Raw genomic sequence first — 54,536 nt, 5'->3', positions numbered from 1 at the left:
GCGCCGCCCATGCCGGCCAGGACGATCGGATACTTGATGCCGAAGACTTCGCAGATGCGGCTGTGCAACGCCATGTTTTGGGGGTCCTTTTGCGAACGGGCGATGGCCGGGGTGGAGGATCAACGGCCGTTGAAGACAGGTCTACGCTTCTGCATGAAGGCGAGCGGACCCTCCCGCGCATCCTCGGTGCGAAAGACTGGCGCCGCCATTTCGGACTCGATCTGCATGGCGTCGGCTTCTGGGCGCCCCAGACAGGCTCGGGCGGACCGGCGGATCGCCTGCACAGCGATCGGGCCGTTCGCCGCGATGCGCTCGGCCAGTTCGAGCGCGGCGGGCAGGACTTCGCCCTGCGGCACAACCCGGTTAAGGAAGCCCCACTCAAGCGCCTCCGCGGCGGTGATCAGGTCGCCGGTCAGCAACAACTCCATGGCGCGCGCATATGGAACCTGGCGTGGTAACCGCACGGTCGAGCCGCCCCCGGGAAAAATGGCCCATTTGACCTCCTGCACGCCGAGTTTGGCCGTGTCGGACGCGACACGAAGGTCCGTGCCTTGGGCGAGTTCCATGCCGCCCGCGATCGCATGGCCGTTGATCGCCGCGATCACCGGCTTGACCACATCGAAGGTCCGCAGAAGCCCTGTGCCGAGCATGTCCCGGTCCGCCAGGACACGTCGGTCCCACTCGTCTTCGGGCGGGCGAGCGCGGCTCATCAGGGGGATGAACCTTCCCAGGTCGGCCCCTGAACAGAACGCCCTGTCGCCGGCGCCGGTCACGACGGCGACGCGGATCTCCTGGTCGTCTCGCACCCGGGTCCAGGCCTCGGCCAGGCGAACGAGCATCTCGGGTGAGATGGCGTTGAGCGCCTCGGGGCGATTGAGCGTGACGATCGCCACGTGTCTGCGCCGCTCGAAATTGACGACCTCGCCCATGCATGCTCCGACACATATGTGTTTTCTGATGGCACGTTCATGCTACGCTAGCTAGCTGCAGGACGCAAAGCGGGATATGGCGCTCTTGTTGGCTAGGGGCTGCTCGCGCACCTTGTCGACCCGCGAAGCTGTCGGGGCATGCGCAAACGTGAGAACCACCTATGAATGAACCGAGCCCAGCTGTCTTCAGAAGCAGCGACGGTCTGGACCTCGCCGCAGACCGGTATGGTCAGCCGAGGCGCGGCTCCGTCCTCATGGCGCACGGCGGCGGCCAGACTCGGCATGCCTGGGCGAAGACCGCGGCGGCGCTTGCGGATCGGGGCTGGGAAGTGGTCACCCTCGACCTCCGCGGCCATGGCGACAGCGGCTGGTCACCGACGGGCGACTATGGGATTGAGCGGTTCGCGGGAGATCTCGCGGAGGTCGCGCGCGCGATGGGTGGCCGTCCGGCGCTGATCGGCGCGTCGCTCGGCGGGCTCGCTGGACTGTACGCGGAGGCCGAGATCGCGCCCGGCGGCTTCAGCTCGATCACCCTGGTCGACATCGTTCCGAGCATGGACCCGAACGGGGCCGCCAAGGTCATGGAGTTCATGAGCGCCCATGTCGCCCAAGGATTTGGCAGCCTCGAAGAGGCCGCTGAGGTCATTGCGGCCTATCTGCCTCACCGTCCGCGGCCAGCGGATCTCTCTGGACTGGCCAAGAACCTGCGGCAGGGGGACGACGGTCGGCTCCGCTGGCATTGGGACCCCGGCTTTGTCTCCGGCGTCCATCGCGGCCGATCCTTGCGGGATGCCGACGCGTTCCAAGCCCGATTGCCCGCGTTGACGCTTCCGGTGCATCTCATCCGGGGCCGGCTGAGCGAACTGGTTTCTCGGGAAGCGGCGGAGACCTTCGTCGCGCAGCTTCCCAACGCAAGGTTCACCGATGTCGCGGGCGCGTCGCACATGGTGGCGGGCGATCGCAACGACGCCTTTCTCACCGCTGCGGTCGGATTTCTTGAGGAGCTGGACCGGCAGACGCAAGTCAACGACGGCTGAGGCGTTGCCGAGCATCTTCGCCCAGACGCCTCTCCGTCCGAGGTTCAGAACCGATCGTTACGAGGTGCTCGACGACCTGCGGACACATTGCCCCGGGGTCGCGAAGGGGCGGCGCGCGCTTTCATCCTGACCCGCAACTCTGATGTTCGCGCGACGGTCTCCGACCTGGCAGCGCCCGTCCGGACGCCGCCGACCCCACGCCGATGTCGCCGCAAGCCTCTTGCCCGGCCTTAGGGTCAACTCACTATTGCGGCCTTGAGCTTTCTGGACGCGACGAAAGGCAGCCAGCTCGCCAAGAGACCCACGCCCGGCACGGTGACGAGAGCCCAGCGCACACCCTCTGCGGGACCCAAGCCCACGGGTCGGGGAAAGGTGCGGCATTGTTGTTCGAAACTGATCATGCTCCGACTCGAACAGAATCCGCATCATAATGTAACATACAATTATGACTTGGTTGGAGTTGCTGGTTGCCTACCCTTCTTAATATCGACACTCCCTGCAGCACTGGGCCGCGTACAAGATTATCACTCTTCGGAAAAAGCCATGCGGAAGGGGGGCACGCGTGGCGGTGGAAGCAAAAAGCATATTGAGCATCACCACGGGCTTCCTGCTGGATCAGGTTCAGACCGGTCGTCAGCCGATGGACCTGACCGACGCCTTGATCGTGACCACCGTCACCCAGGCGAACGTCGAGGCGCTGATGCGAAACTCCGCTTTGCAGGCCGCCTATGCGACCTACCGTGCCGTGCCGCCAGATGAGCTCCGCCGGCCAATCCGCATCAACGCGCTTGCGCAGTCTCTCAGGCTCCCGTTCGAGACGGTGCGCCGGCGGGTGAATCGACTGGCGCTGCTTGGCGTGTGCCGCAATTCTCCGGACGGTCTCGTGGTGCCCGCACGACGCCTCGCGCTGCCGGGACATCGCGAGACGCTGGAGGCGGCGTATCGAAAGCTCTCGGAGCTTCATACGATCCTCGCAGAGTGGGGCGTCCTGCCTGAATTGACGGCGCCCCCGCTGGCTGAGCCCCTCCCGTTGCGCGCCGCCGCCCGCCTCTCGTCCGAATACCTCCTGCGCATCGTGGCGCTGGCGACTGAGGCGGTCGGAGACGCGGTGGACGCGGCGATCTGGCTTGAGGTTTTTCGGTCGAACACAGAGCACGATCACCGCGCGGCATGCTCCGGTGCAGAGGCCGATCGGAAACCCGTGACTGCGGCCTTGGTAGCCCGGCGGCTGGGAATTTCCGCAGAGACGGTGCGGCGCCGCCTCCACGGCCTTATTGCGAGAGGCTCCTGTGCCTGGGCCTGCGGCGGGGCCGTTGTTCCGGACGCGGCGCTTGAGAGACCCGCTGTCGTCCACCTGGCTGACCGAAACCTGGATAATCTCAAGCGCCTGTATACTCGGCTCGCAGCGCTCACCGTCCCGGTCGCTTGCGCCGATGTATCGCCCCTTGGCAGAGCAACACCGCCGATACGCGGGACGCTCTGAGGGCGGGGCTACAATTCCGGGGCGCCGCGCAACTCGCGGAACATGAACAGATTCCCGCAGCGAGTTCGGCGCATCTGGTTCACCCGTCTCGCGGCGGCGAAGGCTGAAGAACCGAGGTGACATTGACGTGCCGCCGTCCTGATTCCCCGGTTTGAGCGAGAGTCCGTCACCTTTGCGCGGATGGCCGTGAAGAGGAGCAAGTTCAACGAGGCGCAGATCATGTTTGCGTCCTGGCAGCATAGGGCGGGCCTCGCCTGGGCCCCGTCCGGTGGGCTGAATTGTGGGTATGAGGCTCGTCTCGCGACGAACGCCAGGCGTCGGCGCCTGATTGCGGTCGCAGGGGCAACTGCGGCCAAAGGGTCAGCGGGGGCGTCGGGTCCAGGCATGATCCTTCACCGCAGCGCGGCGTCGGAACCGGGGAGCCGCGGGCCGCTTCAGATGCCGGCTGGCGGACGCCTCACCCGACGGGTGTCACCGGCCGGGCTGAGCTGGGGCCGTCTCTCCGCGGCAATTTGGCCGTCACCCCGGGAATGTCCGTGGTTGGCCGGCCGAACTTGCCCTTGAGGCTGTCGACACCCTCCTGCGGTTTGGCGAGCGACACCATGTCCTGGCGGGATTGCCGCACATCGGCGGTGATGATGCCGAGCGTCTTGTCGCGCTTCGCTACGAGGCCCGGCTCCCCCTCGCCGTCGCGGTTGAAGGACCAGGCCAGCATCGGCGTTCCCATCGGGACCTTCTCGCCCTTGGCGGCGGCCCAAGTGTGCCAAGTCTTATCGTAGCTGTTCATCTTGCCCTTCATCAGCTCCTTCTCCGCCACGCCGGGAAGACCGGGCGCGACGAGCTGGCCGCTGAGGATCTCGCCGTTGTGGGGGTGCCAGTACTGCCGCTCGCCAGTCGGCAGGGTCTCGAAGACTTCTCGGAAATGATGTACTCGACGCCGGTCATGTTGGCGGCCGAGGTGTTGCCGTCGAACAGGACGCACTGGGCGAAGTCCTCGTTCACCTGCTTGCAGAAGTGATGCGCCTCCATCTGGTGCGCCGGTTCCTGCTTCATCGGGTGGAAGCTGTCCCGCGCCGTCATGCGCAACATCCGCCAGAACCTGTTCTTCGCCTTCGTCTCCAACGCCGCCGGCGTGCCCGTGGCCGCGGGCGTGCTCTATCCGATGTTCGGGTGGCTGCTCTCGCCCGCCATCGCGGCGGCGGCCATGGCGCTCTCCAGCGTCAGCGTGGTCAGCAACGCCCTTGCGCCTGAAGGGCGTGAAACTCTAGCGGGGTTCGGCCGGGGCGGCCTCTGGCTGCGGATGCATGTCCGGTTCGTCCGGCGACATGAGATGGGTCTCCGTCGGGTCCTTCGCGAAGGCGGACTGGTCGTGGGGTTCGCCCATCTCGTCGGAGGCGCCGGCGGCGGCGGCCGTGTCGGACGGCGCGCGCGCCGGCGCCCGCGAGCAACCGGCCAGTCCCAGCCAGAGCGCCGCGCAGAGCACCGTCCTTCGCCGCAAAGGCCGCCGTGTCGCTGGCCGTCCCATCCCCGGCGTCCCTCCGTTCATGCCGCCCGCGCGCCCGCAGACCTGAAGTGCCGGACGGCGTCGGACACCATCCTGTTCACGCACCAGCGCGCGTAGAGGCCGGCGAGCGCGGGCGCGCGCCGGGCCCACCCGCGGTCCGGGAGGGCGTAGTCGATCCAGACGCGCAGGCGCGAGCCCGCGCCCTCCTCGGCGATCTCGAACCCCATCTCGTAGGCGCCGATGATGATGAGCCTGGGCTCCCCGGTCGTACGCCAGACCTTGCGGCGCGGCGGATCGCGGACGGTGACGACTTCATCCACGAAGAGACGGAGGCCGAACGCCTCCCCGCCCATCCGGATATGGGATCCCACCGCCTGGCCGCGCTGGGCGTCGAAGGCATAGGTCATCCGACCGCCGCCCATCATCGCCGAGGGACCCCCCATGTGCTCGGCCAAGCGGTGCTGATCACCCGCGCGTCCTCGCTATGAAGGCGCATGGCGACGACCCCGGCCATGGCGCCGACGGTGGCGATCAGGGCGAAGGTGCGGGCCCCGACGAACCGGATCCGCCGCGACCGCTCGAGCCCGATCAGGAACCCGACCGCAGCGGCGGCCAGAATGCGGAACACCACCTCCAAGTCAGACATCGCCGGCCTCCGCCTTCAGGGCGGCCGCGACGAGGGGGGCCAGGAAGATCAGGTTCGTCTCGTGCGGCACGGCGTCCGTCGAGACGACGCGCGCCGTCACGTGGGCGACCTCCGCGAAGGCGTCGCCGCCGAACACCGGGTGGACCACGACGCAGAGGGGGGCCGCAAAGCCGCGCGCCAGGAGTTCCCGGGCCGCCGCCGCGAGGGTTCGCCCCGAAGAGGCGATGTCGTCGATCAGCACCGGCTGGCGCCCGGCGAACGCCGACAGGTCCGGGAAGGTGATCCGCACCTTCCGGTCGCCCAGGCGCTGCTTCTGCAGGACCACCACGGGCGCGTCCGCGACCGTGGCAACCTCCGCGGCCCATTGCGCACTCTCGCTATCCGGCCCGATCACCAGGGCGTTGGGCGCCTCGGCGCGGATCCACGCGCCCAGCAGTCCGGCCGCATGGAGCGTCACGCAGGGGATGTCGTAGATCTCGTCCAGCGCCTTGTGCCGGTGGAGGTGGGGATCCACCGTGACCAGCCGGTCGAACGCGCCGGAGACCAGACGCGCGAAGGTGGCCGAGGTCACCGCCTCGCCCGCCTTGAACTGTGTGTCCTGGCGCATGTAGCCGAGGTAGGGCGCGACGAGCGTCACCTTCGCCGCCCCCTGCGCCCGCGCCGCCGCGGCGGCGAACAGCAGCGTCAGGATCACGCTGTCGGCGCGCACAAGGCTGCACACCATGTCGACCTGGCGACCGGCCGGATCGGTGCGCAGGCGGACATAGTGCTCCCCGTCGGGGAACTGGCGGGTCTCAAGCTCGCCCAGCTCCGCGCCAGCCTCCTGGGCGAGCCTGGCGGCGAAGGCCTCGTTGCCGGGCAGGGCGAAGACCAGGCGCATGGTTCAGGCCTCCAGAAGGACGATGTCGGGATTGGCCCCGGCGAACTCGAGGGCGTAGGCGAGCTCCCCCGGCGCCTCCGCATGCACCGTCATGAGCGGTTGCCCCTGCCCCACCTCGTCTCCCAGGCGCACGTGCAGGGTGAGGCCCGCCGCCTTGGCGTCCGGCGCCCCCGCCAGCTTCGCCAGTCGCGCCAGCGTCCGGTTGTTGATGCCGACGACCCGGCCCGCGCGAGGGGCCAGGATCGGTCGCGTCAGGGGGGCGACGGGCGGTTTCCGCAGGCCCCCCTGGGCCTCGCAGATCCGCTGGAACTTCGTCCAGGCCCGGCCGTCGGCCAGCGTGGCCTCGGCGAGCGCGAGGCCTTCGCCGGGCGCGGCCCGGCCCGCGAGCTCGAGCGCGGCGCCCGCAAGCCCGCAGGCGCGCCGCCGCAGGTCCTCCGGGGCGGCGGGATCGTTCCTCAGCACCGCCAGCACATCGTGGGCCTCCAGGGCCGGGCCGATGCCCCGTCCGACCGGCTGATCGCCGTCGGTCATGACGCAGCGCACGGTGACTCCGAGGGCGCGCGCCACATGGGCCAGGCGCTCGGCCAGGTCGGCGGCCGCGTCGTCGGAGCGCACCTTGGCCGTGGCGCCCACCGGTATGTCGATCACGATGTGGGTCGATCCCGCCGCGATCTTCTTGGACAGGACGGAGGCGATGAGCTGGCCCTCCGTGTCGATGTCCAGGACCCGCTCCACCCGGATCAGGATGTCGTCGGCGGGACTGAGGCGGACCGACCCGCCCCAGACCACGCAGGCGCCTTCGCGCTCGACCACGCGGCGCATGGCGGGCACGTCCAGATCGACCGGCGCCAGGGTCTCCATGGTGTCCGCGGTGCCGGCCGGGCTGGTGATCGCCCGGGACGAGGTCTTCGGCATGACCAGGCCGTGCGAGGCCACGATCGCCACCACGATTGGCGTGGTGCGATTGCCCGGCAGCCCGCCCACCGAGTGTTTGTCGACGACGATCGGGGCGTCCCAGGCCAGCCGCTCGCCGGCCTCGATCATCGCCTGGGTCAGGCTGACCGTCTCGCCCAGGTCGAGCGGGAGGGCCGAGCAAGCGGTCAGGAAGGCGGAGAGATGGACGTCGGTGTAGCGGGCCAGCGCGATGTCCTGGACGATGGACCGCAGGTCGGCCGGGTCCAGCCGCTGTCCGTGGATGCGGCGGCGGATCGCCGACAGGGAGCCCAGCGGGGGCGGATGGCGCACCGTCAGCGCCGCTCCGTCGGCGACGCCCAGCCGCTCCCACGCCGCTTCGGAGAGGCCCGCCTCGCCCGGCTTGAGCAGCCCGTCCGCCACTTGATAGAGGGTCGCAAGCACCTCGCGGCCCTGCGCGGCCAACAGCACCTGGGAGCGGGGCCCGAGGCCTTCTGAGCGGCAGACGTGGCAGTCCGCGCGCATCAGGACGATGGCGTCATGCTGGGTGAAGAACCCCAGCCGCCGCGCCTTCAGCGTGGGCGCCGAGACCGTCTGGGCGTCGGCGATCACGACAGCACGTACGCTTCGCCCTGGGCCGAGATCGTGCAGGGCCACCCGAGGTCCTCCTCGATCCGCGCCTTCAGGCCGATCGGTCCGCCACCTTCCCCATGGACGATGAAGGTGCGGCGCGGCGGGCGTTGGAACCCGGACAGCCAGCGCATGATCTCGTCAACGTCGGCGTGGGCGGACAGCATCGGCAGGTTCGCCACCTCGGCCCGGATGGGAATCCACTGGCCGTGGATCTTGACCTCCCGGGCCCCGCCAAGCAGCGCCTGACCACGGGTGCCGGCGGCCTGGTAGCCGGAGAACAGGACGGTGTTCCGGGGATCCGGCCCATAGGCCTTCAGATGGTGCAGGACGCGCCCGCCCGTCGCCATGCCGCTGGCCGAGATGATCACCTTGGGCATGCTGTTGTGGCTGAGGGCCTTGGACTCCTCGACGTCGCGCGTGTAGGTCGCGACGGCGCACGCGGCGCGGCAAACCTCCTCCGGCAGCTTGTGGTCGGCGCCGTGGCGACAGAGCAGCTCCGAGGCGTCGGTGGCCATGGGGCTGTCGAGGTAGACCAGCGTCAACGGCAGTGCGCCGTCCCCTTTGAGCTTCGACAGCAGGTAGAGCAGTTCCTGGGCGCGGCCGACCGCGAAGGCCGGGATGATCACGGTCCCGCCGCGCGCCGTCGTGCGCTCGATCACGCTCCGCAGGGCTTCGGCGGGCGCGACGGGGTCGTGGTGACGGTCGCCGTAGGTCGACTCCAGGAGCAGGTAGTCGGCGTTCGCGATGGGCTCCGGATCCGGCGTGATGGGATCGTCATAGCGTCCCAGATCGCCGGAGAAGACGACGGTCTTGCCGCCCCAGCGCACTTCCACGGTGGCCGCGCCCAGGATGTGGCCGGCATAGCGGAACGTGGCGGCCGCGCCGTGCCCGAGATCCACCGGCTTGCCGAACCCGACGGGCCGCAGCTGTCCGATGGCGCGCTCGGCGTCATGCCTGCCGTAGAGCGGGAGCGCGGGCGTGTGTTTCGAGAACCCGTGCCGGTTCGCGAACTCCGCGTCGTTCTCCTGGATCTTCGCGCTGTCCATCATGATGATCTCGGCGAGGTCCGCCGTGGCCGCCGAGCAGAAGATGTCACCGCGGAAACCCTCGCGCACCAGCTTGGGCAGGTACCCGCAGTGGTCAAGATGGGCGTGGGTGAGGATCACGGCGTCAATGGACGCCGGATCCACCGGAAGCGGGCCCCAGTTCTGCTCGCGAAGCGCCTTGGCCCCTGGAAGAGGCCGCAGTCCACCAGGATACGCCGTCCCCCGAGCTCCAGCAGATGCTTCGAGCCGGTCACCGTCCCCGCGCCGCCCAGTGATCTCAACGTCAGCTTCGTCATCTTCGCTCCACCAGTCGGCCCAGCCTAGCTGGGTCCGGGTCAAAGGAATTTGTGCCAGATCAATAGTTTGCTCGCCGCGCCGCCACCCGCAGGCGGCCAGGTGGCCGTCCTTCGCGTGATGCGACCTGCGGCGGACGACGGCGGGCGCGGGTGGTACGCAGCGGCAGCCTCCGGACGCGGACCCACTGTCGCGTTGCGCGATGAGGGTATCTTCCCCTTTTCCCGTCCAATGCAAGTCCGCGAGCCGCACCGCCACGGAACGGTTTGATCTCGCTCAAGGCGCCGGTCGTCCCCGCCCGGCGAGCCTGGCCCGCAAGCCTTGTCACGGGCAACCGGCCCAACGCGGCCGATCTAGAACAGAATTCACTTGAGGGCCGCTCGTGCCGGCTCCGTCGGCCGGCGTCTCCAAGACGTCCCGGCGCAGGGCTCCAGGAGGTACGCATGCGCAGACGGGATCTGTTTCTGCTCGGCGTGACCGCGGGGCTCGCGCCCGCGCTGCGCCCCGCGCAAGCCCAGGGGCTCTGGCACAAGTATGTCATGCGTGGCCAGGTCGTGGACCGAGCGGGGGCCACGGTGACGATCTGCGTCGGACGCGCCGATGGAGCCGAGGCCGGGCAGACGCTGACCGTGGTCAGGTTCAAGACGCGTCCGGGAGCCATGAAAGGCGCCCCGCCCATCATTGAGCGTCGGGATGTGGGCGAAGTGCGGATCGAGACGGTGATGGACGACCACTTCGCCAGCGGTGTCGTCGTGAGCGGGCGCGTGGCCAAGCTCGACATGGTGGAACTGCGCGCCCGCTGACGGGGCGGTCGCGGGGCTGGGGGGTCGTCACGCTGGCCTCGGCTTGCGTTGGGGTGGCGCTCGCGTCCACGACCACCGGTCCAGCTGCATCTGTGCGTCGGGCGAGGCCCGGCGGCCCGGCGCGCTGCCTGGCGTGTGGGCCGGCGCGCGGTAATTGGCGCGACCGCCGCCGCACCCGCTGGGACGACCACGCGCGGCGCCGGCTCGGGCGCAGGCTCGGGTGGCGCAGGCCGATGCGCCGGCGCAACGCAGGCCCCCGCCCGATGGCCGCGCGAGGTGCCCAGGCGTCCGCCTCCGCCTCGAGGTATCAGGACTTCGAGAACGGCCGCACGGGTCTGCGGCTCGCCCGTGGTCGCCTGTTCGCGGAAATCCTGAGGGTGAACCACTTCGCGATCCTGGCGGCCTTTCATCTCCGCAAGCCTCGGTTGGCCCACGTCTTCGCACACCACAAGTTCATGCTGATCCAGGCCAGCGCCGCCGATGAGCTCGACGAGGCGACGCAGGACGCCGTTGCGGCCGTCGACTTCCTGACGGTCCTGGACGCGCACATGCAGTTCTACGAGCAACTCGCCGAAGCGGGCCGCGCGCAGCTTGGGGCGGCTGAGGAGAAACGTTCGAAGGACTGAAGAGCGCCTCGGCCTGCCGACAAAGACGGCGTAGAAGTGGGGCTCCGAGCGCCTTCCGGCGGCCGATCCGGGACCGCACGATTACGTTCGCATAGCGGTGACGAGAGGAGTTCGATTGAGCAACGACGATGGGTTTCGCCGCATGGTCAAGGACTTCGCGGACGGTCGGGTCGATGTGGTCATCATGCACATCGACACGACCAAGCTCCTTGATCCCGAGGAGTGGGAGCTGCTCAAGGCGGCGGGTGCGAACGCCGTGGTCGTCCACAAAGCTCTCCCCGACGAGGCGGGCTGACCCGCGGAGCGGCGCCAAGGTCTCACCGAGCGAGGCAAGGCCATATCCACGTCCACCCGCCTCGCGACCCCGTCGCCGTCTGGGATCGTCGTCGCCGGTAGGATGCTGGCGACGGGGCGAAGCGGACAGTCCGGCGGCTTGCAGGAGCGCCGTCGCCGACGACCTGGGTGGACGGCCGGCTCTCAGAGCGGCCCTTCGCCCCTGTCGTTCCTCAACCGCTCGTAGGCGGGGCGAAGCCTGTGCTCGTCAGCCACCGGCGCCACCGCCGCAACAGGCGGTCGGTTCGCCGGCGGCGCTCGCCTCCTGGATCGGCGGACAAGGGGTATCGGCATAGGAGCAGAAGACGCAGCAGTCGCCCGGCTTCGGGCTGAGGACCGAACCACACGCCGGGCAGTCGTAGAAATATTGGCAGGCGTCGGTGGGCATGGTCTCGGTCGTGCGGGCGCCGCAGTCCGGGCAGGTCAAGGTGGATCGCAGCTCGATGGCGGTCCCGATCATCCCCGAAGGCTCCTCAGCAGCATCAAGGCCCGGGGCTCGATCCAGGGCTGCCAGGCCAGCGCCAGGCCGATCAGGCCGGTCGCGGCGGCCAGCAGCCCGATCGTCAATCGCGATGGCGGTGCACAGCTTCCGTCACGCGCGCAGGCGCGACGCCTTCGCCAGACCGTCCACCATCCCGCCGCCAGCACGGCGGTCGCGCCCCAGGTCAGCAAGCCGCGCTGCTCGGCGAAGAAGAGCGTCCCCGCCAGACTGAGGCCCGCCACCGAGAGCGCCATCGGCAGGACGCAGCAGGCGGCCCAGGCGAAGACCGCCAGTGCAGAGCCGCCCAAGGCGGTCCAGCCGACGATCCTGTCACGCGCCTCCGTGCGGGTCGGGGAAGTCATACCCATCGCCTCTCACAGCCAATGACGCTAGCCTGCAACCCGTAGTCACTACGGGATCAAGAGGTTTTCCATGCCTGGGCGCACGGGGTTGACGATCGGCAAGCTCGCCGGGTTGAGCGGCGTGAACCTCGAGACCATCCGGTACTACGAGCGGATCGGCCTGATGCCGGAACCGGGACGCACGGAAGGCGGGCACCGGCTCTACGAGCCCGCGCACCGGCAGCGCCTCGCCTTCATCCGGCGCGCCCGCGAGCTGGGGTTCGGCATCGATGGCATCCGCGCGCTCCTGGGCCTCGCCGAACCTCATCGTCGATCCTGCGAGGAGGTGCGGGTGATCGCGTCTGACCATCTCCAGGATGTGCGCACCAAGATCGCCGACCTCGTGCGGCTGGAGGCCATCCTCGCGGGCACGGTCGAGCGCTGCCGCGACACGGCCGCGGCGCCATCCTGCTCGGTGCTCGATCTGCTCGAGGCGGCTGCCTGAAGGCCGTCGCCGCACCGGCGCGCTAAAGGACGAGACCGGCGCGAAGCCGCCACCCGGCGTGCGGACATTCGTCGTCTGGCCCTGGTAGATGCGCGCCACAGCGAGCAGCGGCGCGCCTTCGTACGTGTACCGCCGGACGTCCATCTTGGGAGGGCTGATCTCGCCTGGCGGGGCTGGCGCGGAGCGATGGCTTTGTTGCGCAGCGTCGCCACAAGAAGCGCCAGCGCGCCGGACTTCAGGCGCGGAACCCCGGATAGACGTAAGCCCGGCGGATGGCCTCGCAGTCGGCCTCGCTGACTCCGCAGTTGCGGGCAACGCCGTACCACTGCTGTTGAACGGCGGCCTCCAGCTGGTCGACGAGCGCCGCAGCCGCGTCCGGGTCGAGAAGGAACCGGCGGCACTCGCTGAGGAGGTTGCCGGCGTTGGCGAAGCGCCCCTGGGCGCCGCAGGTCATGGCGAGGTCGCGCCGCTCCTCCGCGAAGGCCGGCGTCGGCGTGAGGTCGTAGGCCGGCGACAGCCGCCAGCCGGGGCCCGGCGCGAGCGCCGCGTGGTTGCGCGGATGGTCGTCGGTGTTGGAGATCAGCGCGTTGAACGCCATGCGCCCGAACAGCTCGCGGGCGTCTTCCGCTGGGCGTTCGCTGATCCGCCGCAGGGTCTCGGCCAGCAGAATGTACGACCAGCGAGCCCGTCCATCCGGGGTTTCGTCGGTTTCGAGAAGCGTCAAGGCGCTCACCATGCGGGCGCGGGCGTAGCCGTCCTGCACGCGCGTCCGGTCGAAGCGCTTCACCATCAGGACGTCGCGGCCACCCACGGTGACGACCTGTGAGTCGGCCACCTGCAGGCCGCAGCGGCGCGCGAGCTCTAGCGTCGCATGCTCCACGCGGGCCATGTTCCAGCGGTCGTCGTGGCGGTTGAACTTGGCGAGCCACAATGCGTCCTGGCTCTCCACCACCACCTTCGGCCGCGCCCCGCCCATGGAGGTGCCAAGCAGCAGCAGCTCTTCCACCTGGGCGGCGTCCTTGGGCGGCTCATCGGCGAGCAACGCCTCGGCAAGGGTCTGCAGTTTCTCGAGGTCCCAGGTCTTGTTGAACTGGCGCGCCGGCGCGGGCGGCTCCACGCCGAGACCGAAACCCAGCGCGCCCGCCCGGTCGTCGGGGGAGTGCAGCAGATAGTCGAGCTCGCCGAGCTGGCCGAGGCCGGCGTGCTTTTCGATGACGCGCCGGCCCCAGTAGTCCGGGCCGGAGTCGCGGAGAGCTCCGAAGACGCCGCCCAGCCGCACCGTCTCGAAGCCGGCGCGGCCCAGGCGGAGCTCGACCGGGTCGATCTCGACGGCGTCCGGCCGCTCGCGGTAGCGGCGGCCGTAGACGAACCGGCCGACGGCCACGCCGTTGCGCTCGACGGTGTGCTCGAAACGCCCGGCGGTGACCGCCTCCGTTGCGCCGGGCAGGGTGATGTAGACATAGGCCGCAGGCATCGGCGCGCTCAGAAGTCATCGTCGAGCGGCTGGGGCGCGCGGGCGTGTCGCCGCTCCCGCAGCGCGGCAAGGCGCAGCCCCTCGTCATCCGACGTCGGATCGGCCAGTCCCCCCAGTCGCTCCGACATCCCGTAGGACCACAGAAGGGCCGCATAGACCGCCACGCTCGTGGACGGCTTGCCGTGCTCAGCGTCGCCCACCACCTCCCGGCTGGCGCCGATGCGCTCGGCCACTTCGGCCAGGGTGATGTTGCGGCGCAGGCGCGCCGTGCGCAGATCCGCGCCGAGGCGCTTCAGGGCGCTTTCGACCTCGTAGGGCGGGGTGGTCAGCAGGTGGCCGCGACGCATGGAAATCCTCCCAAGGCGTCAGTTTGTCGGTTTAAGCCGACAAATTCAACCATTATGTCGGCTTAATCCGACGCAATCCCGGAGTGTGCGCAAGCCAGCGGAAGCCGCGCTGGCCCGGTTCTGGTGCCCGTCCTCGCGGGCCCGGCCGAGCGCTGCCGCGACACGACCACGGCGCCATGCTGCCGGGGCCGCATACGGACGACCATGGCGGATGCGGTGCGGTTGCTGATGCCCACGGGCGGCCGGAAGAGCGAGATCCTCACCTTGGAACGGTCGAACGCCAGCTACGGCGTCCCGAGGTGGCCTCATGGTGCGGGGGTCAAGCGGCTCCTGGCCCTTGGCGCGCGTCAGTCCAAGTCCGGGAGATCCAGGTCGGGCGCGAAGGCGGCCACGATGTCGGCATGTTCGGCCTCTCGCGTGGCGCGCGCGATGTTGAGGCGGATGAAGACCTGCCCGCTGCGGGCGGCGGCCAGCGCGTCGCGCGCCGCCGGCGCAGCTTTCTGCAGGGTGTGGGCGGAGGCGCAGAGCCGCACGTCCAGGCGCGGCGGCGCGCCCGTCGCCACGATGAGGTTTCCGGCGGTGACCGGAAGCTGCTCCAGCGTGGCCGCTCGAAAACGGTAGGCCGCGCCGGAGGCGCCGATGACGTCGACAAAGTCCATGAGATGCCTCTATCCGGCGTGGCCCCGCTTGGCACGTCAAGTTTCACGCCCGTGAGTCAGGCCTCGGGGGTCGCTTAGAAGTCGAACGTGATCTGGCGACTGTCCCCGCGCTTGCGGCTCGCCTGCGCGAGGGGCGCAGCGCGTTCGGTTGCGATCTGCGACGCCGTCGCCGCGGACGCGGGGGTTGGGGACTTGCCCGCGTCCAGAACGCAGGGCGACTCGGCCGGGCCCGATGCTTTAGGCCGGGAGGACGCCCGCGCGTCGACCGGAGACCTCTCGGCCAGGCGTTCGTCACGGTGGCCGCGCGACGCCTTCCAGGCTTCGACTTCGCTTTCCTTGTAGGCGACCCGGCCGGGTGACACGACGTAGGGCTTCGGGAAATCGCCCGATCGTTGCAGGCGCCACGCCGTGGTGCGGCTGATGCCGACCCGCGGTTCAACCCGCTTCCAGGGCAGATAGGCCCCATCCGGTCCTTCCGGATCGAGGAAGTCGGTCCACTGGGTCATGCTGCCTCTGCCCTTCCCACGACGCCCATCATCACCGCGTCTCCCTTCGCGACCGCCGAAGCCGGGTCTGCTGCGACAGCGCCCAGGCCCGCAGCTCCCCCCGCGGGTACCAGGGCTTGCCTCTTATGTGTCGGCAGGGCGGGCCGTCGCCGCCGACCGACCAGAGTCGGGCCAGCGTGGGGACCTTCATCTGGATATGGAAACGGCGCAGGTACTCCGAGGCCTGGGCCCGCGTCAGCAGGTCGGCGTCGTCCTCGTGCGCCGGTGCGACGGTCAGCTCGGGCCCCGCGATCATGGCGACACCGCCGCACGGCATTCGCTGGCGCGCCGGACGCCGCGCCCGGCGCTGAGCGCGAGGTAGCACTCGACCACCGCCTGGACGTAGGCCCGCGTCTCGGGGATCGACGGCACGCGGCCGAGCGCGGCGACCCGCGCCGGCCCGGCGTTGTAGATTGCCGAGGCGCCGTCCAGGAGCACTTCCACGCGGGCCACGGCGGCGGACGGGATCGTCGAGATGTCGACGAAGTCGCCGAACGCACCCGAGCCCGAAACCCGCTTGCCGTTGATCAGCACCAGTGTGGCGTTGTTGCCAAGGCCGCGCAGGTTCAGAGCGGTGCCGTAGGTGCCGTTGCGCGCCAGCCGATCGGAGCCGGAGGTGTTGGCGCCCTCGGACGCCCCGCCGCCGAAGTTCTCCGGGAGCCAGCGCAGCGCATCTGTGAGCGTTGTTTGGCCGGTCCGCTCCAGTGCCTGCTGGTCGAGGATCCGCACCGCCGCCGCCGGAGACACCCCCCGAAGGTTCGAGCCGGTGACCCGAACCTCGTCGACCAGCACGGCTTCCGCTGCCGAGTTGGCTAGGGCCACGGAAGGCGCCGCTGTCGCAAAAGGCGCTTCAGTGTCGTTTGAGGCCCCGGCGATTTGGAAAGGGCGGCTCGCCGCCGATCCGGCGATGGGCCGGCCGCTGGCGGCGGCGCTTTGCAGCACAAGCACATTGGGGCCCGTCCGCCGGGCGACGATCCCACTGCCGGCGAGCAGGCGGCTGAGCGCCTCGTCGGGCGTATACGATCCCTTGAGGGCGAGCGCCTTGCGGTTGGCGACGAGATCCGCCGTGTACAGGACCTGCTGGCGAGTCTGCGTTGCGAGAGACGTGAGCGCCGAATCCAGGGCGCCGGCCGCCACATCTACCGGAACTGCGTCTGGCGCCGCTGCGGCGGGCAGTGCGGCTATGGTGACAAGAACCCAAACGGAGCTGGCCAGGAGACGGCGTCTCAGACTGGCGCGGGCGGCTCGATACATTCTACTCCCCCGACGCCGCCTTTCGGCCTGCCGGGGTGGCGGGCGCTTCATTGTCGACCAGCGTCACAAGGGTGACGCGTCAGTCGGCGGATTTGCGAACCGGGGAGATGCAAAAAGTTCAGTCCGCGGATGCAGGGACGCGGCTTCGCAACACGTAGCCGTCCGATGTCGTCACCGCCTCGAGTCCGAACAACTCGGTGACAGCAGACAGAAAGGCCTGGGTGTTGCCCGTCTCGAACATCCCGTTGACGCGGATGTCGACCAAGTGGTCTGCGTCCAGCACGATCTTGGTCCGGCTGTAGCGGTTCACCTCAGCGACCGCAGCAGCGAGGGGCGTCTCATGGAAACGGATATGTCCCGTGGTCCAACTGCTGGCTGCGGTCGCGTCCATTACCCGTGGCGGGGCCACCGTCCCATTGACCGTGATCTGCTGGTTGGGCTTGAGCGTCCAGGTGTCGTGGCGGCTCGAGCGCGTCACCTGAACGCGACCTTCCAGCAGGGTCACCTGCGTCCCGGCGTGGAGCCGACGAACGTCGAACTTCGTGCCCAGCGCTCGCACGCGCGTCGCGCCAGCCTCGACGACGAACGGTCGCCCCGGATCGTGGGCCACCTCGAAGAACCCTTCGCCGCGCAGAAGCCGCACAGTGCGTTGCGTCCGGCCGAAATGGATCGCGACCTTGCTGTCGGTGTTCAGTCGCAAGACGGAGCCGTCGTCGAGGCGGACGATCTGTTGGGCGCCGACGTCGGTTTCATAGGTCTGAGGGCGGAACTGGGCGACGAGGAGGACGAGCAATCCACCCAGGGCGAGGGTTGCGAGGCTCAGGGGCAGAAGCGGACGGCGAAGAAGCCGGCGCAATTTCGTCGGAAGGGTCTCCCTGCGTAACGCCGCTTCGGTCAGGGCGACCAACTCGGGGTCGTTGCGCACGCGATCCGCTTGGCGCCATCGCGCCACAACTTCGGCATAAGCCTCCGCGTTCACAGGCATTTCGCGCCACGCAAAGAATTCCTCGATCGTCGCCTCGCTGACGCTCGACCGCTTAAGTCGGGTGAACCAGGCGGCGGCCTCTTCGAGGACGCGACGGTCTTCTCCCTGCTGGGTGCCCATCGTCCGAAGCCTAATCCCGAAGTTGAGCCACGAAGAGCGTAATGGCCTTCTGCAACCTTTTGTCGATAGTACGCACCGACAAACCGCAGCGTTGCGCGATCTCGCGGTTCGTCAAGCCCCCGATCTTGCTCAGGAGGAAGGTGTCGCGTAGCGCCGGAGGCAAGGCCAAGACCGCTTGCCGGACCAGAAGATCGTCTTCCGCGGTATGTCGGCACGCATCCTCCGGGAAAGGCGGTCCGATCGCCGCCGCGTGGTCCACGCGCACTCGCCGCCGCCGGAATGTGTCGCGCGCGAGGTTGGCGGCCACCGTCATCAGCAGACCACGGATGTTCTCGACGGGCTCCGTCGCGGGCCGCTCCACGACGCGCAAGTAGGTCTCCTGCGTGATGTCGTCGGCGAGATCCGATCCAAAGCGGCGTCCGATGGTGGCGCGGAGCCATACGAGGTGGGCGCGCCATGACGGGTCGCACACGCTGATCTTGGTCGAAACGCCAGCCGGCAGGCGATCATAGGCCGCTCGGACGCGAGCCGAGCCGCTCGATTGGGGGCGGGACATGAAGTCCCCTCACACAAGCACCGCGCGTCGTGGCGACCGGGCGTCTTAAACGCGAAGGATCAGTGTCCCCGCGCCCCGCGCTTTCCTGCGTCTAGGACGCAGTCTTCTATGGCGCGGGCGCCCAGCGGCGGTGAATCGGCCGTCGCGGTGGCGCGGACGGTCCACCGCCCGCACCGGCCACAAGACTGTCACAGGCCGATGCGGCCGCCTAGAGTCCCTTTGCCCCGTCGCCCCGCGGCGGTTCATCCCGATTGCAGCCGCTGCAGGAACGTCTTGATCTGTACGCCGCTGTGGCGTACAAACTTAAATAAGTTTGAGGAGGCTGCCATGCTCACTTTCCGCGACCAGGTGAGCGAAGTGGACGAACGAAGCACGGAGCGGATGAACTTCCGCACCAAGCCTCGGATCAAGGAGGCGATCCAGCGCGCCGCCGCGCTGTCGGGCGTCGACGACTCCGTCTTCACGATGAACGCGGCCTACAACTCCGCCATCGAGACGATCGCCGCGCATGAGCGCACCGTGCTCCAGCCGGTCGATCACGCGGCCTTCTTCGCTGCGCTGGACAATCCCGCCCCGCCCACGGACAAGCTGCGGGCAGCCTTCGGTCGTCACAAGGCGACGATCGCCAGCCGGTGACGGCATCCGGCGCTGACCACCCCATCATCGAGCCGCTCGATCCTGCCAAACACGATCGGGCGGCTTTTTCCTGCGGCGTGGGGCAGGTCGATAACTTCTTCCGAAAGACCGCCAACAAACTCGCGATGGCCGACAACCTCCGGGTCTTCGTGATAGTCGCACCGGCCGGTGAGCTGGTCGGCTTCTACGCCCTCAACGCTCACGCGCTCGAGTACACCGACCTCCCGGCCCGGTTCGCGCGCACCCGGCCCCGTCACGGCCAGATCCCTGCCGCCTACATTTCCATGATCGGTGTCGACACACGCTTCGCCGGCCAGGGTTATGGCGGCGATCTGCTGGTGGACGCCCTGACCCGGATCGCGCGGGCGGCTGACGACGTCGGCATCGCCGTCGTCATGCTCGATGTTCTCGACTGCGGCGACGCCACCCTCGTGCAACGAAGGCTCAGGCTCTACACCGGCTATGGGTTTGCGCCCCTGCCCTCTCAGCCCCTGCGCCTGTTCCTGCCTCTCGCCACCGTCCGAGACCTCCTGCACTGACCTAGGCCGGGCCGTTCGGCGGCTCACCTTGCGACAGGTCGATGGAACTCGAGCCGCCCCGGTAACCTCCGCCGCGGACATACGAGGAGACGGCTACACCCCCGACGTTAGGGCGGTCCTCAGCAACCGAGCGAGGCACACAAAGACGCCTAGATCGAAGCCTCCGCGATTTCCATGGTCATCGCCCGATCTCAGGTCTTAGGCGCGATCGTGGTCAGGTAGGTGCGACAGCTCGCCTCGACCCGCTGCTGCAGATCGGTCACCCGTTCCACCAGCCACGCCAGTTGTTCGGTCGTGATTTCGTATTGGTCTGAGAAACGCGCCTCGACATAGGCGCGCCGCAGGAGCTCCCAGCATCGCTTCTCGAACCGATTGGCCCGCGGCCAGGTCGGGATCAGTTCGGGCGCGACACGCTCGGCCTGGCCACGCAGGAAGTTCAGATTGTGCGACTTGGTGGAATGGAGCGTCTCGGTCAGCAGGACGCAGTGGTAAAACCGCTCAGTGGCTTGATGGAGCTGAAACGCGGCCTCGTTCGCTCGCCCCTGCGCGATCACGTACTGCGCCGTGTCAAAGAAGCCCCCGGCGCTAGGAAACCACTTGTCGAAGTTGGCCTTCGCTTCGCGATGGGCCTCGTCAGGTGACAGCTTGGCTGGCCGGGCGAACGGATGATCGGGCGTCTCGAACAGGATGATGCCGACGTCCGTGATGTGCGTGAAGAACGGACGACCACGGGAGAGCTGGCGGTTCATGTCTGCGAGCGAGTGAACGACGAACTGCGCCGGCGCCGACAGGATGTGCGCGATGTCGAAGGCCTGCTCCAGATGGGCCTCGGCGTCCATCCAGTACTCGGTCATGTCGGCGAAATCGTCGTGGTTCACGACGACCAGGAGGTCATAGTCGGACTTGTAGCCGCCGACCGGGTCATCGACCCAGTTGCCACGGGCGTAGCTGCCGAACAGGATCACTTTCAGGATCCGGCCCTGTCCACGCCGCGACGCCTTGCGCTTCGTGGCTTCCTCGAATTCGCGGAACAGCACCTCGAGCACCCACTGGAGCTCACGGCGCTTACCTTCGGGAAGATGATCGAGCGTGGTCTTCATGCCTGGAGCGAGGTGGCGCAAATTGATTCGCTAAGTCTAGCCGAACTCAACCCACGCGGGCCCCTCTTACGGCGCCAAGCCGCGAATGGTGGCGGCACGCCTCTATCATGTCACCGGAAGCGACGCCGCTTGGCTCAGTGATGGGCGGCGTAGTTCAGATTCGGCAGGCCCAGTTCCTGGCGCCAACCATCCACGGCCTCTTCGAGGACCCACATGGCGCTGCGCCACCGCAGGGGCTCGTCCTGCCAACGCCGCACGCAAAGTGTGATCATCGGGACCTGGCTGCCCAGTTCGTCCCAGTCGATCGTGTCGATATCGTCCTCGGGACTGAGGCCTTCCACATGCAGGTCCGGATGGCTGCGTGCGTTCAGCACGAGGTGTTTGGCGCCGTTGGCGACTTCGCGGACGGCCTCGCCATAAGGAATTCTCGGCCAATAGGTCCTCAGGCCGCGTTCCGTCTTCACCCAGTCCCGGACGCTGTTCAGCAGGACGAAGGTGGACAACACCGTGAAGCGGTCGTCTGGCGTGAGGCGGACACGCGCCAGACCTTCCTCGGCCAGGCCGAGCAGGACGGTGGCCTGCCCGACCAGCAGGCGGATGCGTTCGCGGGCGTCGACCGACTCCATCAGCGTAGGCTACCCGATGGCGTCGCCGACGCCAGCGTCGGCCGTCCGCGAGACGCCTAGATGCGCTGATAGACCAGGAAGGCCGCGTGCGGCGCCAGCTGCTGCAGCCGATCCATGTCGGCGATGTTGCGCGTCAACAGCACGCAGCCGGACTCCGCCGCATGGAGCAGGAGCAAGGCGTCATTCAGCAGTCCCACGCCATGGGCAAGGCCGGCCGCCCGCGCCGCCAGGCCGGCCAGCATGCCGGCCTCGCCGAAGGCGCGCACGCTCGGCGCGCTCAGGCGGTGCGCCGGGACGTCGTCGATGACGCCAGCCAGCTCCCGCAGGGTCGCCCGCGTCGCCGGATGCGCCGGGTCCAGCCGGCCGAACAGGTGGGTGAGTTCGGCCAGCGCCACGGTGGAATGATTGAGGATCCGCTGGGTGAGGAGCTCGTCGACCGCGGACGGCGTGCGTCCCTGCAGGACATCGATATAGACACACGTATCGAGCAGGAGCTCGGGGCCGGGTCCGACGGGCGTCGTCACCACGGGCAGCGCGCTGTCGGCCCGCCGCACCAGCGCCGTTGTGGGGCGTTGCGGCTTCAGGCGCCGCAGCGACCCCGCCAGATCAAAGCTCAAGATCCAGGTCGCGTGGCGCGCGGCCCTTGCGCGCCACCAGCGCAGCGCCGAAGTCGTCCTCCAGCGCCACCTTGGCGAGGGCGTACTCTAGGATTTCGGTGGTCGAGGTCAGCCCTGTCCGGGCCTTCGCCGCATCGATCAGGTGCCGGGGCACGCGCGCGCCGATGGCGCTGCGTCCGCCTGCCAGGAAGCCCGCCTCGCTCGCCGCGGCCACCACGCGGGCCTGGCGGGTCTGGAACAGGAATTGACCGGTCGACGCCGATCTCGCAGAGGATTTTGCCATCCTTCGACTGTTCAACAAAATGGTGAAAATGTCAAACGCACGCGATCCGCCCCGGACGGCCGGGCGGGCGCACTCGCGGCCTGGGAGAGCCTCGGCCAACGCCGGGCCTTTTCGTGGATTGCAGATCCCGTCGCCCACGCCGCCTTCGGCGCCGCGCTAATGCGCCTTCGCACGACCGAGGATTTCGAGCGTGCCGCTGGCGCCGCTCAGGGTGTCGATCACGTCGATCCCGGCCGCGGCCAGCAGTTCCCGCCAGATCGCCTCGACGTCGTCATAGGCCTGGAGGACGAACTCGGCCGTCACTTCCTGGTCCCAGGCGACGGCGAGATCCCGGGCCATGGCTTCGAGCTGCGCGTCTGTCCCCTCCACCTCCGTCCGCTTCACCGAGACCTGGGGCTTGCCGTGGGCGAGCCGGTTGCGGGCCCCGATGATCTGACGGGCGGTGGCGTAGGGGGGCTTGTTGTAGTCGGTCTGAACGCCCAGGGCCTTGCGTAGGGTCTTCAGTTTGGTCTCGACATCATCGCGCTCGGCCCAGTCGGGGTTCACCTGCGCCCCGACGAAGTTGAGGTAGGCCTCCAGGGTGAAGGCCGTCATGGTCAGGGCGGCGATGACCTCATGGAAGAGGCCGTCCCGGTCGTCCTTGGCAAGGCGTTCCTTGATCCGCGAGGTGAAGAAGAAGGCGGCAGCGGCCAGATCGTTGTGGATCAGGTCCACGCTCCGCGCGTCCAGCATCGCCCGCATGCGGGGCTGTGGGGTCTCGGTCATGAGGTTTTCGCCAGGGCGGCCAGCAAGGCGCGGAGTTGCGGCTCCAGGGCGGTCACCGACGGGCCGCCGCGAAGCCACGCGTCAGCCGCCTCAATCTGCCGGCACCCCGCGGCGCTCCAGTCGTCGGCTTGGCGCAGGGCGGACAGCACCGCCTGCGCGCGCCGCCGGGCGTCGGGCGCGGCGGCGAACCCCCGCAGGAGCTTGCGGGCGTCGGCGAGGGCCTGGTCTCGGCTGCCGGTCATCGGAGACTCACGGATCGGGGTTCGGGGGCTGGCCATGACGCCCCGGATGCGGTCTGGCCGTTCGGGCGCGCAGACACAAGCGTTGCCGACCCGCACGCCGCCTGCAAGATGGCCCGTTCGCCATTCGAGGAATCCATGGGGAAATACGACCCGCTGGAGCACCATCTGCGGCGCCAGAGCACGGCGACCTATGAGATGAGCTTCCGCGACATCGAACGCGTGCTCGGCGCCCTGCTGCCCAAGAGCTGTCGCCGCTCCGAATGGTGGGCCAACGAACAGGCCGCCGAGACCCGGCACGTGCAGTGCAAGGCCTGGCTGCGCGCCGGCTATCGGGCGGTGGCCACGCCCGCCACCGAGCGCGTCCGGTTCGAGCGGCGGCGGTAAATCCGCCGGCCCGCGTCGCGCGCTATTCCTGCGGAGGGGTCGCCGCCGACGGGTTCGACCCATCCTCGGCGAGCCAGATGATGGTCTGCGACGCGTACGGCGGGTTGTTCGGCAGCAGCGACATGATCGTCCCGTCCGGCTGCAGGAATTCGTGGGTGGCCCCGACCAGAAGTTCGGGATCCAGCGGGCGGACGGCGTTGGGATTGTGAAGCACCACCGCCCCCTCGACCCAGGTTTCCGCATAGCCCGGCGCGTGAACGTCATCCCTGAACGGGCGCGGCCGGGGGTCGGCGACATTGTCGTCGTAGCGGCGGAGGCCCGTCCGGGGCATGCGGGCCCGGCGGTCGCCGACCCCTGCGATGAACCCATACGAGCACAGCCTGCTGACGATGATCTTTGGCGAGATCCAGCGGGACGGACGTGTCGATCGACAGGTGAAGCGCCCCCTCGCGGCTCATGGATGGGTTGGCACGAGGCGGAGACTACCCCACCCTCGGGCCGTTCCCGCGTTTGGGAGACTGGCGGCTTCCCCGTCGCGCCAGGTGGGGACATTGGAGTCACGCCAAAAAGCCGACCTTCAGCGACACCCCAGCCGAAGACCGCTCGCGATCGCTGTCTGAACACGCCGAGGCCCGCAGGTAACTTGAGCGACCGCCGGCCAAGTAGTCGGCTGGGTTCCACGCGAGCGATGGCGCAACCCCCGACGCAGGCGAGAGGCAGGCTCAATGGCTCTGCGATAACATGAGCTTAAGGAGCCGCTGGATACTCTGCTATTTGGAGGGTCCATGCGACACGAGGATTGGGCGGAAATCGCGCGTCTGCGAGTTCGTGATTTTCCGCTGCGTGCGTTCTTCAGCGTCGGTATTGCGGCCGCCATCTATTTCGACGCCGAGAGCATCTGGCCAATTCTTTGGTTGATCGCGACGCTGCTGGCGCAGCTCGGGTCATCTTGGATCTCCTCGCCGATGCGCGCCGCTGGGTCGGCCCCCAGTCCACGACGCAGGCGGCTCTTCATCTTATCCATCGTCGTCAGCACCACGATCTTTGCGAGCGTAGCGCCGCTCGCCTGGTTCATTGAGGGATGGCAGGGACGGGTCCTCGCCGTGACGGTCCTCGCCGGGGGCGTCATGAACGTTCGTCTGCATGCGAACACGTCGGCGATCATGCTGTGGAGCGCCACGGCCCCCTTCATGCTCATGCTTATGGGGCTGCCGCTAGCGTCGCTAATTCTGGAACCCGGGAAGCGGGCCGCAGCCTTCGTTTGCCTCGCCAGCCTGATGTACGTGGCGCACCTGGTGGCCGCGACGCGCCGAAGCCTGGCTGACGCGCGGTCAGTCGCGGACTCGCTCGAACTCGCCAGGCTGACGGCCGAGGCGCTCGAGCGGACGGCTGAGGAGGCGTCTGCGGCGAGCCGGTCCAAGTCCGAGTTCCTCGCCAATATGAGCCATGAGATCCGCACGCCGCTCAATGGGGTAATGGGCGTCTCCGGTGCGCTGGGCCGCACGCCCCTGAGCGAGAGTCAGCGCGAGATGGTCCATCTCATCGAAGCCTCGGCCAAGACCCTCGAGACTCTACTGAGTGACATCCTCGACTTGGCCCGGATCGAGTCGGGCAAAATGGAACTTTGCGAGGAGCCGTTGGACCTTGCAGCGTCGGTCAAGGCCAGCGTCGCCCTGTTCGACGCAGCCGCGCAGGCGAAGGGGTTGGACCTGCAGGTCGAGATTCGGCCCGAAGCGCTCGGCACCTACGTGGGCGATGCCGTCAGGCTCCGGCAGATCCTGGCGAACCTTCTCAGCAATGCGGTCAAGTTTACGCAGGCGGGGGAAGTTCGGTTGATCGTCGAGGCATCCCCGGGCGAGACCGGCGTCGAGCTGCGCTTTGCAGTGCGTGATACCGGCATCGGCTTCGACGAGGAAACAAAGGCCAGGCTCTTCTGCAGGTTCGAGCAAGCGGACGGTTCGATCACCCGCCGCTTCGGCGGGTCGGGTCTGGGGCTGTCCATTTCGCGCTCCCTGGCCGAGGCCATGGGGGGACGTCTGGAAGCCAATGCTGCGCCCGGTCAGGGCGCGGTCTTCACGCTTTGCCTGGAACTACCCCGTGCGCGGAGCGCCCTTGAAGACTATGAGGCCGAGTCCGCCGTTTCGGTGGAAACATTGGCGGGCCGCCGTGTATTGCTAGCCGAAGATCATCCGACCAATCGCCGCGTCGTCGAGCTGATCCTGGGCGCCGTCGGAGTCGAGATCCTCTGCGTCGAGAACGGCGAGGAAGCGGTCGCCGCGTTCAAGCCCGGCGCCTTCGACCTCGTCTTGATGGACATGCAGATGCCGGTCATGGACGGGCTGTCAGCCATCAAAGAAATTCGCAAGCTTGAGATCGCCGCAGGCGGCGTCCCGACGCCCATTCTCGTCCTCACAGCCAATGCGATGCCGGAGCACGTCCAAGCTTCGATCGGCGCTGGCGCGGATGGGCACTTCGCCAAGCCGGTCGTTGCAGATCAGCTCCTCAAACGGGTCGCCGAGGCGATCCTAACGAGTGGCGTATCAGACCACGAAGCCCAAGCGGCCGCATAGCATCTTCCTGGCGGCAGGGCACTGAAACTTGACGCCAACGTGGGCGCGATGCTGCCTCAACGTCATGGTACGAGAGACCGCCGGCGGCGGGACCGAGGTCTCCGCGATCAATCCCCTCGATTCGAGCTCAAGGGGAAAGCCCGCTGGGTCGCGGATACACTGCGATCCGCCATCGAACGGATCTAACGCAAGGCCGGCGCTGACCTTGCCGCCCCATAGGCTGAGGGCCTTCCACCCCGGCGCAGGCGAGCCTTCTGGGTCTCAGATGCGCTATTTCCTGACATTGGCTTCCGTCCGGAAACTGGACGTTCATGGCACGAGCAGGAACGCCTCCTTGTCAGCCAGATGGCCGTCGGCGCGAGAGAGCTCGAGCCGGGCGAGCGTCAGACGGGCAAGAGGGCTCAGTGTCTTTGGCCGTCGCGGATGAGCGCCAGACTGTCGAGGTTCGGCGCGTCTGGACGCCACAACCGCGCGTCGTTGACCTGAACAAGCGCAACTGTATCGTCCCAGCTATGAAGCTCGACGGGACGACTATCAGGCTTAGCGCCACCGACTTGGTCGGGCACCTCAACTGCCGCCACCTAACCGAGCTTGAGCACCGCGTGACGAAAGGCGCTTTGACCGCTCCGAAGATCTGGGATCCCGCCCTTGCCGCGCTCTGGGAGCGCGGCAAGCAGCATGAGGCCAGCTACATCGATCACCTGGCGGCTCAGAGTCTCGAGATCGCCACCATCGACGGCGTCGACATCACCCCGGGCGTCGTCGCCGAAACCCTTGCGGCCATGAAGGCAGGCAAGCCGGTGATCGTCCAAGGCGCCTTGCAGTCCGATCCCTGGGTTGGGCGGATCGATGTACTCTTGCGCGTGCCTACGCCGAGCGCGCTCGGCGATTGGTCCTACGAAGTGGTCGACACCAAACTCGCCCGCGAGACCAAGGGCGGCACGGTGCTGCAGATCAGTCTCTATTCGGACCTCCTGGAACACGCGCAGGGCGCCGCACCGGACCTTATGCATGTGGTCCCGCCGTACGCTGGCTTCGTCCCCGAGAGCTACCGCGTGGCCGACTTCGCCGCCTACTACCGGCTTGTCCAGGCCAGCCTCGAAGCCGCCATCGCCACCACGGGCGAGGATCCGACCTACCCGGATCCCAATCCTCATTGCGAGATCTGCCGGTGGCGCGATGCCTGCGAACAGCGTCGGCGAGCCGACGACCATCTCAGCCTGGTGGCGGGGATCTCGAAGACCCAGATGGTCGAGCTGGGAAGCCACGGCGTGGCTACCACCGCCAATCTGGCGGTAATGCCGATCCCTCTGGCCTGGAAGCCCGAGCGCGGCGCGGCGGACGCCTATGTTCGCGTGCGTGAACAGGCCCGCGTCCAAGTTGAGGCCCGCGTCTCCGGCGCCCAGGTGTTCGAGGTCCTGCCACATCAACCCGGGTTCGGTTTGTCTCGGCTGCCGGCGCCATCGCTCGGCGACGTCTTTCTCGATTTCGAATCTGACCCCTATGTGGGCGAATATGGGCTCGAGTACCTACTCGGCTACGAATATCGCGACGCGGCGGGAGAGTGGGTCTACACGCCGCTCTGGGCGCTGACCCGCGCCGACGAGAAGGCCGCCTTCGAAGCCTTCATCGACATCATCATGGCCAGGTGGGTGAGCTTCCCCGACCTGCACATCTACCACTTCGGCGCCTACGAAACCGGCGCCCTGAAACGGCTCATGGGCCGCTACGCCACCCGCGAGGATGACCTCGACCGCATCCTGCGCGCCTTGCTGCCGGTCGACCTGCTCAGCGTCGCCCGACAGAGCATCCGCGCTGGCGTCGAGAGCTACTCGCTGAAGAAGCTGGAGCCGCTGTTCGGGTTCGTACGCGACACCAGCCTGCCCGACGCGCGCCTTGCCCTGACCCGACTGCAGACCAGCCTCGAGCTCAACGAGCCGGCCGAGATAGACGCCGCCGACTGCGCCACGGTCCAGGCCTACAACCGCGAGGACTGCGTGGCGACGCGACATCTGCGGGACTGGCTCGAGGGCCTCCGGGCCCAAGAGATCGCGCAGGGCGTCGATATCCGGCGTCCCGAACCCAGCGAAGACACGCCCTCGGACAACGTAGCGCAGTGGCTGGCGACCATTGCTCCCCTCGTCGAGGCCCTGACCACCGACGTGCCGGACGATCCCTTAGAGAGGACGCACGAGCAGCATGGGCGCTGGCTGCTGGCCCACATGCTGGAATGGCACCGCCGCGAGGATAAGGCGGTCTGGTGGGAGTACTTCCGCCTGCGGGACTTGAGCGCCGCCGAATTGCTCGACGAGAAGTCTGCGCTCTCGGGGCTGGTCTTCCAGGAGACGGTGGGCGGCACGGCGGCCGTTCCCATCCACCGCTACAGCTTCCCGCCACAGGACACCGACGTACGGCCCGGCAAGAGCCTCCAATATGTCGGCGGGCGCCCTATGGGCGCGGTCGAGGACATCTCGCCGGAGGCCGGCACGGTCGACATCAAGACGCGTAAAGACACCGCCGCCCTGCACCCCGAAGCGGTCTTCGTGCACGAGTACGTCTCGCCCGAGCCGATGAAGCAATCCTTGCTTCGCCTGGCGACCCACGTCGCCGCAGAGGGTCTAACAGGCGCCGGTCCCTATGCGGCGGCTGAAGCCCTGCTCCTGCGCCGGCGCCCGAACCTGGGCGACGGCGTCGCGATCCAGGCGGACGGGGAGACGACGCTCGACGCGGCGCAACGCATCGCGCCCCTCCTGACCGACGGCGTCCTGCCCATCCAGGGCCCGCCAGGCACCGGCAAGACCTTCACCGCCGCCCGGATGATTTGCGCGCTGGTGCAGCAGGGCAAGAAGGTCGGCGTCGTCGCCAACAGCCACGCGGTCGTCCGCAACCTCTTGGACAAGGTCATCGAGGCCGCCGACAAGACCGGGGTCGATGTGCAGTGCGTCCAGCGCCCGAAGGACAAGGAGGACGACAGCCATCGCCTGAGGATCGCCGCCAAGCCGGCCGATCTGTTCGCAGCCCTTCAGGACGGATGTCATGCCGCTGGCGGCACCGCCTGGCTCTGGTCGTCCCCGGACGCCTTCGGCGCCGTCGATGTTCTATTCGTCGACGAGGCGGCGCAGATGTCTCTGGCCAACGTCCTGGCCGTCTCCCAGGCCGCGCCCGCCCTCATCTTGGTCGGCGACCCCCAGCAGCTTGATCAGCCCACCCAGGGGAGCCATCCCGAGGGAACGGAGTGCTCGGCGCTGCACCATCTGCTGAACGGCCAGGCGACAATCGCCCCGGACGAGGGGCTGTTCTTGGCGGAGACCTGGCGGCTGGCCCCGGCGATCTGCGATTACACCTCCGAGCTCTTCTATGAAGGCAAGCTGCGACCCCGCCCCGGGTCCGAAGGCCAGGCCATCGTCGGTGGCCCGCTCAGTGGTGCTGGCCTGCGATATGTCGCCGTTCCCCACACCGGAAACCAAAGCGCCTCGATCGAGGAAGCCCAAGCCATTGCAACGCTCGTGCAGGACCTGCTGCAGGCCAACGCCTCCTGGTCGGATCGCGACGGCGAGCATACCCTCACGCTTGAGGACATCCTGATCATCGCCCCCTACAACGCCCAGGTTTTCGAGATCCAGCGACGCATCCCGGGCGCCCGGGTCGGGACGGTCGACAAATTCCAGGGTCAGGAGGCCGCGGTCGCCATCTACTCCATGGCCACCTCGAGCCCAGCAGACGCCCCTCGGGGGATGGAGTTCCTGTACAGCCCCAACCGCCTCAACGTCGCCACCTCCCGCGCCAAGTGCCTCTCGGTCCTGGTCGGGTCGCGCAGCGTGTTCGAGGCCGATTGCCGGACACCGCGCCAGATGCAGCTCGCGAACGCCTTCTGCCGGTACTTGGAGGTCGCAACCTAGCCTCACCTCCAGCCTCCACGTCACCGGCCAGCGGCCTATGCCGAGGACGCGCGGATGAAGGTGTGCGCTAAGGGCAACGCCGAGGGGCTCGAGCAGCTCGACCACCCAGATTCGCGCCAGCCCCATGGCCGATGTGATCTCTCAGACCCTCACTCCGCCCGGCCACTTGCCCAGCGTGTGCTCGAAATGAGTGCAGCCGGAACTAGATTCGCGTCCCCTGCCCCGATAGCGTGATCGCGCTCGACCGGGGGGTTGGGCCCAATGGGGCGTCGCGCGTGGAACTTCTCATCCTTTTCGGGATCGGCGTGGCCTTCCTGCTTTGGCTGCAGTCGCAGATCAAGGAGGCCGGAGCGCGCCCCCGCGCGACGGCGCAGACGACCTATCGCTCCCCCGAGCGCGAGCTTCGGCAGGGCGTCCCCTATGCTGCGCGCCAGCGGATCGCCCTCGACGCGCCGACGCCGGTGCTGGCCGCCCCCGCACCGCCTCAAGACGTCTCATCGGTCCGCCAAGCGCCGGCTTCCGCCGAGGCGCAGGAGACCGCCGAGCAGACGGTGATGGCCCACTTCAACATCGTCCACCGTGACGGTCGCTATTCGCACGGCGGGTTCGGCTTCAGCACGCTCGACCAAGCGGTCGCCTACGCCAAGCAGCGCAAGAGCGATCCAACGGCCGGACCTCTGGGCCGGGCAGGCCCGACGGCGGCATCCGTCACCCCGCCGCGAGCGACAACCCCCGACGCTTCGCCCAGAGTCGCGTCATCGCGCTCCGCCGCCTCCGATCCCCCGCGATGGATCTCGGCGGGCGAGACGGCGGAGATCGGCGGACTGACGGTGTCTGGCGGCCTGTTCTACGCCGACAAGGCCTTCACCGATGTTTGGCGCGACGAGAACTGCCTGGTCGACACCTCGCTGCCCGTCGCCACCTGGACCGCGGACGCAACCGGGTCCGAGCTCTCGTATTGGCCCTCCTATCGTGGCGCGAGCCCCGGTGTCCGCCGCGCCTACCTCGAGTGGCTGGCGGGCGGCCGGCGCGATCCGCAGGCGGGCATCGGACTTGTGTTCATGTTCTTCTACGGCCTGGAGCGCCGGCTCTTCGTGGAGAAGATGTTCCACGATGCGGACGCGATCGTGGAAGGAGGTCCAACGGCTGCTCGCGGTCTATGGCGAGAACTACTCCTTCGCCAACTACGCGCGCCGGCTGCTCGACACTGCCGAACTCATGCGCACGAGCGAGATCGTCCGCCCCCCGCTGGCGCTTCCCGCCGCCTACAACTTCGAAATCCCACTTCCAACCCGGCGCTACTTCGGCGCCTTGCTGGCGCAAGGCCGCGCCTTCGACGCCGACGACGCCCTGGTCTGGATCTTGTCCCTCCCCCTTGGGTTTCGCACGCCCGTCACCCGCTGCTTCGACGAACTCTGCGCGCTGTGGCGGGTGCGGTTCGACGAACGTCATCCCGAGGGCCTGAAGATCCGCGCCCCGAAGCAACAGTTGGGCGGCGTCTATCGCAGCGCCAGCGGTCGCTTCGAAGCGACGGTCGCGGTCGGCGACCTCCCCGACATCGCCGCCGTCTCGGCTCCGCTCAACCGCCTCCGCACTCTGTTCGACGGCTGCGTCGAGGATCTCGACGCCTTCAGTCGCCTGATCGGTCGCAAGCCGGAGGCGCGCAGTACGCTGGAAGGGGCGCTGTGCCTGCCGCGGGATCTGCACGGCACGCCGATGGCGGGCGGGGTTGAGGCCGCCCGCGAGGCGCTGAGCGCACTGATTGGCGACGCGCGGGTCGTTCCCGTGCGCGTCCAGAAGATCGGCGAGATCGTGGGGATGGCCTTCGACGAGCCCAAGCTCTCCCTCCCTGTCCAGCGCCAGCTTGGCGCGACGCTGGACCGGCTGCATATCGCCTTCGAGCCCGACCGCCGCTACGGCGAGACCGCCCTGACGCCGGAAGGGGAGATGGTCATCTACGCCGCAGACGCTGGCGCGCCGGTCGATCCCGAGCGGCCAGCCTATGCGGCCGCTCGCACCATGGTGGAGATCGCGGCGCTGGCCGCGGCGGCCGACGGCGAGGTGGTCGCCGCCGAATTCGACCAGATCAACGCGGACCTGCAGGCCATGCCGGAACTCAGCGCGCTCGAGCGCCACCGGCTGCTGGCCCGCGCGCTGCACGTCCTGCGCGCCCCGCCCAAGCAGCAAGCTGCGCTCGCGCGGCTCGCCAAGCTACCGGAAAGCGCCCGCCGGAGCGTCAGCGCCGCCGCGATTGGCGCGGTGCTCGCTGACGGCCACGTCCAGCCGGCCGAGGTGCGCTTCCTCGAGAAGCTGCACAAGACCCTCGACCTGCCGCAGGACGAGGTCTACGCCGCCCTGCACCGCGGCGCCGTCCAGGTGGACGCCCCCGTGGTCGTTGCGCCCGAAGAATGGAGCGCCGGCGTGACGATCCCGGCCGAAGCTCCGCGGGACGCCACAGTCGTCGCCTTCGACGCCGCGCGGCTGGCTCGGATCCGCCAAGAGACCTCCGAGGTGGCCAGCCTCTTGGCCGGGATCTTCGCTGACGAAGAGCCGCCGCCAACACCGGCCGCCCCTGCCCCCGCGATGGCGGCGAGTGTGTTCGCCGGTCTAGAACCACGGCACGCCGAGCTGCTCGTTGCGATCGTCGCCTCCGGGGGTCTGGAGCGCAGTGCGTTCGAAGCTCGCGCCCAAGCGCTTAAGCTCCTGCCCGACGGCGCGCTCGAGACGATCAACGAGTGGGGCTTCGAAACCTTCGACGAGGCGGTGGTGGAGGACGATGAGACCCTCATTCCCGCCGCCCACCTTGCCGCGGACCTCCGCACCATGGGGAACCTGACATGAGCGAGCGACCCAGCCTGCGTCCGCGGGACCGCGACACCATCCTGCAAGCGCTCTCTGCGGGCGTGGTGCCGCGCACTGGCTTGGCTCACATCCAAGTGGGCCGCGCGGGCGAGGTGACAGCCTTGGTCCGCGACATCGACCGCATCGCAGACGCGGGCTCGGCCGTGCGCTTCGTGATCGGCGAGTACGGTGCTGGCAAAACCTTCTTCCTCAATTTGGTGCGGCTCATCGCACTCGAGCGGAAGCTGGTGACCATCCACGCCGACTTAGCGCCCGATCGCCGGATCCACGCTACCGGCGGCCAGGCGCGCGGCCTCTACGCCGAGGCGGTGCGCAACATGGCCACCCGCACCAAGCCGGACGGCGGCGCCCTGCCCAGCGTCGTCGAGCGCTTCATCACCGACTGCGTCCGCCAGGCCGAAACCGACGGGCTGGCGGTCGAAACGGTGATCGACCGACGCCTGACGGCTCTGCAGGAGCACGTCGGCGGCTACGACTTCGCCACCGTGCTCAAGGCGTACTGGCGCGGGAGCGAGGCGGGCGACGAAGCGTCCAAAGCCGCGGCCCTGCGCTGGCTGCGCGGAGAGTACTCCACCAAGACGGAGGCGCGCCAAGCGCTCGGCGTGCGCAATATCATCGACGACGACGATGTCTACGACAGTCTCAAACTGCTCGCCGCCTTCGTGCGGCTGGCCGGCTACGCGGGCCTGCTCGTCGTCTTCGACGAGATGGTCAACCTCTACAAGCTGCAGAGTGCCCAGGCCCGCAATCAGAACTTCGAGCAGATCCTGCGGATCGTGAACGACGTGCTGCAACTCAACATCGTCTTTGAAAGTGATGTTGCCATCAACGAGACGGTAAAAGGCTACTTCGCGAATCTAAAGGAAAATGGCTTAGCTTTCGATGGGGCCAATTCTGCGAAATACGAGCCACTAACCAAGGAGCAATTTGCAAATACCTTGGGAACCATTGAGTACAAGACCAAGACGTCTCGCATGTTGCAGATTGCGGATAGCTACATCTACGCCATCGCGCGCCAAAAATATGACCGTGGGTTTGGGGTGTTCCGACACCTGCGAGACACGCGCAGGATCATCAACTTCGCTCTTGAGGATGCCGAGCGCATCAAGGCGATGGGGATCAAATACTACTGCTACTAACGAAAAAGCCGGAGGTTTCCCCCCGGCTTTTCGCGGCCCCCATACGGTGAACCTAACAGGCAATGCCTATCCACACCTTATGGGGATAAGTCGTTAAAGCCAAGTAAAAAACGCAGCTACGCCGTTGAGGTTCCGTCGCCTAAGCCATTGTAATACTTGGGGTTGAATTATGCCAGCCCTTATAATCGCCCGCTTGTGGCACCTCGGCCACCATCGAAATGGAAGCCAGATTCGCGCGTCGGCACGTTCGCTTATGGAGTCGGCTTGGCGGCCGACGGGTCGCGCGGACCAACCCATTTAGTGGCCGCGGGCCCAGGCCCGCCTTCTCAAAAGAGTGGCGCGCCGAACAGGGCGTCGCCGACCTCGTCGCGTGGGTAGTGAGAGCAACCGTGGCCATGCTCAAGCATGTAGGCCAGTCGCGGGGCTGGTTGCAGCGTGCTCGTGTTGCCGTTGTATTCGAGGTGGACCGCCGCGGCCGGAAGTGGTTGCCACGGCGTGATGAGTTGGATGAGCAATCCCACAGCGGTTGAGGCGAGCACACCGTTCGGCCAGATCACCTGAGGCTTGGAGCCGGCGTCGCCGTACTGCCGGGCACGCTCCTCCTTTTCCAGCACCGCATCGTTGATGAGACCCATGCAGCGCAGGCACTGATGTTCCGGCGACGACAAGATCACCTGGCCGACGATCTCATAACCTTCGCTGCGTTGAATGACGTCCATCCCGATGTCGATGTACGGGAGCAGGAACCGACGACAGAACCGCTCAAGGTTCAGGCGCTCGGCGAAACTATCTACGGCGCCCAACACGACGTGTGCGCCTGCCAGCTCTTCTGCCGCCTCACTCCACTTGCAACCGAACTGGCGTACGCGAGCCGCGGGGTTCACGCCCGAGATCACCCGGTCTGCCACGGTGACTTTCGGCGTTATTGCGGCGACGTCCGCCGACACGCCTCCCACCAGGCGGTTCAGGTTCGTCTCCTCGACGATGTCATCATCGAAGACGAGGATTTCGCCGACGCCGATGTGCGCAAGCTGTTGGCCAAAGTGCGAGCCGCCTCCGCCATATCCGACAATCGCCACCCGTAGGCCGGCAAGCAGCTCTTCGCTGTCAGCGCCTAAGAAGCTCTGCCGATCGAACCGACCGCTCATACCTTGATCCCCCGGAAGATCCGCAATGGCGCGCCCCCCTCGACAACCTCGCTGATCACCTGCGGCTCCTGGCTCCCAGCGCGCCAGCATAAGCCGGCCGCGGCGTCGTGGCTGAGGATGACGGCGCCGTGGGGCGTGGCTGGCGCGACATTGAAGAAGTCTGGGACAAACTTCGCGTTCTCCGAGAGATCGTACTCCCCGAACCAGGGGCGGCCCCGGTGTTCGTGAAGGTGGACGTGGAACATCGAGCATTTCGCGCGGTAGGCGTGTTGAAGCGCGGCGCGGAGCCCGGCCGCCCCCACGAAGGCGCCAACCTCCGGCCGATCCATGTAATGGTCATCCGCCACCGTCTCGTAGCCGTAGGCCGTGACGCACAAGCCTCCACCGGCCAGTGCAGCCGCCTTCGCCGTGATGAACCCTACCCGCTCGTGGGCATACGGGTGCTTCCTGTAGAGATCTTGGCGGATGCAGCGCAGCAGCCCCGAGCCGATTTTGAACAACACTTTCATGCCAACGCCTTCAGATGAGCGGCCAAGATCTCCACCCATGGCCAGCTGCCTGGGATGTTGTTCCAGGACCAAGTGTTCCATTGACGCCCGAGGACGGACACCATGGTCCAGTTCAACTCAGGCTTGGGTGGCTTGCTTTCGAGGAGGAGGCGGGTGGTGTAGCCACCCAGTTCCGGAACCTGTTGCGGCACGAGGACGCCGTTGATCTCCTGCTCGGCGCCGGCCGAGGTGAACCGGAGGCCGGGCAGAACGACATAGGTGACCCCGCTTTCGGTGCGGACGGAGGGCTCACCCCTGCAGAGCGTCTGCAGGGGCGCCAAACGGTCATCGAGCGCCGCGACGCTCAAGACGCGCCGCCGCCCGGCTGCTGGCTGATGAACTCCATGCCCTCTTTGACATTGATGCGCTTGCCCGGCTCCAGAGGCTCGAAGACACCGTCTACGACGACGTTCAACTCACGGCCTGGATCCACCGACAGCTCCACTTTGAGCTCTTCGGTCGTGTAGCTGCCGCGGCGGATCGATCGCATTTGGCCGTCGATCTTCACCGTGACGTCCTTTTTTCCCGGATCGCCATCCGGCTTGTCGCCGCCTTGGCCTTGGCTGCTCGGGTCGTGCACCTCAATTTTGCTCACACTCTCGCTCCTAGATGTATCACCGTGATATATTTGGATGTATCACCGTGATAGATCTGACGCAAGGCGAAATGTATCACGATGATACGTATCTCGCGCGACCGGAGGGCGCGACGGATCCAACGCGACCCCTTGGAACGCTGCGGCTGTAAGTTTATTTACTTGTCTTCGCCTATCACCGTGATAGGCGAGAGAGATGGCCGCCCCGGGAAAGTGGACTCCGCGTGACGCGACTGACCGCATCCGAACTTGCGCAAACAATGCGGCCTTTACGCCGCACTGGAAGCGCTTCGCCCTCGAGTGCCTGCACGAACGTGATCTGATTGTCGGTGATGTCCTGCACGCGCTCAGGGAAGGAATGGTGTTGGACGAGCCGACACCTTCCGATTTGGCTGGCTACTTCCGCTACACGGTGGAGTCCAAAGTGCCCAATGGCGAAGGGCGCACATTGACGGTTGTGGTTGTGCCGGGGCACGGCTGCGAACTTAAGATAATTAGAGTTACCTGGAGTGACGAACAATGAGCAACGACACCGAAACCGGTTATCGGTATACGGCTTGCGGGCTCGACAATGTGTATCTCGTCGGGCTTCCAGTCGTCGAAGATCGCGCTGGTGACGAAACCATCACGATACCATGCGTCAACCAACTGCACGCCCTGCTGCGCAGCGAGGTTGCCAACAAGAGCACAGGCTTAGACCCGAAGGAAATTCGGTTCTTGCGGACGGAGCTTGGCATGACCCAAGCCCAACTCGCCAAGCTGGTGCATAAGGACGCACAAACGGTCGGGCGCTGGGAACGCGGTGATACCGCGGTCGATGGCGCGTCTGAGACCCTGCTGCGGGCTATGACGCTTGAGGCCCTTGATCCGGAGCAAAAGCATCCCTTCTCGATACGCGACCTGACCGTGCGAGCTGTCCAAAGCCTCGAGCATCACGACTACAGAATTGATGCGTCGAAGCCGGGTGAATACCGAGCGCTGGCGGCTTGACTGGTCGGAGCGACGCTTGCGTCGCTCCATTCCAAACCGCTGCGGTCTGCAGCCTGGTCGCATCCGCGCGCGAGGAAGTGGGCCGGTGTGGATACGGTCCACACCGGCTGTCCTAGTGCGGACCTTCCCAACGCCGCCAATGAGTCAAATCCGGTCGAAAGGCTAAGCACGGCCGGCAGGTGACGCGGGCCGAAGTCTGGGTTGGCGTCGGCGTCCGCCACCGGACCCTGAATTCACAGTTCTTGTTGCGGGCTATCCGGATCTCGAACTTGTGCAGCAGGCTGCTGCACAATTGATCGGGGACCGTCTCCGGGACGTTCCGCATCCTTGAGAACGAACCATCCAGGCAAGGACATGCCCCCCCGCAGCCTATCGACCCACGCTGCTGACGGCCGAGATCGACCCCACGGTATCGGCACGGTATCGGAGTTCAACTGCCTGGTGGCGCTTGCCACCGAGCACCAGATCGCGGTGATCGGCGAGCTGCGGACCCAGCGCCACGGCGACCGTCCGGACCGGCCGGTGCTGGCGGTGCAGGTCGCCGCTCTGAAGCGGCCGTCCTAGTGAACCTTCAAGGTCTTCGCGGGGCCGAGACGCCGCAGCAGGTCCTGGCGCAGGATGTCCACCTCCGCCTCCAACCGCGCCATCGTCTCGGCATCGGCGGTGCGCGCCGTGGTCAGGAGTTGCAGGCAGCGGTCCACAATAGCGCGCGCCTCGGGCGCGGCGCGGACCCGCAGCCGAAGTTCGACAAAATAGAGCAGCGCCTGATCCAGCCAAGTCGCCATCCGTCTTCATGAAACGCGGTTAGTGAAACGACAAGCCTGAGGCGTCCAGGCCGGGCGACGCTTCGGGCGGGAGGCCGGATGACCACCGACAGGGATGGGAGAAATGGCTCTGTGAGCTGACGGGCGGTGTGGCGGGGGGCGCAGGGCGCACCCGCTCCGGAGCCGCTCGCAACACGGAGATCTCCCATGACCCTCTACGCCATCGCCAAGGCGGTGGGCGGCGACGTCTATGCCGGCGGACGCCGCGCCAATATCCCGGCCCCTGGCCACAGCCTGGCCGATCGGTCGGTCTCCCTGCTCGTGGCGGACGGACGGCTGGTGATCCATTGCTTCGGCGCCGCGACCTGGCAGGAGGTCCGCGCCGACCTCCTGGCCCGCGGCCTCATCGACGCCGCCGGGCGCCTGATCTCGGAGGGCCGGTCCGCCGACCGCGGCGCGGCCACGCCCACGCCGGGGCGATTGGAGCGACGGGCTTTCGCCGAGTCGCTGTGGCTCGGGAGCGGTGAGCTCCATGCCGCCGCGCCTGCCGGCCGCTACTGCCTGGCCCGATGCGCGCCCGAAGCCTTGGGTCGGCCCTGGGCGTTGCGCAGCCTTGCCGCGGCGCCGGTGTCGGTCTATGGCGGCGGCAGGTTCACACGGCCGGCCCTGGTCTGCGCCGTGCGCTCGGCGGACGATCGCCTGACGGCGGTGGAACTCACCTATCTCACGACGGCCGGGGCCCGGTGCACCCTCGTCCGGACGCCACGCAAGGCGATCGGGGTGCTGCCGCCTGGCAGCGCCGTGCGGCTCGCGCCGGCCGACGCCACCCTCCTGGTGGGCGAAGGCGTCTTCACCACCCTGTCGGCCATGGCGCGCTTCGACCTGCCCGGATGGGCGCTGCTCTCCACCCGCAATCTGCGGCGCTGGACCCCGCCGCCCGGCGTGCGCCGCGTGCTGATCGCCGCCGACCGGGGCGCCGACGGCGAGGCCTCGGCCGCGGCGCTGCGGCGGGTGCTGACGCGGCTCGGCGTCGAGGCGGAGATTCGGTGTCCGCCGCCCCCGTTCGGCGACTGGAACGACTGGCGGATGGCGGGGCGCGACGCCGAACGGGCGGGGAGGAGGAGCAAGGGACGGCTCGGGTGCGCCCGGGGGCAGGATGACCCTCGCCCCGGCGCAGGAGCCTGATCTCGATGACCGAAGTTGTTTCCCACGTCCCCGAGCCCGCCGCCGGCCCCGTTCCGATGAAGCGCATCGTCGTGCGCCTGGGCGATCTCGGCCTGGCGAAGGAGAACCTTCGCTATGCCGAGCCCGCGGACGAGGACGTCACCCAGCTTGCCGACACGCTGCTGGCCGCCGGCGTGGTGATCCCGCCCATCGTCCGGCCCGGGCGCAAGGGCGAGCAGCCCCACATGGCCCTCGACGGCCGCCGCCGTCGCATGGGCCTGCTGCTGCTGCGCGACCGCGGCGGCATCACCGACGACTATGAGGTCGAGTGCCTGCTGGCCGAGACCAAGGCGCAGCAGGCCGCGGCGATCCTGCTCCCCAACACCGAGCACGCGCCGGTCCACATCGCCGACGTCATCGTCGCCATCGGCCGGCTTCGGAAGGCCAAGATGGACACCGCTGCGATCGCCAAGTCGCTGGGCTACGCCGAGCTGGAGATCAAACGCCTCGAAGCCCTGGCGGCCGTCGATCCGATGGTCCTGAAAGCGCTGCGCCAGGGCAAGCTCACCCTGAAGCAGGTCCGCCTGTTCGCGCGGCTGCCGGACAAGGCGCAGCAGAAGGAGATCGCCCAGACCGCGCTCGACGGCTACTTCCACGACTACCAACTGCGCGCCGTGGTCGAGAACGGCCGCGCCACCATCGACGACGAGCGGTTCGTCCTGGTCGGCCGCGATCGCTATGTGGCGGCCGGCGGACGGATTTCCTCGGACCTGTTCGGAGAGCTTCCGGACGCCCTCCTCGACCCCGAAATCCTGCAGGTAGCCTGGCGCGAGCGCGTGCAGCCGATCGTCGATCACCTGCAGGCCGGGGGGCTCGAGGTGTTCCTCGGTCGCGAGGGTGGATACGCCGCGCCGGAGGGGTTCATCCGCCTGGGCTATGTCTACGAGCGTGACCTCGCCGAGGCGCAACGCACCGCCTTGGCCGACGCCCGCGACCGGGTCGGCGAGATCGCCGCCGAGCTGCAGGGTCTCGATCCGGCGGCGGATGAGACCCCGGCGGCGCTTTGTCGCCTGATCGACGCCCTGGCGGTCCAGGCCGGTGCGCCGCTGACCCGGAGCCGGATCGGCGCGGCGCTGATCACCCCCGGCGCCGGCAATTTCGGCGTCGCGGCCACCTTCTTCTCGGTTCCTTTGTCGGTGGAGGAGCTGCCCGACGACGTCGTAGAGGAGGACGACGACGCGCAGGAGACGGCGGTCGACGGCTATGGCCGGTCGAGCGCCGACGTGGAGGCGCCCAAGGCCGACGTGGATGTGGAGGGGGTGAGCCATGTGCTGCACGAGACCCGGACCGATGTGGCGACGCGGGGCTTGATCCGCGATCTCGCGGACGACCCGTCCGTCGCCCTGACCGTCCTGGTGGCGCAGCTGTTCAAGGACCTTGCGCTGCACGCGGCGAGCAGTGCTGGGACCTCGGCGCTGCAGATCTCCGCGACGCGCTATGGGCGGGCCGGAACGGCCCCGGTCGCGGCCCTCGACGGCGAGGTGCGGACCCGCCTGGACGCGCGGCGCGGCGCCTACAAGGCCTCCGGCCTGCGGCCGATCCCCTGGGTCGAGACCCTGCCGCACGGGGAGAAGATGGCGCTGCTCGCCGAGCTCACCGCCATCAGCCTGGACCTGCGGGAAAGCCGCACGACCTCGCTCCGCGACGCCGCCCGGGCCGAGGCCGCCGAGATCGCCGCGCTCTGCGGGGCCGACATCGCGGCGCACTGGAACCCGGACGAGCGCTTCCTTGCCGTGCACTCGAAGAAGCAGCTCCTGATGCTGCTTGACGAAATGCAGGTCGAAGATGATCGGGCCAAGTCCCTGAAGAAGGATGACCTGGTGGCCTTCGTCGCCGAGGCGGCCGCCGAACGGCAATGGGCGCCCGCCGTCCTCTCCTGGGATCGCGCCGTGGCCGACGACCCCGAAGGCGAAGCCTCGGAGGAGGCGGGCGAGGCTTCGACCGAGGGCACGGTCGAATCCCCGACGGACACGCCGGACGGGCAGGCGGACACCGCGCCGCCGCTCGCCGCCTGACCGACCGTCCGGCGGGCGTGCCCATCGCGAACGTCGGGGATCCCCGCGCCGAGGAGCCGGCGCGGCCCCACGTGGGCACGACTGGAGCGCTCCGCGGCAGACCCTTCAATGGGGCCGCCTCCCTCCGCGGCGCCAGCCGGGCTGACGGCGCCCAACCGGTCGCTCCGGGTGGGCGCCGTCCTTCTGGAGGAGGAGCGAGGGGGCGGACGGGCGAGCCCGTCGGAGCTGGAGGGAGGCTCCCTCCGCGGCGGGTGAGCTGGACCTCCGCCCATGAACGCCTCGCTGCCCCTCTTCACCGCTGGCGGGGATTCCGCCCACGAGACCTCCGCCAATCTCCTGGCCGCCGCGCGGGCCCTGACGCCGCATCTCAACCGCTCACGGGTCCTGGACCGCAAGCTGGTGGCCGGCGTGATGACCACCGCCTTTGGCGCGTCGGACGCCGAGGGGGCTTGGCTCTGGCGCGACGCCTATGATGCGATCGAGGCGGCGCTGGTCCTGCAGCTGCGCCGCTTGTCGCCGCAGGTGGGCCGGCTGGAGGACGCTCCGGCCGAAATCGCCGCCCTGCTGGCCAACCTCTCGGCGCTGGGCCTCACCCATACGCGCCGTTCGGAGGAGCAGGTCGCGCTCGACCAGTTCTCGACGCCGCCGCAGCTGGGCGCGCTCGCCGTGCTGGCCGCCCAGGTCCGCCCGGGCGACCGCGTGCTGGAGCCCTCCGCCGGCACCGGCTTGCTGGCCATCCTGGCCGAAGCCTGTGGCGCGACCCTGACCCTGAACGAGCGCTCCGCCGGCCGCGCGACCTTGCTCGACGCCCTGTTCCCGGCGGCGACACGATCGCGCCACGACGCCGCCCATCTGGCCGACCTGCTGCCCGGCTCGGGCGGCTTTCACGTCGCCCTGGTCAACCCGCCGTTCCAGCACCTCGAGGCCCATCTGTGCGCCGCCATCGAGACGCTGGCGGACGGCGGCCGCCTGGCCGCCATCGTCCCGGCCCGGATCTTCGACGACGCCGCGGCCATGCGCGGCCTTGCGGCCCGGGGCCGCATGCACCTGCGGCTACGCTTCCCGGAGCGCGCCTACGCCAAGCATGGGACGTCGGTGGAGACCGGCCTGCTCGTGCTCGACCGCGGCGAACCGGATGGCGGGCCGCCGGACATCCGGGACACCGCCACGCTCGCCGAGGCCGCCGGACTGGCGTCGGGTGTCGGTCCACGGCCCAGCGCGCAGCCACGCCAGTTCCGCACGCTCGACCGCAGCGCCTTGCTCGCCCCACGCGCCCGGGCGCTGGCGACGCCGGGCGGTCGCCTGGCCTTCCTCGCCGAAACCGCGCCGGTCGACTACGACACCGCGCCCTGGTCCGGCGAAGGTCACGATGTCGGCCTCTACCAGGCCTACCGACTGGGCCGGATACGTCCGGCCCGGAGCACGCCGCATCCGTCGCCGCTGGTCGAATCCGGGCCGATGGCTTCGGTCGCCCCGCCGGCGCCGACCTATCGCCCAATCCTGCCCACGACGGTACTGGACCAAGCGCGGATCTCGGACGCCCAGCTGGAGACGGTGATCTATGCCGGCGAGGCCCACGCCCAGCTGTTGCCGGGCGCCTGGCGGCTCGGCGAGGCGCCGCACCAGGTGCTTCTGGTCAAGGACGACGAGCCCGGTGCGATGCGCTTCCGCAAGGGCTTCTTCCTGGGGGATGGCACCGGCTGCGGCAAGGGTCGCCAGATCGCGGCGGTCATCGCCGACAATCTGGCGCAGGGCCGCAACCGCGCGGTGTGGCTGTCGAAAAACGACGCCCTCCTCGAGGATGCCCGACGCGACTGGTCGGCGATCGGCGGCGCCGCCGCCGACATCGCGCCCCACGCCGCCTGGAAGCATGCCGACCCCATCCGGCTGGAGCGCGGCATCCTCTACACCACCTACGCCACCCTGCGCCGGCCCGCGCGCGGCGACCGACCCTCCCGCCTCGACCAGATCGTGGCCTGGTTGGGCGAGGGGTTCGAGGGCGTGATCGTCTTCGACGAGGCCCACGCCATGGCCAACGCCGCCGGCGGCGGCAAGGGCGCCCGGGGACCGAAGAAGGCCTCGCAGCAGGGCCTGGCCGGCCTCGCCCTTCAGAACCGCCTCCCCAACGCCCGCATCCTCTATGTGTCGGCCACCGGCGCCACCACCCCGGAGAACCTTGCCTACGCCGCCCGGCTCGGCCTGTGGGGCGGACCGGAAGCGCCGTTCCCGACCCGCGAGGCCTTCATGGACGCGGTCGAGACCGGCGGTGTGGCGGTGATGGAGCTGATCGCCCGGGAGCTGAAGGCCATGGGCCTCTATGTTGCCCGCTCGCTCGCCTTCGATGGGGTCGAGTACGATGCGCTGCGCCATCCGCTGGGCGCCGACGACATCGCGATCTGGGACGCCTGGGCGGACGCCTACCAGCTGATCCACCGCAACCTGCGCGCCGCGCTCGACGCGGTCGGGGTCACCGAGGAGGGCAAACCGAAGTCCGGCCAAGCCGCGTCGGCGGTCCTGTCGGCGTTCGAAGGGGCGAAGCTGCGGTTCTTCGGCCATCTCCTGGCAGGCCTGAAGTCGCCCTCGCTGATCGCGTCCATCCGCGAGGACCTCGCCGCAGGCCGTTCCGCCGTGGTGCAGGTGGTTTCGACCAATGAGGCGGTGATGGAACGCCGGCTGGCGGAGATCCCGCCCGAGGAGTGGAACAACCTCGCCGTCGATCTGACGCCGAAGGACCAGGTGCTCGACTATCTGATGGGCGCCTTCCCGATCATGGCCATGGATGCGATCGAAGACGAGGACGGCAATGTCACCCTTGTGGCCGTCAAGGATGCCGACGGGCGACCCGTGGTCAGCCAGGAAGCGTTGCGGCTGCGCGACCAACTCGTCGCCCATCTCGCCGGCCTGCCGGCGGTGCCGGGCGTGCTCGACGCGGCGATCGAGGCGCTGGGGACCGAGCAGGTCGCCGAGATCACCGGGCGGGGACGGCGTGTGGTGACCCGGGACGGCCGGCGGGTGGTCGAACGGCGCAGCGCCTCCGCCGCCAAGGCCGAGACCGACGCCTTCATGGCGGGTCGCAAACGGGTTCTGGTGTTCTCCGACGCCGGCGGCACGGGCCGGAGCTACCATGCCGACCTTGGGACGCCGAACCAGCAGCGCCGCGTCCACTATCTGGTGGAGCCCGGCTGGCGCGCCGACGCCGCGATCCAGGGCCTTGGCCGCTCGCACCGCACCAATCAGGCGTGCGCGCCTCTGTTCCGCCCGGTGACCACCGACATCCACGGCGAGAAGCGCTTCCTCTCGACCATCGCGCGGCGCCTGGACAGTCTGGGCGCGCTGACCCGCGGCGAGCGTCGCACCGCCGGCGCGGGCCTCTTCCGCGCCGAGGACAACCTCGAGAGCCCGTGGGCCCATCGCGCGCTGCAGGCCTTCTACGTCGCCCTGCACTTCGGCGAAGTGGACGCGATGGATCGGGAGACCTTCGAGGCGAAGACCGGGCTGCGGCTGCTCGACCATGAGGGCGAGCTCAAGTCATCCGACGACATGCCGCCGATGAACACCTTCCTGAACCGTCTGCTGGCGCTGCGGATCGCCGACCAGAACGCCCTCTTCGCGGCCTTCGACGCCATCCTGTCGTCGATCCTCGAACGAGCCGCGCAATCGGGGCGGCTCGATCGGGGCATGGAGGACATCGTCGGCGACGATGTGGTGCTGCAGGACGAGGAGGTGATCCGCATCGACGCTGTCACGGGCGCGGAGACACGGCTTCTGCGCTTCCAGGTTCGTACCCGGCGCGCGCTGACCTCGGCAGACGATGCGCTGCTCGGCCTGGACCGCGAGAGCCTGACCTTTGCTCGCAACGGCAAGTCCGGCCGGGCGGCCCTGGTCGTGCGCGGGCTCACCACGACCGACGACAACGACCGGCTGATCCCGGCGGTGCGACTGATCCGTCCGGAAAAGCGGACCATCGCCTCGTTGAAGGGGTTCGAGGAGTCGGCCTGGGACGGGGTCGACGAGGCGACCTGGCGCGCCGCCTGGGACGCAGAACTGGCCGATGCGGATCCCTGGATCGCGCGCGAACTGGTGCTGGTCTGTGGCCTCCTGCTGCCCATCTGGACCCACCTGCCGGACAAGGGGACCTCCGTCCGCCGGCTGAAGGCGCCGGACGGCCGCCGGTGGCTCGGCCGCCTACTCGATCCCGGCCAGGTCCCCGCCCTGAAGGTGGCCCTGGGCCTTTCGGAGGTCGCCCAGGCCTATGGCGATCCGGAGCAGGTCGCGCGCCTCCTCCTGGAGGACGGTACGGCGCTCTGTCTCGCGGGTGGCCTCTGGCTGCGCCGCGCCAAGGTCATGGACCGCTATCGGATCGAGGTGGTGGGCGCCGGCGGCCAGCGCCCGGTCTTCACCGCGCTCGGCTGTTTCGTCGAGATCATCGCCTACACGCCGCGGGTGTTCGCGCCGGTCGATCAGCCCGCCGTCCTGGCGGCGATCCTGGAGAGGTGGCCGGCGCAGTCGGTTCTGCCCAGGGCAGCTTGAATCGCGGCGGGCCGGGGGATGGAGGGAGGGCCGGTTCGGGTGCGCTCGCGTGGAGCGTCCCGGAGGCTTCCCATGACCCAATCCGCGACTTGGTCCGACGACCGCGTCACCGCCCTCAAAGTCCTCTGGCAGAGCGGCGCCAGCGCCTCGCAGATCGCGCGGCAGCTCGGCGGAGTGACCCGCAACGCCGTCATCGGCAAGGTGCACCGCCTGGGCCTCAGCGGCCGCGCGACCCCTTCCCGACCGGGGCGCGCACCGCGGACGTCGCCGCTGCGCGCGCCGCGTCCCGAGCGCTCGCCTCCCTTCCCGCGTCCGCGGCTTCGGGCGGCTGTGCCGGTCGCCCCGGAGGATCCAGGGCTTGTACACGACATGTCCCGGCTTCAGGCCCACATGTGCAAATGGCCGATCGGCGACCCCAAGGCCGCCGACTTCAGCTTCTGCGGCCGCGCCGCCGACGGCCCCTACTGCCCCACTCATTCGGCGGCCGGCGTTCGAGCGGGGACAGCCTGGCGGGCAGATCGAGATCCTACTGTACGCCGTGCGCTGGCCGGGCTGATCTGAGTTTCGGCTCAGTCCGCACGATCCCCATCGGCCGCCGCCGTCCGCGCTCGTTTGGGCCGTCGGGGGCCGAATTCGCCCGCGGAACGCGTGCGCGGTTTGGGCGTGCGAGTTCGCCCCAGGATGCGGGCGGGCGCCTGCCGGCCCGGACCCAGGCGCCTCCGTGTCGCACCGGTACCGGCGCGAGGGGGTGATGCGCGGCTTGCTGCGCCGACGCGCCCGCTCGACGGCCTGGTTCGGCCGCCTGTTGAGCCCGCGTCGCTGATCTTGTTCGGCGCGCGAGAGTCGACGATGGTGCACCCTGAGGTGGCGGTCGCGCGCGTGGCGTCACGCTGTGGGAGTTGAGCGCAGGGGGCGCGCGTGGCGAGAGGCAGTGTGTTGGCGCAGGACGACCTGTGCGCAACGGCCGCCGCGCAGCTTCGCGGCGACGGTCGACGCTGCGTGCTGATCGAAGGACCGACGGCGAGCGGCAAAACCGTACTGGCCGGACGGATCGTAGAGCGGCTGCGCGCCGGTTTCTCCCCCACCTGGACGCGCGGTGACCGGCTCGACCGGCAGGTCGACGAGCACGCGCTGCAGCACGCCAGCCTACGTCCCACGCGGCGCGAGGTCGCCGAGGTGGTCTCCGACGCGGCCGAAGACCTCGGCGACCTCCTGGCCGACGATGGCGTCCCGTTCGGCAAGATCGCCCACCGGGCCCTCACCCACGTCCTTGCCGGCGGGCGCCACCGGCAGCTGTCGGAGGGCCAGCAGCGGTTCCTGGCCCGCCTGCTCACAGTCGCCCTCGGCCGCCGTCCGCTGCTGGTGGCCGACGACCTGCATTACTGGGATCCGGTCTCGCTGCGGTTCCTGCGCGACCTGCTGCGGGGCCGGCTCGACGAACACTACGGGCGGCTCCGCCGGCTCGCCGTCGTGCTCATCGTCGACCGCACCCGCGCGGAATCCTCCCTCCTGCCTCTCCTCGACGCCGTGCTCGACGCGGCGCATCCCATGTCGTTCGAACAGCAGTATGCCCCTTTGGCCGAGTATGCCTTGGTGCTCAGGCTGCTGGGGCTGAAGCCTGAACTTCCGGAAGCCGACATCGCCACGCTTCATCTGCTGACTGGCGGCAACCTCGCCCTCTCCCGACTGGTGGTCGAGGAACTTCAGGGCGGTCCCGCTGATATCGCTCAGGCGAGCGCGGCCACGTTCCAGCAGCTGCTCGGTCGTCGACTCGCAGCCGCCTCGGCCGGAGGCGAACTGTCAGCGCTGATGGGGCTCCTCGCGGCATCCGGCGATGCGCTGGGCCTCGATGAACTCGCCTGTGCCCTGCGTTGCCCGATTGACGCGGCGCGGGCGCAGGCCGAGGCGGCGGCCGAGGCGCTTACCTTCATCTCGTTGTCCGACGATCGCCTCCGCCTCGCGCACGAGACCTTGCAACCGATCGTGTCGGCCGCGCTCGGGGCCGACGGACGGGCGGCGCACGGCGTGCTGGCCGCTTGCCTGGCGCGACTGCGCCCCGGCGACTACGGCCGCCGCGCCGCCCATCTCGCGGCCGCGGGCGACATGGCCGCGGCGCGCCAGCTCGAGATCATCGAGCGCCTTTGCGGGGTGCGGCAAGGCCGCTACGCATGGAGCCCGCCCGCCGTCGCCGCAGCCGCGGTCGACGATCCGGTCGCCGCCGCCGCCCGCGCCATCGATGCGGCGCTGCAGGCGGATCAACGGGGCGGCCGCCTCGCAGCCATCAAGATTCTCGAACAGGCGGCGCCCGCCGCGCCCGTACCACTGCGTTGGGAGCTCACGCTCCTGCGGGCCCATTGGCTTGGCGAGATGAACGAGGACGCCGCCGTGGAGCAGGCGCTTGGGCTGCTCGAGGACCTGGACGAGGCGCGCGAGGCGGAGCCGGAGCTCTGGGGTCGATCTAGGGAATTGCAGATCGTGATGCTCTCGAACCTCCGCCGGCCGGCGGAGGGACGTCGGATCGAACGCATGTTGCGCGAAGTCCACGGGCCGCGCGCCGCGTTCGACCCCTCCGCCGCGTTGGCGCTCAACCGGATCCGACGGAGCGCCGAGGCGATCCATTCGCCGCAGATCGCCCACGACCGGCTGCAGCTTGCGCTACGGTTCTTCACCCCGGATGCGCCCCATGCGCCGCCCGCCTATCCGGCCGAATACCTCGCGACCCTGAACAATCTCTGCGCCAACGAAATGCTGCTGGGGCGCTTCGCCTCGGCCCGGGCCCATGCCCGACGGATCGCCAGGGTCGACGGGGCGCTCATCGAAGTCGTCCTTCCGCGGCCGCAGCTCGTCTGGAGCAATGTGCTGCTCTGCGAACTGCTGAACGGCGGGCCGGCCGCACCGATCGCCGACGCCTTCCTGAGCTTGGTGCGGGTGGGTGATCTACGTAGCGTCGACGAGATGCTCCTGGAGATCAACCTCTCCGCCGCCCAGGCGCTTGCTGGACGGGCCGGGGCCGCGCGGGAGCGACTTGAAGCCGCCTACGATGCGTTCCGAAGACGCGGCGCCTCTCAGCCGTACGTCGGCTGTTTCACTGCCGCCAACCTTGCCGTGCTGGCCTGGCTCGGCGGGCACGACGACGCCGTCGCGGGGCATCTGGCGGCCGCCGGCGTGGCGCTCCAGGCGATGGAGACCGCGGAGTACAGCCCGCCGTTCCTCGCCGCGCGGATGCATCGGCTGGACCCCATACTGCGCTCCCGGCCACGGATGCGCCGCCTGGAGACGTTGGAAACGGCGCTGGCGGGTCCGCCTCAGGTCGGGGAGAGCTGGGCGTTCTTCGCGCGGCCGCTGCTCGCCACCGACATCCAGTTCTGGTCGGACCTCTAGGCCGCGAAGCCGCCCGCGGCGTCGACGCCCCCGACAAGCGCGGCGAAGACATCCGAATAGTCCAAGCCGAGGGTGGCGAAGCCGAAGGCGACGCTGGAATGGCGGGTGAGGTGCGGCTTGCCAGCCATGTCGAAAGCGAACACCCGGCCCTCGGCGTCGATGCGGAAATCGAACCGGGAGATGCCCTGAAGGCCCAGCACGGTGGCGGCGCGTGCGGCGTGGCCCCGCACTTCAGCGGCGAGTTGCGGTTCGCGGGCGGCGAAGTCGAAGAAGCCATACCCGTCGCGATAGACCGTCGGATAGTCGAGGAACCCGTCGCCCAGTCGCTCCACGCCGGCCACGGAGATGCCGACCGGATCGAGCGCGAAGGCCGTCCCGTCGTTCAGCACCGCGACCTCGACTTCCCAGCCCGGCACGAAGGCCTGGGCGAGGACCGGCTGCCCGAGCGCCTCCGCCAATTCCGCGGCGCGATGCCGAGTTGCGTCGCCGAAGCGGAAACGGGCCCGCGCATCGACGCCGATGCTGGCGGATTCCAGACAGGGCTTGAGGATGACATCCGCGCCGTCTGGCGGCGCAAGGCCAATCCAGCCCAGCTTCGGGTGGTAGGACCAGGTGTCGGGCGTCGGCACGCCGGCGGCCTGCATCAACACCGTCGCATGACCCTTGTGGGCGGAGAGACAGGCCTCGTAGGCGGGCGGCGACAGCAGGGTGAAGCCGAACAGTTGCGCCACCCCCGCGAGGGGCGCGTGGCGCGAGGCGCCGCGCCCCGGTTGGGCGATCGTGTAGACGGCGCGCCGCGACAACGGAAACCGGGCGCCGCCGTCTGCGGCGGCCCAGCGGCAGAACGCCGCCTCTTCCGTGAAGGGGTCGCAGTAGAAGCCTGCGCCCCGGAACCCAGAGACCAACTGATCGAGTTCGGCCTCGCTGAGGTATTCCGTCTGCACGTCCGTGACGTCGTCCTCGCCCGTGTGATCCTTCAGGTTCGCCAGCACGAACACGGCGGTGTCGGCCGCCAGTCCGCGGCCGCGCTCGACCAGGGCGCGCACGCGATCCAGCGCCGACCGCTCCGCGATCGGCGCCGTGTGACCTGTCGTGCATGCCCCGAAGGTCACGGCGGCGGTTTCTCCCCGATGCCGTGGCGCGCGACGAACCCGCCCCCGCCCCGGACGCTGTCGTAGATCACCAGGGGCAGATCGGCTTTCGGCATCCAGACTCGGCCGACTTCCACGGCGACCGCAACCGGAACGGCGGGGAAGATGTGGATCTCGGCGTCTTCGCCGTGCCGGGCCTTGATGCGGTTGAAGACGTCGCGCATCTGGGCGCGAAAGGCTGCGAGGCAGTCGGCCCGGTGCAGGATATCGTTGTGGGGACGCCGCGCGGCGATGGACCAGATCGGCGCGTCGGCGCCCAGCACCTCGCGGATGCGCACGTCGGTCACCTCGGCGCTGAGCGCTAGCTTGAGCGCGACCCTGCGGCCTGTTTGCGATTCCGGCGGCGGGGTCACGTCGAGGCTCATGGGCGGGCCTCCAGGGCGCCACGCCCACCCCTTCGGCTCCCGGCTGAGCTGGCGGACCTCGACATCGCCTAGATCGCCGAGCAGCCGACCCAACTCCATGAGTAGCGGCTGGGGCGCCACGGCGAACACCGATAGGTGGCCGACCTCGCCCGCGCCGCGGCGCTCGCTGACCCGCGCGGCGAACTGCCGGCGCAGGTGTTGGACCTGGTAGTCCCAGAAGGCGCTCTCGACGTCGGAAATCGGCGTCTCGCCGAGGCCGAGCGAGATCGCACGCCCATCCTTCGGGTAGCGGTCCGGCAGGACGGCGCCGAAGGCGAGCGCGTCGGTGACCAGGCAGTCGTGCTGGCCGACCTTGGCGGCGTAGTACAGGAGTTGGGTCGCTCGGTCCGGCTGGATGGCGGTGACGATGCGGATTCGCGCCTCGTGCGCGGCCTTCATCGCCTTCAGCCGGGCTTCCGGATACTCCGTCGGGTGCTCATCGTCGACCAGCCGGTGGTGGGCGTGGCAGAGGAGCATCAGGTTCTCGGGATCGTTGACGAGCAAAGACGAGCGCACGGGATCGCCGCGCGGTCCGTCCGCGGCGGCGGCCACGATGTGGGCCACAAGCGCCTTGTTCACGCCGCGCCTACCGGAGAGCTCCTCGCCCAGCAGCTCGCAGTTGCAGCCTTCGAACTCGCAGCGCCCGCCCGAGCGCACCCAGATCTCCAGCCGGGACTTGGCGCCGACGGCGCCGCTGCGCCCGGGGATTTTCGCCACGGCGTTCATCGAGCGGCCTCCAAGTGGATCGCCGCGCCGACGGCGGCGTTGAGCGCCTCCGGCGAGGCTGCACGGACGAGGTCCCGGGCCAGGACGGGCCGCCGATCGCGCCGGGCCAGCGGCTGACGCTCTTCAGATCCCGTCGAAAGGTCGCCGTGCGGCGCCCCACCGCCCTTCCAATCCCCCGTCGCCTGCCAGATTTCGTAGAACCCCAGCCAGCTGACGGTCCAGGGAAGGATCGTTTCCGCAATGGCCTGGCTGGGATGCCAGCCGCCGGTGCGCGGGTCGAACAGGCAAAGGAGCGGAAGGTCCGGACGCTCCGGGTCGGCGTAAATGTGTGGGATCGGCGTCTGCGGCGCCTGGGCACGACGCGAAAGTCGGGGGCTCAGAACGCGCACCTCAGGGAACCATGCGTGGGCGAGCGTGTGCCCGTCCCACCCGATCGGGCGTATGTAGCTGATCTCGATCTCGTAGGAGCGGCCGAGCGGCTTGACGATCCCGCGCCAGACACCCCACCCCGGCGCGGCCACGATGGTCCGCAGGCCAGGCCAGATGCGCCGCATCTCCGCATCCTGGGCTAGAATGCTCAGCGGGGACGCCATGTGACGGTCCCTCCGAAATAGTCGGTGCGCGGCGTGACGCGGCCGAGGGCCGGCGTGATCCCGCCGATCGGGAGGATTAGCCGCCCGGCCCCGGGGGTATGGCGGGACTGGCCCGCCGCCTTCTGCGCGCCGATCTGCTCCCCCAGCGCGCGCACCGCGCTGAGCGCGGCGGTCTCGCCGAACAGCTCCGCCAGGATCGCCTGGCGTTGCGACAGATCGAGGTCGCCGTGCACGTAGGTGGTCAGCCGCGCCACGAGGCGGTCCAGGTCGCCGATCCAGAGCGCCTGATCCTTGGCGGTGGCCGGCCAGCGGTCGCTGAAATTGTCCGCCCAGCACGCCGGGTTGCGCACCTCGATGAGCCGACCGGACGCCTGCTCGGCGGCGAACAGATCGCGCAGGTTGGTCGCGTGCGAGAGCAGGGCGCGCGACAGGCCGGCCCCCAGCACCTTGTGCTCGGCCACCAGCTTCGACAGCATCACGCTGGGGGGACAGCGCGCGTCCCGGTCATTGTACCGTAGATTGCGGAACCGCTTGATGAGCTGAAGGCTGGCGACGGCGCGCGAGGCCTCGTGCGGCTCGCGCGGACCGGGCAGCGGCTCGGCCTCGGCCTTCTGCACACGGGCCAGCGCTGCGTACTCATCCAGCACGGATTTGAACAGTGCATCGGGCGGGGTATTCGCGCGAAACCAGTCTGCGAAGCCATAGGGATTGGCAATCACTCGTTGCCCCGGAACCGAGGGCGTCTCGGCGCGGTGGTGGAAGATGATGCTTTCGCGCTCGGGGCGGCCGGCGCGCGGGACGGCCGGCGTCAGGTCCACGTGCATGCCGTCGGCGTAGCGGACCTGAACACAGCGGCTGCAACGCACCGTGCAATCGTAGTAGCGCGACCCCGGCTCCCCGCGCACCACGCGATACAGCAGGTCAAGAACGGTCTCGGGGTCGCTGTCCTCGGGCAGTGAGAGCGCGACCATCGCGTCGACGTCGAACTCGTCGTTCGACGCCTTGGCCGCCACGACGGCGCCGATCGCCATGCTGCCCTGGCCGTACACCAGAAGCACCCGCCCCTTCAGCGCGCTCCCCTCACGCTCGATCCAGGCGGCGAGCGTCTGATAGCGCTGGTCGGCCTTCGCGTAGTCGCTCGGCGGCAGCTGGATGCGCACCAGCGAGCTCGCCAACAAGGCGTCCCGCTCGTCGAGAATGTGGCTCGAACTGTCCTTCAGCAGGAACGTCATGGGAACACCTTCGTTATCTCACCTCCACATCTAAGGATTCGCGGTGGAGCTGTCAAGATTCTTACATATCCCACATGCTTTCTTACCCACTACGGTTGCCCTTAACGTCCTTGCAATCCTCAGGTGAAAGCTTTAGTCGGCGGCTCGCGAACCGCTTGACGGCCCCGGCCAAGCACCGGACAGTCAAGCGTGTCGACAGCCGGCGCCGGAGATCCGAGGCACCATGTCCGAACCCATGACGTCCCTGCTCGCAGACCGCCCAAACGACCGGGGCTTGGCCTCGGATAAGGACCTTCTCGGCGCCTTAGGGATGACCGAGACGGAAGCGGCAGCAGCTCTCGGCCGTTCGCGCCAATCGCTCTATCAAGCCGCCCTGTCCGATCGGACGGACTACTTCAAGAAGAGCGATCTGGTCGCCCTGCTCTTCGCCGCCCGCAGTCGGGATCCGGCGCTCGATTTCGAACCCGTATACGACTACCTCCAGCGCTCGCGGGCCCGCGATCCCAACCTCGTGCGTGACCTCAAAGCGATGACGACCGCAGAGGGTGACGAGGCGACGCTCGCCCGATATGGCGAACTCTGGATCGTGCTTCCGGACCTGGCCTATCTCCAGGAAGCGCATCCCGAGGCGACCGCGATGATGGTGCGGCTTGCCGGTCGACCCGGCGCCCGCACGCGCTTTTACTGCGCGACGGATCAAGACGCCGATCTGCTGCGCCAAACGCTCCCCGCGGACGCGGCCAGCGCGCCCCAGATCCAGGTTGAACCCTGGATGTCTGCCTTTCCCTACGGTGTGATCGCCGACCCCAAGCGGTCGGCCGACTACTACGTGTTCGCAGGCGGCCGCTTCCTCAAGCACGACTGGTACGGCGGCCAGAAGCTCGCGATGCTGCTCGAGAATTTTCCGAAGGGCCAACTGGTCGGAACGATCTAGATCCCGCAGAGCACGATGCCTGCCGCGTCGGCTTGCGCGGCGGTCGCCGTCCGGTCGATGATGAGCCCGTGGAGCGTGTCTAGAGCGATCACATCCACACCGGCGGCCTTGGCTTCGACCACCGTGTGGGTGCCGATCGTCGGGGGATCGAGCATCGGCGGCATGCCGGGCGGTAGGACCTTGACCAGCGTCCGTCGTGCCGCGCCCTTGGCGGTCAGGCGGGCTTGCCGGCAGAGCCTGTCGGTG

At 68.7% G+C, this 54,536-nt stretch carries 57 protein-coding genes and 3 pseudogenes (2 of these 60 running past the window's edge); 24 read left to right on the top strand and 36 right to left on the bottom strand.

Annotated elements, in window-relative coordinates; translation table 11 throughout:
- Window positions 1–74, bottom strand: the 5' end (the start) of a protein-coding gene (locus EPO51_RS04575) for an NAD(P)H-dependent flavin oxidoreductase (protein WP_293346460.1). The gene continues 1,069 nt to the left of window position 1, outside the view; the window shows 74 of its 1,143 coding nt (coding positions 1–74); the start codon lies at window positions 72–74; its stop codon lies off the left edge, out of view.
- A 45-nt stretch (window positions 75–119) separates the two neighbouring features.
- The gene (locus tag EPO51_RS04570) at window positions 120–929 is read right to left on the bottom strand and encodes an enoyl-CoA hydratase-related protein (protein WP_293346457.1); all 810 of its coding nucleotides are present in this window, start codon (window positions 927–929) and stop codon (window positions 120–122) included.
- Window positions 930–1,090: 161 nt separating this feature from the next.
- Between EPO51_RS04570 and EPO51_RS04565 the strand changes: the two genes are divergently transcribed.
- Together EPO51_RS04565 and EPO51_RS04560 are read left to right on the top strand one after the other, a co-directional pair.
- On the top strand, window positions 1,091–1,966 hold the full coding sequence (locus EPO51_RS04565) for an alpha/beta fold hydrolase (protein WP_293346454.1): 876 nt from the start codon (window positions 1,091–1,093) through the stop codon (window positions 1,964–1,966).
- 562 nt (window positions 1,967–2,528) lie between these two features.
- Window positions 2,529–3,449 (top strand): hypothetical protein, encoded by a 921-nt coding sequence (locus EPO51_RS04560; protein WP_293346451.1) that lies wholly within the window; start codon window positions 2,529–2,531, stop codon window positions 3,447–3,449.
- Between the two features lie 457 nt (window positions 3,450–3,906).
- Here the strand turns inward: EPO51_RS04560 and EPO51_RS04555 are convergent.
- Window positions 3,907–4,478 (bottom strand): annotated as a pseudogene (locus EPO51_RS04555) (OBAP family protein).
- Window positions 4,479–4,509: 31 nt separating this feature from the next.
- Between EPO51_RS04555 and EPO51_RS04550 the strand changes: the two are divergent.
- Window positions 4,510–4,717, top strand: a pseudogene (locus tag EPO51_RS04550) (hypothetical protein); the annotation flags it as partial.
- Here EPO51_RS04550 and EPO51_RS04545 read toward each other — a convergent pair.
- From EPO51_RS04545 to EPO51_RS04520, 6 genes are read right to left on the bottom strand one after another with little or no spacing between them, the layout of a single operon-like run.
- Complete coding sequence (locus tag EPO51_RS04545; protein WP_293346448.1) at window positions 4,714–4,932, bottom strand: hypothetical protein; 219 nt, start codon at window positions 4,930–4,932, stop codon at window positions 4,714–4,716. The pseudogene EPO51_RS04550 and the gene EPO51_RS04545 overlap by 4 nt on opposite strands.
- Before the next feature lie 59 nt (window positions 4,933–4,991).
- Window positions 4,992–5,396, bottom strand: a complete 405-nt coding sequence (locus tag EPO51_RS04540; protein WP_293346445.1) for an SRPBCC family protein — start codon at window positions 5,394–5,396, stop codon at window positions 4,992–4,994.
- The gene (locus tag EPO51_RS04535) at window positions 5,375–5,599 is read right to left on the bottom strand and encodes an MgtC/SapB family protein (protein ID WP_293346442.1); all 225 of its coding nucleotides are present in this window, start codon (window positions 5,597–5,599) and stop codon (window positions 5,375–5,377) included. The genes EPO51_RS04540 and EPO51_RS04535 overlap by 22 nt, the downstream gene beginning before the upstream one ends.
- Window positions 5,592–6,479 carry a ribose-phosphate diphosphokinase gene (locus tag EPO51_RS04530; protein WP_293346439.1) on the bottom strand — a complete coding sequence of 296 codons (888 nt, stop codon included), beginning with the start codon at window positions 6,477–6,479 and terminating at the stop codon, window positions 5,592–5,594. Before EPO51_RS04530 ends, EPO51_RS04535 begins: the two co-directional genes overlap by 8 nt.
- A 3-nt stretch (window positions 6,480–6,482) precedes the next feature.
- On the bottom strand, window positions 6,483–8,048 hold the full coding sequence (locus EPO51_RS04525; RefSeq protein ID WP_363200101.1) for a thymidine phosphorylase family protein: 1,566 nt from the start codon (window positions 8,046–8,048) through the stop codon (window positions 6,483–6,485).
- A complete protein-coding gene (locus EPO51_RS04520; protein WP_293346436.1) occupies window positions 8,000–9,214 on the bottom strand; it encodes an MBL fold metallo-hydrolase RNA specificity domain-containing protein in 1,215 nt (404 codons plus the stop codon). The genes EPO51_RS04525 and EPO51_RS04520 overlap by 49 nt, the downstream gene beginning before the upstream one ends.
- A gap of 593 nt (window positions 9,215–9,807) precedes the next feature.
- Between EPO51_RS04520 and EPO51_RS04515 the strand changes: the two genes are divergently transcribed.
- The 3 genes from EPO51_RS04515 (at window position 9,808) to EPO51_RS04505 (ending at window position 11,088) form a co-directional block, all read left to right on the top strand.
- Entirely contained in the window at window positions 9,808–10,167 is a 360-nt protein-coding gene (locus EPO51_RS04515) for a hypothetical protein (RefSeq protein ID WP_293346433.1), read from the top strand.
- A gap of 263 nt (window positions 10,168–10,430) precedes the next feature.
- Entirely contained in the window at window positions 10,431–10,793 is a 363-nt protein-coding gene (locus tag EPO51_RS04510; protein WP_293346431.1) for a hypothetical protein, read from the top strand.
- Between the two features lie 115 nt (window positions 10,794–10,908).
- Complete coding sequence (locus tag EPO51_RS04505; protein ID WP_293346428.1) at window positions 10,909–11,088, top strand: hypothetical protein; 180 nt, start codon at window positions 10,909–10,911, stop codon at window positions 11,086–11,088.
- A 246-nt stretch (window positions 11,089–11,334) separates the two neighbouring features.
- Here the strand turns inward: EPO51_RS04505 and EPO51_RS04500 are convergent, their stop codons facing one another.
- Window positions 11,335–11,586, bottom strand: coding sequence for a GDCCVxC domain-containing (seleno)protein (locus tag EPO51_RS04500; protein ID WP_293346425.1), 252 nt, complete (start codon window positions 11,584–11,586; stop codon window positions 11,335–11,337).
- Window positions 11,583–11,969 (bottom strand): MFS transporter permease, encoded by a 387-nt coding sequence (locus EPO51_RS04495; RefSeq protein WP_293346422.1) that lies wholly within the window; start codon window positions 11,967–11,969, stop codon window positions 11,583–11,585. Before EPO51_RS04495 ends, EPO51_RS04500 begins: the two co-directional genes overlap by 4 nt.
- An 88-nt stretch (window positions 11,970–12,057) precedes the next feature.
- On the opposite strand from EPO51_RS04495, the gene EPO51_RS04490 reads away from it, so the two are divergent.
- On the top strand, window positions 12,058–12,453 hold the full coding sequence (locus EPO51_RS04490; RefSeq protein ID WP_293346419.1) for a MerR family transcriptional regulator: 396 nt from the start codon (window positions 12,058–12,060) through the stop codon (window positions 12,451–12,453).
- A 235-nt stretch (window positions 12,454–12,688) separates the two neighbouring features.
- On the opposite strand, the gene EPO51_RS04485 is transcribed toward EPO51_RS04490, so the two are convergent.
- The 8 genes from EPO51_RS04485 to EPO51_RS04450 all read right to left on the bottom strand — a co-directional run bounded on the left by EPO51_RS04485 (window position 12,689) and on the right by EPO51_RS04450 (window position 18,393).
- Window positions 12,689–13,927: a type II toxin-antitoxin system HipA family toxin gene (locus EPO51_RS04485; RefSeq protein WP_293346416.1), complete on the bottom strand. Its 1,239-nt coding sequence runs from the start codon at window positions 13,925–13,927 to the stop codon at window positions 12,689–12,691.
- Window positions 13,928–13,935: 8 nt separating this feature from the next.
- Window positions 13,936–14,274 carry a helix-turn-helix domain-containing protein gene (locus EPO51_RS04480; RefSeq protein ID WP_293346413.1) on the bottom strand — a complete coding sequence of 113 codons (339 nt, stop codon included), beginning with the start codon at window positions 14,272–14,274 and terminating at the stop codon, window positions 13,936–13,938.
- A gap of 347 nt (window positions 14,275–14,621) precedes the next feature.
- A complete protein-coding gene (locus EPO51_RS04475; RefSeq protein ID WP_293346411.1) occupies window positions 14,622–14,933 on the bottom strand; it encodes a hypothetical protein in 312 nt (103 codons plus the stop codon).
- Window positions 14,934–15,007: 74 nt separating this feature from the next.
- Complete coding sequence (locus tag EPO51_RS04470; protein WP_293346409.1) at window positions 15,008–15,439, bottom strand: helix-turn-helix transcriptional regulator; 432 nt, start codon at window positions 15,437–15,439, stop codon at window positions 15,008–15,010.
- 31 nt (window positions 15,440–15,470) lie between these two features.
- Entirely contained in the window at window positions 15,471–15,734 is a 264-nt protein-coding gene (locus EPO51_RS04465; RefSeq protein ID WP_293346407.1) for a hypothetical protein, read from the bottom strand.
- The gene (locus tag EPO51_RS04460; protein WP_293346405.1) at window positions 15,731–16,615 is read right to left on the bottom strand and encodes a TonB-dependent receptor plug domain-containing protein; all 885 of its coding nucleotides are present in this window, start codon (window positions 16,613–16,615) and stop codon (window positions 15,731–15,733) included. The genes EPO51_RS04465 and EPO51_RS04460 overlap by 4 nt, the downstream gene beginning before the upstream one ends.
- A gap of 235 nt (window positions 16,616–16,850) precedes the next feature.
- Window positions 16,851–17,837, bottom strand: coding sequence for a FecR family protein (locus tag EPO51_RS04455; protein ID WP_293346403.1), 987 nt, complete (start codon window positions 17,835–17,837; stop codon window positions 16,851–16,853).
- Window positions 17,838–17,847: 10 nt separating this feature from the next.
- Entirely contained in the window at window positions 17,848–18,393 is a 546-nt protein-coding gene (locus EPO51_RS04450) for an RNA polymerase sigma factor (protein WP_293346378.1), read from the bottom strand.
- Window positions 18,394–18,720: 327 nt separating this feature from the next.
- On the opposite strand from EPO51_RS04450, the gene EPO51_RS04445 reads away from it, so the two are divergent.
- Together EPO51_RS04445 and EPO51_RS04440 are read left to right on the top strand one after the other, a co-directional pair.
- Window positions 18,721–19,029, top strand: a complete 309-nt coding sequence (locus EPO51_RS04445) for a type II toxin-antitoxin system TacA family antitoxin (RefSeq protein WP_068875108.1) — start codon at window positions 18,721–18,723, stop codon at window positions 19,027–19,029.
- Window positions 19,026–19,568 carry a GNAT family protein gene (locus EPO51_RS04440; protein WP_293346374.1) on the top strand — a complete coding sequence of 181 codons (543 nt, stop codon included), beginning with the start codon at window positions 19,026–19,028 and terminating at the stop codon, window positions 19,566–19,568. The genes EPO51_RS04445 and EPO51_RS04440 overlap by 4 nt, the downstream gene beginning before the upstream one ends.
- A 191-nt stretch (window positions 19,569–19,759) precedes the next feature.
- On the opposite strand, the gene EPO51_RS04435 is transcribed toward EPO51_RS04440, so the two are convergent.
- The 6 genes from EPO51_RS04435 to EPO51_RS04410 all read right to left on the bottom strand — a co-directional run bounded on the left by EPO51_RS04435 (window position 19,760) and on the right by EPO51_RS04410 (window position 23,201).
- Window positions 19,760–20,668: a HEPN domain-containing protein gene (locus tag EPO51_RS04435; protein ID WP_293346372.1), complete on the bottom strand. Its 909-nt coding sequence runs from the start codon at window positions 20,666–20,668 to the stop codon at window positions 19,760–19,762.
- A gap of 134 nt (window positions 20,669–20,802) precedes the next feature.
- Window positions 20,803–21,294 carry a hypothetical protein gene (locus tag EPO51_RS04430; protein WP_293346370.1) on the bottom strand — a complete coding sequence of 164 codons (492 nt, stop codon included), beginning with the start codon at window positions 21,292–21,294 and terminating at the stop codon, window positions 20,803–20,805.
- 56 nt (window positions 21,295–21,350) lie between these two features.
- Window positions 21,351–21,911, bottom strand: coding sequence for a hypothetical protein (locus EPO51_RS04425; protein WP_293346368.1), 561 nt, complete (start codon window positions 21,909–21,911; stop codon window positions 21,351–21,353).
- The gene (locus EPO51_RS04420) at window positions 21,901–22,194 is read right to left on the bottom strand and encodes a hypothetical protein (RefSeq protein ID WP_293346366.1); all 294 of its coding nucleotides are present in this window, start codon (window positions 22,192–22,194) and stop codon (window positions 21,901–21,903) included. Before EPO51_RS04420 ends, EPO51_RS04425 begins: the two co-directional genes overlap by 11 nt.
- Window positions 22,195–22,350: 156 nt before the next feature.
- A complete protein-coding gene (locus EPO51_RS04415; RefSeq protein WP_293346364.1) occupies window positions 22,351–22,959 on the bottom strand; it encodes a hypothetical protein in 609 nt (202 codons plus the stop codon).
- Window positions 22,956–23,201 carry a hypothetical protein gene (locus EPO51_RS04410; RefSeq protein WP_293346362.1) on the bottom strand — a complete coding sequence of 82 codons (246 nt, stop codon included), beginning with the start codon at window positions 23,199–23,201 and terminating at the stop codon, window positions 22,956–22,958. Before EPO51_RS04410 ends, EPO51_RS04415 begins: the two co-directional genes overlap by 4 nt.
- Before the next feature lie 135 nt (window positions 23,202–23,336).
- Between EPO51_RS04410 and EPO51_RS04405 the strand changes: the two genes are divergently transcribed.
- Window positions 23,337–23,585 carry a DUF7662 domain-containing protein gene (locus EPO51_RS04405; RefSeq protein ID WP_293346360.1) on the top strand — a complete coding sequence of 83 codons (249 nt, stop codon included), beginning with the start codon at window positions 23,337–23,339 and terminating at the stop codon, window positions 23,583–23,585.
- Between the two features lie 22 nt (window positions 23,586–23,607).
- Here the strand turns inward: EPO51_RS04405 and EPO51_RS04400 are convergent, their stop codons facing one another.
- On the bottom strand, window positions 23,608–23,916 hold the full coding sequence (locus EPO51_RS04400) for a hypothetical protein (RefSeq protein WP_293346358.1): 309 nt from the start codon (window positions 23,914–23,916) through the stop codon (window positions 23,608–23,610).
- A 454-nt stretch (window positions 23,917–24,370) separates the two neighbouring features.
- Here EPO51_RS04400 and EPO51_RS04395 point away from each other — a divergent pair, with 454 nt between their 5' ends.
- The 5 genes and pseudogenes from EPO51_RS04395 to EPO51_RS04380 all read left to right on the top strand — a co-directional run bounded on the left by EPO51_RS04395 (window position 24,371) and on the right by EPO51_RS04380 (window position 34,055).
- Window positions 24,371–26,155: an ATP-binding protein gene (locus EPO51_RS04395; protein WP_293346356.1), complete on the top strand. Its 1,785-nt coding sequence runs from the start codon at window positions 24,371–24,373 to the stop codon at window positions 26,153–26,155.
- A gap of 311 nt (window positions 26,156–26,466) precedes the next feature.
- Window positions 26,467–30,054, top strand: a complete 3,588-nt coding sequence (locus tag EPO51_RS04390; protein ID WP_363200092.1) for a TM0106 family RecB-like putative nuclease — start codon at window positions 26,467–26,469, stop codon at window positions 30,052–30,054.
- A 554-nt stretch (window positions 30,055–30,608) separates the two neighbouring features.
- Window positions 30,609–31,121 (top strand): annotated as a pseudogene (locus EPO51_RS28040) (TerB N-terminal domain-containing protein); the annotation flags it as partial.
- A gap of 46 nt (window positions 31,122–31,167) precedes the next feature.
- Window positions 31,168–32,895 (top strand): tellurite resistance TerB family protein, encoded by a 1,728-nt coding sequence (locus tag EPO51_RS04385; protein ID WP_293346352.1) that lies wholly within the window; start codon window positions 31,168–31,170, stop codon window positions 32,893–32,895.
- Window positions 32,892–34,055 (top strand): ATP-binding protein, encoded by a 1,164-nt coding sequence (locus tag EPO51_RS04380; RefSeq protein ID WP_293346350.1) that lies wholly within the window; start codon window positions 32,892–32,894, stop codon window positions 34,053–34,055. Before EPO51_RS04385 ends, EPO51_RS04380 begins: the two co-directional genes overlap by 4 nt.
- 326 nt (window positions 34,056–34,381) lie before the next feature.
- Here EPO51_RS04380 and EPO51_RS04375 read toward each other — a convergent pair whose 3' ends face one another.
- From EPO51_RS04375 to EPO51_RS04360, 4 genes are read right to left on the bottom strand one after another with little or no spacing between them, the layout of a single operon-like run.
- A complete protein-coding gene (locus EPO51_RS04375) occupies window positions 34,382–35,203 on the bottom strand; it encodes a HesA/MoeB/ThiF family protein (RefSeq protein ID WP_293346348.1) in 822 nt (273 codons plus the stop codon).
- Window positions 35,200–35,712: a hypothetical protein gene (locus tag EPO51_RS04370; RefSeq protein WP_293346346.1), complete on the bottom strand. Its 513-nt coding sequence runs from the start codon at window positions 35,710–35,712 to the stop codon at window positions 35,200–35,202. Before EPO51_RS04370 ends, EPO51_RS04375 begins: the two co-directional genes overlap by 4 nt.
- Window positions 35,709–36,059 (bottom strand): hypothetical protein, encoded by a 351-nt coding sequence (locus EPO51_RS04365; protein WP_293346344.1) that lies wholly within the window; start codon window positions 36,057–36,059, stop codon window positions 35,709–35,711. Before EPO51_RS04365 ends, EPO51_RS04370 begins: the two co-directional genes overlap by 4 nt.
- A complete protein-coding gene (locus EPO51_RS04360; protein WP_293346342.1) occupies window positions 36,056–36,346 on the bottom strand; it encodes a hypothetical protein in 291 nt (96 codons plus the stop codon). The genes EPO51_RS04365 and EPO51_RS04360 overlap by 4 nt, the downstream gene beginning before the upstream one ends.
- 196 nt (window positions 36,347–36,542) lie before the next feature.
- Between EPO51_RS04360 and EPO51_RS04355 the strand changes: the two genes are divergently transcribed.
- From EPO51_RS04355 to EPO51_RS04345, 3 genes are all read left to right on the top strand, one after another.
- The gene (locus EPO51_RS04355; protein WP_293346340.1) at window positions 36,543–36,869 is read left to right on the top strand and encodes a DUF4258 domain-containing protein; all 327 of its coding nucleotides are present in this window, start codon (window positions 36,543–36,545) and stop codon (window positions 36,867–36,869) included.
- Entirely contained in the window at window positions 36,866–37,336 is a 471-nt protein-coding gene (locus tag EPO51_RS04350) for a helix-turn-helix domain-containing protein (protein WP_293346338.1), read from the top strand. Before EPO51_RS04355 ends, EPO51_RS04350 begins: the two co-directional genes overlap by 4 nt.
- A gap of 354 nt (window positions 37,337–37,690) precedes the next feature.
- Window positions 37,691–37,900, top strand: a complete 210-nt coding sequence (locus EPO51_RS04345; RefSeq protein WP_293346336.1) for a hypothetical protein — start codon at window positions 37,691–37,693, stop codon at window positions 37,898–37,900.
- Here the strand turns inward: EPO51_RS04345 and EPO51_RS04340 are convergent.
- Window positions 37,897–38,121: a hypothetical protein gene (locus tag EPO51_RS04340; protein ID WP_293346334.1), complete on the bottom strand. Its 225-nt coding sequence runs from the start codon at window positions 38,119–38,121 to the stop codon at window positions 37,897–37,899. The two genes, EPO51_RS04345 and EPO51_RS04340, sit on opposite strands and share 4 nt — an antisense overlap.
- 186 nt (window positions 38,122–38,307) lie before the next feature.
- Between EPO51_RS04340 and EPO51_RS04335 the strand changes: the two genes are divergently transcribed.
- From EPO51_RS04335 to EPO51_RS04315, 5 genes are all read left to right on the top strand, one after another.
- Window positions 38,308–39,285 (top strand): toprim domain-containing protein, encoded by a 978-nt coding sequence (locus EPO51_RS04335; protein WP_293346332.1) that lies wholly within the window; start codon window positions 38,308–38,310, stop codon window positions 39,283–39,285.
- Window positions 39,286–39,290: 5 nt separating this feature from the next.
- The gene (locus EPO51_RS04330; RefSeq protein ID WP_293346330.1) at window positions 39,291–41,339 is read left to right on the top strand and encodes a ParB/RepB/Spo0J family partition protein; all 2,049 of its coding nucleotides are present in this window, start codon (window positions 39,291–39,293) and stop codon (window positions 41,337–41,339) included.
- A 270-nt stretch (window positions 41,340–41,609) separates the two neighbouring features.
- Entirely contained in the window at window positions 41,610–45,869 is a 4,260-nt protein-coding gene (locus tag EPO51_RS04325) for a strawberry notch-like NTP hydrolase domain-containing protein (RefSeq protein ID WP_293346328.1), read from the top strand.
- Window positions 45,870–45,941: 72 nt separating this feature from the next.
- Window positions 45,942–46,430 carry a GcrA family cell cycle regulator gene (locus EPO51_RS04320; protein WP_293346326.1) on the top strand — a complete coding sequence of 163 codons (489 nt, stop codon included), beginning with the start codon at window positions 45,942–45,944 and terminating at the stop codon, window positions 46,428–46,430.
- 375 nt (window positions 46,431–46,805) lie between these two features.
- Window positions 46,806–49,250: an AAA family ATPase gene (locus EPO51_RS04315; RefSeq protein ID WP_293346324.1), complete on the top strand. Its 2,445-nt coding sequence runs from the start codon at window positions 46,806–46,808 to the stop codon at window positions 49,248–49,250.
- Here the strand turns inward: EPO51_RS04315 and EPO51_RS04310 are convergent.
- From EPO51_RS04310 to EPO51_RS04295, 4 genes are read right to left on the bottom strand one after another with little or no spacing between them, the layout of a single operon-like run.
- A complete protein-coding gene (locus EPO51_RS04310) occupies window positions 49,247–50,362 on the bottom strand; it encodes a D-alanine--D-alanine ligase family protein (protein ID WP_293346322.1) in 1,116 nt (371 codons plus the stop codon). The genes EPO51_RS04315 and EPO51_RS04310 overlap by 4 nt on opposite strands.
- Window positions 50,359–51,531, bottom strand: coding sequence for an SAVED domain-containing protein (locus EPO51_RS04305; RefSeq protein WP_293346320.1), 1,173 nt, complete (start codon window positions 51,529–51,531; stop codon window positions 50,359–50,361). The genes EPO51_RS04310 and EPO51_RS04305 overlap by 4 nt, the downstream gene beginning before the upstream one ends.
- The gene (locus EPO51_RS04300; RefSeq protein ID WP_293346318.1) at window positions 51,528–52,085 is read right to left on the bottom strand and encodes a type II CBASS E2 protein; all 558 of its coding nucleotides are present in this window, start codon (window positions 52,083–52,085) and stop codon (window positions 51,528–51,530) included. The genes EPO51_RS04305 and EPO51_RS04300 overlap by 4 nt, the downstream gene beginning before the upstream one ends.
- A 23-nt stretch (window positions 52,086–52,108) precedes the next feature.
- A complete protein-coding gene (locus tag EPO51_RS04295; protein WP_293346316.1) occupies window positions 52,109–53,356 on the bottom strand; it encodes a nucleotidyltransferase domain-containing protein in 1,248 nt (415 codons plus the stop codon).
- Between the two features lie 223 nt (window positions 53,357–53,579).
- On the opposite strand from EPO51_RS04295, the gene EPO51_RS04290 reads away from it, so the two are divergent.
- Complete coding sequence (locus EPO51_RS04290; RefSeq protein ID WP_293346314.1) at window positions 53,580–54,290, top strand: hypothetical protein; 711 nt, start codon at window positions 53,580–53,582, stop codon at window positions 54,288–54,290.
- Here EPO51_RS04290 and lpxI read toward each other — a convergent pair.
- Window positions 54,287–54,536, bottom strand: the 3' portion of a protein-coding gene (lpxI, locus tag EPO51_RS04285) for a UDP-2,3-diacylglucosamine diphosphatase LpxI domain-containing protein (RefSeq protein ID WP_293346312.1). The gene runs 545 nt beyond the window's last position; the window shows 250 of its 795 coding nt (coding positions 546–795); its start codon lies off the right edge, out of view; it ends in the stop codon at window positions 54,287–54,289. The genes EPO51_RS04290 and lpxI overlap by 4 nt on opposite strands.

Source organism: Phenylobacterium sp., assembly GCF_004297125.1.
Lineage (GTDB): Bacteria > Pseudomonadota > Alphaproteobacteria > Caulobacterales > Caulobacteraceae > Phenylobacterium.
This window is presented reverse-complemented; position numbering and strand designations above follow the sequence as displayed.

Excerpts from the sequence above, each read along its gene's own strand:
- EPO51_RS04495 (WP_293346422.1), bottom strand. The coding sequence starts at position 11,969 with ATGACTTCCCCGACCCGCACGGAGGCGCGTGACAGGATCGTCGGCTGG.
- EPO51_RS04295 (WP_293346316.1), bottom strand. The coding sequence starts at position 53,356 with ATGACGTTCCTGCTGAAGGACAGTTCGAGCCACATTCTCGACGAGCGG.
- EPO51_RS04570 (WP_293346457.1), bottom strand. The coding sequence starts at position 929 with ATGGGCGAGGTCGTCAATTTCGAGCGGCGCAGACACGTGGCGATCGTC.
- EPO51_RS04340 (WP_293346334.1), bottom strand. The coding sequence starts at position 38,121 with ATGGCGACTTGGCTGGATCAGGCGCTGCTCTATTTTGTCGAACTTCGG.
- EPO51_RS04345 (WP_293346336.1), top strand. The coding sequence starts at position 37,691 with ATGCCCCCCCGCAGCCTATCGACCCACGCTGCTGACGGCCGAGATCGA.
- EPO51_RS04450 (WP_293346378.1), bottom strand. The coding sequence starts at position 18,393 with ATGTCCCGCCCCCAATCGAGCGGCTCGGCTCGCGTCCGAGCGGCCTAT.
- EPO51_RS04445 (WP_068875108.1), top strand. The coding sequence starts at position 18,721 with ATGCTCACTTTCCGCGACCAGGTGAGCGAAGTGGACGAACGAAGCACG.
- EPO51_RS04305 (WP_293346320.1), bottom strand. The coding sequence starts at position 51,531 with ATGAACGCCGTGGCGAAAATCCCCGGGCGCAGCGGCGCCGTCGGCGCC.
- EPO51_RS04470 (WP_293346409.1), bottom strand. The coding sequence starts at position 15,439 with ATGACCCAGTGGACCGACTTCCTCGATCCGGAAGGACCGGATGGGGCC.
- EPO51_RS04320 (WP_293346326.1), top strand. The coding sequence starts at position 45,942 with ATGACCCAATCCGCGACTTGGTCCGACGACCGCGTCACCGCCCTCAAA.
- EPO51_RS04430 (WP_293346370.1), bottom strand. The coding sequence starts at position 21,294 with ATGGAGTCGGTCGACGCCCGCGAACGCATCCGCCTGCTGGTCGGGCAG.
- EPO51_RS04300 (WP_293346318.1), bottom strand. The coding sequence starts at position 52,085 with ATGCGGCGCATCTGGCCTGGCCTGCGGACCATCGTGGCCGCGCCGGGG.
- EPO51_RS04380 (WP_293346350.1), top strand. The coding sequence starts at position 32,892 with ATGAGCGAGCGACCCAGCCTGCGTCCGCGGGACCGCGACACCATCCTG.
- EPO51_RS04400 (WP_293346358.1), bottom strand. The coding sequence starts at position 23,916 with ATGCCCCGGACGGGCCTCCGCCGCTACGACGACAATGTCGCCGACCCC.
- EPO51_RS04540 (WP_293346445.1), bottom strand. The coding sequence starts at position 5,396 with ATGGGGGGTCCCTCGGCGATGATGGGCGGCGGTCGGATGACCTATGCC.
- EPO51_RS04415 (WP_293346364.1), bottom strand. The coding sequence starts at position 22,959 with ATGACCGAGACCCCACAGCCCCGCATGCGGGCGATGCTGGACGCGCGG.
- EPO51_RS04475 (WP_293346411.1), bottom strand. The coding sequence starts at position 14,933 with ATGGACTTTGTCGACGTCATCGGCGCCTCCGGCGCGGCCTACCGTTTT.
- EPO51_RS04530 (WP_293346439.1), bottom strand. The coding sequence starts at position 6,479 with ATGCGCCTGGTCTTCGCCCTGCCCGGCAACGAGGCCTTCGCCGCCAGG.
- EPO51_RS04325 (WP_293346328.1), top strand. The coding sequence starts at position 41,610 with ATGAACGCCTCGCTGCCCCTCTTCACCGCTGGCGGGGATTCCGCCCAC.
- EPO51_RS04355 (WP_293346340.1), top strand. The coding sequence starts at position 36,543 with ATGGCCGCCCCGGGAAAGTGGACTCCGCGTGACGCGACTGACCGCATC.
- EPO51_RS04330 (WP_293346330.1), top strand. The coding sequence starts at position 39,291 with ATGACCGAAGTTGTTTCCCACGTCCCCGAGCCCGCCGCCGGCCCCGTT.
- EPO51_RS04350 (WP_293346338.1), top strand. The coding sequence starts at position 36,866 with ATGAGCAACGACACCGAAACCGGTTATCGGTATACGGCTTGCGGGCTC.
- EPO51_RS04510 (WP_293346431.1), top strand. The coding sequence starts at position 10,431 with ATGGCCGCGCGAGGTGCCCAGGCGTCCGCCTCCGCCTCGAGGTATCAG.
- EPO51_RS04535 (WP_293346442.1), bottom strand. The coding sequence starts at position 5,599 with ATGTCTGACTTGGAGGTGGTGTTCCGCATTCTGGCCGCCGCTGCGGTC.
- EPO51_RS04385 (WP_293346352.1), top strand. The coding sequence starts at position 31,168 with ATGCGGACGCGATCGTGGAAGGAGGTCCAACGGCTGCTCGCGGTCTAT.
- EPO51_RS04375 (WP_293346348.1), bottom strand. The coding sequence starts at position 35,203 with ATGAGCGGTCGGTTCGATCGGCAGAGCTTCTTAGGCGCTGACAGCGAA.
- EPO51_RS04405 (WP_293346360.1), top strand. The coding sequence starts at position 23,337 with ATGGGGAAATACGACCCGCTGGAGCACCATCTGCGGCGCCAGAGCACG.
- EPO51_RS04435 (WP_293346372.1), bottom strand. The coding sequence starts at position 20,668 with ATGAAGACCACGCTCGATCATCTTCCCGAAGGTAAGCGCCGTGAGCTC.
- EPO51_RS04410 (WP_293346362.1), bottom strand. The coding sequence starts at position 23,201 with ATGACCGGCAGCCGAGACCAGGCCCTCGCCGACGCCCGCAAGCTCCTG.
- EPO51_RS04500 (WP_293346425.1), bottom strand. The coding sequence starts at position 11,586 with ATGATCGGGACCGCCATCGAGCTGCGATCCACCTTGACCTGCCCGGAC.
- EPO51_RS04480 (WP_293346413.1), bottom strand. The coding sequence starts at position 14,274 with ATGCGTCGCGGCCACCTGCTGACCACCCCGCCCTACGAGGTCGAAAGC.
- EPO51_RS04390 (WP_363200092.1), top strand. The coding sequence starts at position 26,467 with ATGGCACGAGCAGGAACGCCTCCTTGTCAGCCAGATGGCCGTCGGCGC.
- EPO51_RS04335 (WP_293346332.1), top strand. The coding sequence starts at position 38,308 with ATGACCCTCTACGCCATCGCCAAGGCGGTGGGCGGCGACGTCTATGCC.
- EPO51_RS04420 (WP_293346366.1), bottom strand. The coding sequence starts at position 22,194 with ATGGCAAAATCCTCTGCGAGATCGGCGTCGACCGGTCAATTCCTGTTC.
- EPO51_RS04485 (WP_293346416.1), bottom strand. The coding sequence starts at position 13,927 with ATGCCTGCGGCCTATGTCTACATCACCCTGCCCGGCGCAACGGAGGCG.
- EPO51_RS04515 (WP_293346433.1), top strand. The coding sequence starts at position 9,808 with ATGCGCAGACGGGATCTGTTTCTGCTCGGCGTGACCGCGGGGCTCGCG.
- EPO51_RS04465 (WP_293346407.1), bottom strand. The coding sequence starts at position 15,734 with ATGATCGCGGGGCCCGAGCTGACCGTCGCACCGGCGCACGAGGACGAC.
- EPO51_RS04370 (WP_293346346.1), bottom strand. The coding sequence starts at position 35,712 with ATGAAAGTGTTGTTCAAAATCGGCTCGGGGCTGCTGCGCTGCATCCGC.
- EPO51_RS04290 (WP_293346314.1), top strand. The coding sequence starts at position 53,580 with ATGTCCGAACCCATGACGTCCCTGCTCGCAGACCGCCCAAACGACCGG.
- EPO51_RS04455 (WP_293346403.1), bottom strand. The coding sequence starts at position 17,837 with ATGGGCACCCAGCAGGGAGAAGACCGTCGCGTCCTCGAAGAGGCCGCC.
- EPO51_RS04395 (WP_293346356.1), top strand. The coding sequence starts at position 24,371 with ATGCGACACGAGGATTGGGCGGAAATCGCGCGTCTGCGAGTTCGTGAT.
- EPO51_RS04565 (WP_293346454.1), top strand. The coding sequence starts at position 1,091 with ATGAATGAACCGAGCCCAGCTGTCTTCAGAAGCAGCGACGGTCTGGAC.